A 55,777-nucleotide genomic window follows, 5' to 3' on the forward strand; every position below is an offset into this window, starting at 1 on the left:
CCTGGGCTCGAACTCGCTGCCCGAGTGCCTGGTGTTCGGAGCGCGGGCGGGACGGGCCGCGGCGGAGTACGCCGCCGAGGCTCCCGATCATGACGACGCGGCGGCCGGGCACGCGACGGCCGCGCAGGCGCGGGACGAGATCCGGCGGCTGGAGCACGAGCTGCAGCGACGGGACGAGGGCCGGGAGCCGATCTCGACGATCCGCGCGGAGATGCAGCAGACCCTGGAGGAGGGCGCCGGCATCTATCGTTCGGCGGACTCGCTGGCCAAGGCCGCCGACAAGCTGCACGAGCTGCAGGAACGCTACGCGCGCGCCCGGATCGACGACCACAGCCGCACGTTCAACACCGAGTTCGTCGCCCTGCTCGAACTGTCGTGCATGCTCGACGTGGCGGAGAGCATCGTCCACTGCGCGCTGCGGCGCGAGGAGTCGCGCGGCGCGCACCAGCGCACCGATTTCCCGGCGCGCGACGACCAACGGTTCCTTGCCAACTCACTCATTCACCGGAACGCCGACGGAAGCATGCGGGTCGAGTACCTCCCCGTCACCGTCACCCGCTGGCCGCCCGGGGAGCGCGTCTACGGGAGGTAGCGCCATGGCGGAACGCATCACGCTGCAGGTGTCGCGTTATCGGCCGGAGAACGACGCCGAGCCCGTGACGCAGGAGTACGAGATCCCGCTCCGGAAGGCGTGGTCGGTGCTCGACGGCCTGAACCACGTCAAGGACCACATCGACGGAACGCTCTCGTTCCGCTGGTCCTGCCGGATGGGGATCTGCGGCAGTTGCGGGATGACGGTCAACGGCGACCCGCACCTCGGCTGTGCCGCGTTCCTCACCGACTACGCCCCAGGCCCGGTGCGCGTCGAGCCGCTGCGCAACTTCCCGGTGATCCGCGACCTGGTCGTCGAGATCGGCGACTTCATGCGCAAGCTGCCCAAGGTCAAACCCTGGCTCATCCGGACCGACACGGCCGAGACCGGCACGGCGGAGGCCGAGGCGGCGGAGATCGGCACGGCGGAGATCGGCACGGCGGAGCGCGAGTTCCCGCAGACCCCCGCGGAAATGGACGAATACCACCGGTACAGCATGTGCATCAACTGCATGCTCTGTTACTCGGCCTGCCCCGTGGTCGGACTTGAGGAGGACTTCCTCGGCCCGGCCGCCATCGCCATCGCCCAGCGCTACAACCTCGACTCGCGCGACCAGGGCGCCGCCGAACGGTTCGACGTGCTGTCGTCCGCCGCCGGGGTCTGGGACTGCACCTTCGTGGGGGAGTGCACCACCGCCTGCCCCAAGGGCGTCGACCCGGCGGGAGCCATCCAGCGCTACAAGCTCACGGCCGCCATGGAGTCGCTGAAGGCGTTCGTCCTGCCGAGGAGGGCGCGATGACCGAACGAGTCCAGTACACCGAGTTCCATCCGCGGTGGCACCGGACCCGGTTCCCGGTGTTCTGGTGGCTGCGCCGCCGGTCCTACCTGGTCTTCGTCGTCCGCGAGCTGACCAGCGTCTTCGTCGCGTGGACCGTCGTGTACCTGCTCCTGCTGATCAACGCGGTCGCCGAGGACGACGCGGCGTACCAGCGGTTCCTGGACTGGAGCGGCACCTGGTGGGTCGTCCTGCTGAACGTCGTCGCCCTTGCCCTCCTGCTCTTCCACACCGTCACCTGGTTCAACCTGGCGCCCAAGGCCATCGTCGCGCGGATGCGCGGAAGGCCCCTGCCCGGCATCTGGATCCAGGGCGCTCACTACCTGGCCTGGGCGCTGGTATCGGCCGGCGTGGCCTGGCTGATTCTGGGGTGACGACGCGATGGCCAAGCGGCAGATCGAACCGATCCTCTGGCTGACGTTCAGCGCGGGCGGAATGGCCGCGGCGCTGGCGCTCCCCGTCCTCCTGCTCGTGTTCGGCGTGCTGATCCCGCTCGACTGGGCCTCTCCGGACCGCACACACCTCCTGGCCGTCCTGCGCAACCCGTTGACACGCCTCGTCCTGCTCGCCGTCTTCGTTCTGGCGCTTTTCCACTGGGCGCATCGGTTCCGCTACACCCTCTATGAGGGGCTCCAGCTCAAGCACCTCAACCAGGTGATCAACGTCCTCTGCTACGGCGGTGCCGTCGCCGGTTCCGTCATGGCGGGCTACATCCTCCTGATCGCCCTGTAGCCAGTACCGCTGAACGCCCTGTCGCCCGGCGGGGTTTGGTCGTGAGGGTCAGCACGTGCTCGACGAGGGTCACGAGCACATGCTTGCCCGATGATCGCTCACGGACGTCGCATTGCACGATCGGGATGTCGGGGGCGATGTCGAGGGCCACGCGGATCTTCTCGGCGTCATGTGCGGCCGCACCGTCGAAGCCGTTGACGGCGACGATGAACGGGAGCCGCCGCCGCTCGAAGTAGTCGATGGCGGGGAAGCACTCTTCGAGCCGCCGCGTGTCGACCAGGACGACGCCGCCCAGCGCGCCGGACGCCAGTTCGTCCCACATGAACCAGAATCGCTCCTGGCCGGGGGTGCCGAACAGATAGAGCACCAGGCCGTCGTGGAGGGTGATGCGTCCGAAGTCCATGGCGACCGTGGTGGTCGACTTCTGGTCCACCCCAGAGGTGTCGTCGACGCCGAGGCTGCGGTCGGAGAGCCGCGCCTCGGTGCGCAGCGGCTGGATGTCGCTGACGGCGCCGACCAGCGTGGTCTTGCCGACGCCGAAGCCACCGGCTATGAGGATCTTGATGACCAGTGGCGCTGCCGCGTCCGGAGCGGGCTCGGGGGGCTGGGGATCCATCGGGCGTCACCGGAGCCAGTGCGCGAAGCGCCGGCGCAACGACGGCCATCGGGGCGCGGGTGACGCCGCCCCGTCGGGCCAGGGGACCGTGTCCCGCCTTTGAGTCGCGTCCCGCCCCTGACCGAGATCTTGCCCGGCCTCGGAAGCCCCGGCCACGCTGAACGGCTGGGCGGGCTCGGTGGGGCGCTTGGGGGTGAACGTGACGGGGAGTGAGGCGAGGTGGCGGGTCAGCCAGGCTCTGTTCCATGTCAGCTCGTCCTCCGGTACGGCCAGGCTGATGTCGGGGAGGCGTCCGAGCAGAGTGTCGATCCCCGTCTCCGCGATGGCCCGGCTGATGTCCTGGCCGGGGCATTCGTGCGCGCCGCCACCGAAGGCGAGGTGAGAGCGGTTGCCCAGGAGGGACGCGGTGAGGTCGGGTCGGATGGCGGGGTCGACGTTGCCGGCGGCGAGGGCGAGGAGCATCAGGTCGCCCGCCTTGATCTTCTGCCCGCCGAGTTCGGTGTCGGCGACGGCCCAGCGTCCGACCATGGTGCGGAAGGGCGGTTCGTCCCAGAGGATCTGTTCGACGGCGTCGGGCAGCGTCATGTGACCGCCTGCGAGGGAGGCCCTGCAGCGAGGGTCGGTGTGCACCATCCGCAGCGTGCTCGCGACCAGGCCGACGGTGGTCTCGTTTCCGATCACGAGGGCGACCCGCAGGTTCTGTGCGACCTCCATGTCGCTGAGCTCGGCGGGATGGCCGATCAGCCGGGAGGCGATGTCGTTCCCGGGAACGGCCCGCTTCTGCGCGACGACCTGGCGCAGTGTGGTGACGATGTGCTCGTTGCTCGCGACCGCCGTCTTCGCCCCGGTCATGAGGTCTTGGGTGGCCCTGACCAGGGACGGAGCGGCATGGTCGGGGATTCCGAGGAGCTTGGCCATGACGTGCATGGGCAGATGCTGGGCGAACTGGGCGACCAGGTCTGCCCGCCCCTCGGTGCAGAACCCGTCGATCAGCTCGTTGGCGAACCGGGTGACGTAACGGCGGACGCCGCGGCGGTTCAGGCCTGCCAGGCTGTCGTTGATGGCCGACCGCAGCCTGCGGTGCGCCTCGCCCTCGGCGAATCGCACCATCGGCTTCCACTCGGTCATCGGCAGCAATGGCGAGTCGGCAGGAACCTTGCCCTGCAGTGCCAGGTTCCAGACGCGCGAATCACGGGTGAAGCGCGTGGACGTGCGGGCGACCTCCAGGTTCTCCCGGTAGCCGAGGACGAGCCAGGCGGGGAGGTCTCCGGCCACCAGGACGGGCGCGACCGGTCCGTGCTCGGTGCGGAGCCGCTCGTAGAAGGTCTGCGGGTCCGCCACGACCTCGGGAGCGAACAGGTTCACCAGGCCGCCCCCGCCGTGACCCGCGTGTGCCGGACACTGCGGTGGCGGGGAGACGGCACTGCTCGCATGCGGCTCCGCGGAGGGGCCGGTGGGGGGAGGTGTCACTGTCATCGTTCCCGGGTCGTCGCAACGGTGAGGGAGTAGAGGTAGCGCATCAGGATGAGGAGGGTGTCGCGGCAGTCGGCGCGGTCGCGGGCGTCGCACTCGACGATGGGCACGGGTTCGGGCAAGTCGAGGGCCGCCCGGATCTCCTCCAGCGGGTACTTCGGCGCCTCGGGGAAGGTGTTGACCGCCACGATGAACGGGACTCCGCGCTCCTCGAGCCGGCCGAGCACGTCGAAGCTGACTTCGAGCCGCCGGGTGTCGATGAGGACCACCGCCCCCAGCGCGCCTTCGAAGAGCCCCTTCCACAGGAACCAGAAGCGCTCCTGCCCGGGCGTGCCGAACAGGTAGAGCACCAGCTCCTCATTGAGGCTGATCCGGCCGAAGTCCATGGCCACCGTGGTCTCGGTCTTGCTCTCCACCCCGGCGAGCTCGTCCACCCCGACGCTGGCCTGCGTCATGGTCTCCTCGGTGGTCAGGGGCCGGATCTCGCTCACCGATCCGACCAGGGTGGTCTTGCCGACCCCGAAACCTCCGACGATCACCACCTTGACCGCCGCCATGGTCGAGGCGGACAGCGTGTCCTCCTCCGGCGGCCCCGTCCTCATGTCAGATCCTGGAAAGCCCATCGATCACCGCCTCCAATACTGCGGCCTGGGGGAGGGCCGCCGCCGACGCGGGCGCCCGGACCTCCACCTGCCCGCCGTCGATCAGGTCACCGACCAGCACGCTGACCATGCTTGCGGGCAGGGACAGGTAAGCGGAGATCTCGGCGACCGAGAGCGGGTTGGTGCACATCCGGAGAATGGCCGCCTGCTCTGGATGCGCGCCCGGTCCAGGTGCGCCACGAGCCACGATCAGCGCCACGAGGTCGAGGGCGACGCGTTCGGCCGGACGGTTGCGGCCCCCCGTGACCACATAGAGCCGCTCCGGACCTCCCTCCGCCCACCTGCGGGGGGCTCCTCGGTCCTTATCGCTGGAGTCTCCGTCGCTCATGCGACCGGCCCGCTCGAACGTGGTGCGCTGCTGAGGTGTTCGCCGATGCGGGCCACCAGGTCGCGCATCCGCTGCCCCATCAGCCCGGCGTCCACCCCTTCGTCGGCGAGCACCGCGAGGTAGGCGCCCTGCCCCGCCGCCATCAGGTAGAAGAAGCCACCGTCGACCTCGACCACCACGAGCCGCATCCGGCCCTCACCGTGCGGGAACTCCGTGCCGATCGCCGCCGCGAGACTCTGCAGCCCCGCGCACGCCGCCGCCAGCCGATCTCCGGTCTCCGAACCGCCGCCCGCTCCCGTGACGGGGCTGAACTCGGCGATGCTGAGCCCGTCCGACGACAGCACCACGACGTGTCGCGTCTGGGGAACGCTGGTCGCCAGGTCCTTGAGGATCCAATCCATGTTCATGTGGTGTGGTGCCATCGGCTACTCGTCCTTACCTGGAGACGCTTCGCCCGTCGGACGGCCGGCGTCTTCCGTGGAGGATGTTCCGGAGATTCCCTCGTGGAACTCGGCCAGCCAGATCCCGGGTTGCACGGGCGCTTCCGCGGGCTCCTCGGCTCGGGGGGCCGCCGGGGCGGAGACCGGATCGGTGGTCCGGACCGCACCGGGCAAGGGGGCACCGCGGTGGCGCTGGCGTTGGGGCAGTCCGTTCACCCGGCGCCGGATCGCGCCCGCCGCCTCGTCGTTCGCCGCCCTTGTCGGCCCCGCGTGCACCGAGGGCCTCGGCTTGGGCGGCGGTAGCGAGGCGGCGCGGGCGATGTGGCCACCGGGGACGGGGCTCACGGTGACCTGGTCCTTCGGCACGGTCAGCACCGCGCGCACGCCCCCGTAGGCGGAGGGGCGCAGCGCCACCGTGAAGCCGTTGGCCCGGGACAACCGGCCGACGACGGCCAGTCCGAGCCGCGGCGCCTCGCCGAGGTCGTCCAGGTCGAGTCCCCCCGACGACTGCGCGAGCGCAGCCTCGGCGCGGACGCGGGCCTCCTCGGTCAGGCCGATCCCCGCGTCCTCGATCTCCACGGCCACACCGGTCTGGACCTCGACCGCGGTCAGGTGGACCCGGGCCTGCGGCGGGGAGTAGCGCGTGGCGTTGTCGAGCAGCTCGGCGAGCGCGTGGATCAGCGGCTCCACGGTCGGCCCGACGACGGCGAACTCGGCGACCGAATGCAGGTCGACACGGTCGTAGTCGGCGATGCGCGACATCGCGCCACGGAGCACGTTGAACAGGGGGACGTCCTGGCGCCACTGGCGGCCGGGCCGCGCTCCGCCGAGGACGGCGATGCTGTCCGCGAGCCGCCCGATCAGCGCGGTTCCGTGGTCCAGATGGAGAAGGTCGCCGAAGACCTCGGGATCGTCGCCATGCTTGTCCTCCATCTCGCGCAGATCCTGAGCCTGCTGGTGGACGATGGCCTGCACCCGGCGGGCGATGTTCACGAACGCCCGCTGTGCGGAGTCGTGGAAGCCCTCCTGGGCGTCCACCACGTCGAGCACCGATCTCAGCACGGCGTGGTGGGCCTCCCTCAGCTCCAGATCGAGGCCGGGAGAGGAGAGCAGCTCTCCCAGCGCCTCCTCCGCCAGCGCGCCCTGCCGGAGACGTTCCACCGCCGCGGGCAGCAGCTCTCTGGCGAGACGGAAGGTCGCCGCCTCCTGGAGGGCCAGCCGGCGCCGCAGGTCGGCCATCTCGGTGGCGTGCTCTCGCTCCATTCCGGAGATCGCGCGATCTCTGCGCACCTCCGCCCAGAGGGCCACCGCGGCTGCCACCACGCCGCTTCCCAACACGGCCACCTGTGCGTCGTCGGACACCAGCCACGCCGCGAACACGACGGCGACGACCAGGGACACGAGCAGAAGGGACAACCACATGGGCGCAGGGGAAGTCCGGCTTCCCGGCGATGAACCGGATCGGGCCATTGGCACATCCTCAATTGAACGTGGAGAGGAATAGCGCCCCCTTGACCGGAAGAAAAGGGGGCGTGGGACGCTCAGTTGATCACCTCACGTCGGTGTCACATTTTTCACGACATCGACGCGAGAAGGCCGACAGTATTCGCGCCGCCCATGCCGCGCAACCGATTCACGCCACGTCGACAATGTGGCATTTTGGCGGAGTTGCACCCAAAAATGGCGGTCTGGAGATCGCATCGTTCCCCGTGTCGTGCGTCCGCCTCAGGCGTGGTCAGGCGCAGGAAGCCACCGCATCAATGATCGTTCGGCGTCGGCCAGCCATTCGTATTGATCCGCAGGGCCCTGCCTTCTCCGTCATCTTTTCGGGCCATTGCCTGTTCACGCAGTTCGTGCAGAACCACGATCAAGCATTCCAGGGTCTGAGCGGGATTGAGGCGAGGGTCGCAAAGGGTCTGGTAGTTGGCGCCCAGCCCGTTCTCGCTGATCCGCCGCCATCCACCGGTGCATTCGGTCACGTCCTCGCCTGCGGCCTCCAGATGGACTCCTCCGGCGACGGTGCCAAGGTCGCGGTGCACGCGGAAGAACGCCCTGATCTCTTCGGTGATGTCCTCAAGACGGCGGAACTTCCGCCCTTCCTCGGTGGTCCGCGTATTGCCGTGCATCGGATCGCACACCCAGGTGACGGGCACCGTCGCCGCGGCCTGGACGAGGGGAGGGAGCAACTCACCGACCCGCGCGGCACCCAGCCGGGTGATGAGGGTGAGCCTGCCTGGGATCTTGTGCGGGTTGAGCATCGAGCACAGCGCCGCGACCTCCTCCGGACAGGCCGAAGGGCCCAGTTTGACCGCGATCGGGTTGCGGATCCGGGCGGCGAATGCGACATGCGCCTGCCGGACGTCGCGGGTCCGGTGACCGAGCCACAGCAGGTGGGCCGAGGAGTCCCACCAGTCGCCCGCGGCGGTGCGGCGGGTGAGCGCCTCTTCGTACGGCAGGATCAGCGCCTCATGCGAGGTGTAGATCGATGGGACCAGGGTGTGCAGGCACCGCGATCGCGGTGGGGCCTCCAGGGCGGCGGCGAGCAGGTGACCGATCTCGCCGATGAGATCGGTGGCCGTCCCGGGCTCGTACTCGCCGGACGGGCGTGCGGGCAGGCCACCGTTCTGGCGCAGCGCCCTGACCGAGGTCTCGGTGATCTCCTCGATCGCGCGGCTTGACGGGTTGGGGTGAGCGCGCAGGTAGTTGAGTGTGGCCGAGGCATGGAAGTAGGCCGACAGGATCTCGGCACCTGACGAAGCACCGGCGTCCGGCTCGGTGGGGCGCGAACGCGGTTTGGCGTACTGCCCGGCGATCCGCCCCAGGGCCACCACCGGCCGGCCGGTGCCGAAGCCCAGGATGGCCGCTCCGACGGTGAGCAGTGCCTGGCGGGCCTGGATGCGGCCGGGCGTGCATCCGGCGAACGTCTCGGCGCAGTCGCCCAGCTGCAGGACGAACGCGTCACCCGTCACCGTGCGGGCGAGTTCGGTGGTGAGCGTGCGGCATTCGTCCGGGCTGACGAGCGGCGGGAGTTCACGGAGCCGCCCGAGGCTCGCCTCCACCTGCGCGTGATCGGGCCAGGGCGGCTGGTGGGCCGCGACCCGCCCGGTGTCCGTCGGGACGGGCGCGGGGCCGGCACTTGCTGCGGAGCCGTTGCGTTCAGGCCTGCGCCGGGCATCCGCCCCGGTGTCGATCCACTCGCGCGCGGGCGGCACCGGCACGGTCGTCACCGCGCTCGGAACGTGGCGCGGGTTGTAGCACTCGCGGATATAGCACCAGGGTTCGTCATCGATCAGCATGACGTAGGCCTTGACCGCGCACGGTCGGGCCACCCCGCCGTGCCACCACGTCGAGCGGCCGACGTGCAGGATCTCGCGGCGCTGCGGTAGGTGCCGGCCGATGAGGCTGTAGCCGATGGGCGTGTCCAGGCTCGTGATGTCGTCATAGAGCCGGCCGCCGGCCGCCGAGGTGGCCGCGATCACCTGGTTCAGCGACACCGGTGACAGCTCCGGATCGACCAGGCACGAGCGGCGGACGAGGGCCTCGCCGCCGCCGCCCAGCCCGAGCAGCGCGGCCACCTCGCCGGGGACGTCCGTGACCGGGACGAGGTCCTGGCGGAGGACCCGGACCTGGAGCCTGGTCCCCAGCAGCGCCTCCAGCACCGGCGTGGTGAGGCCCCCGCCGGCCAGCAACATCCGGGTACCCGGATCGGTGAAGCAGGCCACGTCCCGGCCCGTGTGGAGCACCATGTCGATTCCTGGTCGCTGGTCGCGGATGGGAGGGCGACGGCCGAGCCTCCGTGACGCGCCGGTCACGGAGGCTCGGGCCGGTTCAGGCGCGTCGCGCCAGGCCCAGCCGGGGCCGGGTGACGATGTGGACGTCGCCCATGGCGGTGTCAGGACCGAGAGGGTCGCGCCAGATGTTCCAGACGGGCGACATGTCCAGGCCGCCCATGTAGTTGACGCTGGACTTGGCCGTGGGGTCCTGGACTTCCTCGGCCTCCTTGACGAGGGTGTCGGTCAGGGCGCGCCGACCGGTCTCCTGCGCTTCGCGCACGTCGGTGAGCCCGGTCGTGATGCGGGTGAACGACTGGATCGCGGCGTCGCCCGCACGGCTGTCCTCGTGCACCAGGTCGTGGGCGTGGGAGAAGTACTCGTCCATTCCGATGTACTGCTGGTACATCCGGGACACCAGCACCAGGAATCGCGAGTACGCGCGCCGGTAGACGTAGTCGAAGAACGTCAGCGCCTGCGGCTCCGCCATTTCTCCGCGCAGCGCCGTGGCGACGGCGGCGGACCCGACCAGTGCCCCGTACTGGGCGAGGTGGACGCCGGTGGACAGCAGCGGATCGAGGAAGCAGACCGCGTCGCCGATCATGATGTGCCCGGGTCCGCAGAACCGCTCGGACACGTACGAGTAGTCCTGTTCGGCCCGCACCTCGCTCTCGAGGGCGGCGCCGTTCAGGACCCAGCACATGTCCTCCGACCGCTCGAGCGCGTCGCGGTAGTAGGCCTCCAGCGAGGTGAACGAGGGTCGCTCCTGGGCGAAGCAGCGCTTGTACGTGACGTACCCGACGCTGAACCGGCCTCCGGTCAGCGGAATGTGCCAGAACCAGCCCTCGGGGGCCGAGACCACGTTGATGGCCCCCTCCGGTCCGCCCGGCAGCGGCCTCGCACCCTCCCAGTACCCCCATGTCGCCACGTTCTGGAACACGTCGTGCGGGCTGCGCATGTCGAAGTGCTGACGTGACAGCACCCCGGCACGGCCGGACGCGTCAACGAGGAAGTCGAACTCCGTGCGGTGGACCGACCCGTCCTTCTGACTCACCCAATGCGCGGCGACCGGACGGTCGCCGTCGAAGTCGACGCTCTTGACCGTGGCGCCCTCGATGACCTCCGCTCCCTGCTCGGCGGCGTTCCGCAGCAGGATCTCGTCGTAGGACGCCCGGTCGACCTGCCACGACCAGGCGTCAGCGTCGACGAGCTTGCTCCAATCCAGATGCCACTTGTCCTTCTGCCAATGGAAGACCCCGCCGCGTTTGATCTGGAATCCGTGGTCACGGACCTTGTCGAAGGCGCCCGACAACCGCAATGTCGGCAGGCACGATGCGAGCAGGGATTCGCCGATGTGGTATCGCGGGAAATTGTCTCTTTCCAGCAGGAGCACCTGCAGTCCGGCCTTGGCGAGCAGTGCGGCGGCGGTGGAGCCGGCCGGCCCTCCGCCGATGACCAGGATCTGGATGGTGTCGTTCACAGCTGACCTCCTGTGGATTTGGAACGGTCCTCGCCTTGGTATCCTGAATCAAATATGAAACACCTGATCCTTTGGACATTTAACGATCATCCAGGCCGATTCGACAACTCCTTCCACCTCGCCCACAATGCTTGCGGCCACACACGGGCCCAATACACTTTTTAGTGATAAATATGCATAACTCAATGAGGTTGATGTGCCTGGTCAGTGAGTAGATGTGTGCGGACCGTAATCGAGGAAAAACGGCTTCGGGATCATCGACGTCCTGCAACTGCACCAGGCGAACACCCACTGATGTCAGTGGAGCGTCTCTTCTTTTAGGTGGTCCGAAAAGCGGCTTGTGGCCTTGAAGAATCATCGGGACACGAGTGGCCACCGATGTCGTCGACAGGAAGGGAGACATAGGGGCTCAGGACAAGAACGCGGAGATCAGCAAGCATTGACCAAATTGGCCATTTACCGTGCACGCACGAGCGTTTAACCTTGCGACCCTTCGGCGTCTGCCTCCCGGGTTCAAGAGGTGATCTCGTGGATCAGCGTTCCATCCATCTCGTCGGCAGCTACCCGGCCGAAAACGTGCGCGACGCGATGACCGCCGCCGTCCAGCAGGCCGGCAAGCACCTGCGGACTCTCCCGGATGGCGAGGTGGGCGAGCGGCGCAACTGGGTCGTCCACATCATCGAGGCTTTCAGAAACCGTCCCGACGTCGTCCTGCGCAAGGACGGCGACTGGTCGGGATACGACGATGTGCCGGTTTTCAAGATGAGGAAGGGTCACCGGCTCACCGCCGGCTCCCTCGACCTCGGCCACGTCAGGGACGCCGAGGAGAGCTACGCCGCCTTCAAGGAGATCCGCGCCCAGCACGGGCTGGACGGCCTGTCCTTCCAGGTCGGCATCCCGGGCGACCTCGATCTCGCCCTCTTCACCTTCGGGCCGGCCGGCGCCTTCACCCGCCGCGGGCCGTTCCGGGAAGCGCTCATCCGGGAGATCAATGAGATCGCCGGATGGGGCGGAGGCGACGTGCTCTTCCAACTCGAGTTCCCGGTCGAACTGGTCATGGTGACCACGGCACCCGCACCGCTGCGCGGGCTGGCGGCGCGCTTCCTCGCCCGCGGAATGACCCGGCTGGCCGCCGCGGCGCCGCCCGGCACCCGGTTCGGCGTCCACCTGTGCGTCGGCGACCTCAACCACAAGGCACTGAAGCGCATGAAGTCCACTGCGCCGCTGGTCGCCCTGACCAACGCGTTGCTTCGGGCCTGGCCGGAAGGCCGCGTCCTTGACTACGTGCACGTGCCCCTGGCCGCCGGCGACGAGCCACCCACCCTGGAACCGCGCTTCTACCGGGACCTCAGGCGGCTCGCCCGGATGCCGCGAGACGTCCGCTTCGTCGCCGGCCTGGCCCACGAGGAGCAGGGGCTGACCGAGCAGCAACAGGTGCTTCGCACGGTCGAGGCCATGCTCGGCCGCCCTGTCGACGTGTCACCGGCTTGCGGCCTGGGCAGGCGGACCCCAGAGGCGGCCGAACGCACTCTGGCCCGCGCCGTCGCCCTCGCCGGGCGATGATCATTTGGCGACAGGGACCGCCAGGGGGCGCTGGAGCCGGCCTTCCTCCTGGAGGTAGCCGCTGGCCGAGCGGAGCCAGGAGATGGTGGACCTGGTGGAGAACGCGTCGGGCATGAGACCTGCCAGCGGCCCTTGCCGGCTGGGAATCTCCCTGCCCGTCATCTTGGCGACCCTACGTACGATCTTGGTCCTCGCTCGCTCGTAACCGCGCAGGTCGCCGGCGGACCTGCTCAGCACCCAGGCGTCCTCCAGCGCCTGCCCGGTGCCCATCGCCATCGCCGGTGACATCGTGTGGGCCGCGTCGCCCATGAGCGTGGTCGGGCCCCGGCCCCAGATCGGCGGCACACGATGGCCGTAATGCGGGTAGAACTGTGCGGTCTGGGCGTGGCCGAGCACCGTGGGGAACGGTTCTGGCCAGTGGCCGAACCGTTCACGCAGCCGGTCCATCAGGTCGGGCGCGTCGCCCCAGAACGCGCTGCCCGGCTTGGCGCGCAGGTCGAACCACCACAGCGCCTTCCCGTGCCCGGCCGGGGCCACGCTGCCCAGTGCGCGTCCGTTGGAGATCATCATGGAGCGGCCGGTGTCGGTGAACTCGGTGGGCAGCGTGGTGAACGCCTGCCAGGTGACCCATCCGTTGGGCCTGCTCGGGTTCTCACCCCACAGCGCCTGCCTGACGACCGAGTTGCGGCCGTCGGCGCCGACGAGCAGGTCGCCGCGCGCGGTGCTCCCGTCCGTGAAGGTGATCTCCGCCCGGTCGGGGTCGATCGCCTGGATCCGGTGGCCGTAATGGACGGGTACACCCTCGGCGAGGCGCTCGACGAGCTCGCGCCTGGCGATGTGCATGGCGTGCAGGCCGCCGAATCGCCGCTCGACCACGTTCAGATCGATCGTGCCGAGTTTGCGTCCGCGCACCGACCAGGTCTCCAGCGACTCCAGGCGCCTGCCCGCGCCGTCGAGGTCGACGTCGAACTGGCGCAGGATGCCGCTTGCCGCCGGCCAGAGCGTGACGGAGCCGCCTTCGGTGCGCAGTTCCGGTGCCGCCTCGAACACCTCGACGTCATGACCGGCCGCGGTCAGCCCGCGCGCCGCGGCCAGTCCCGCGACGCCGCCGCCGACGATGAGTACCCTCATGGTTCCATCCCTAATTTGAGACTCACAGTTTCTGATACTTGGAGTATCACAATGAAGGCACGCGGACGCAAGCCCGATCCCTCGATCGATGCGCGCATCAAGGAGGCCGCGGTGAGCCTGCTGGTGACCAAGGGAGTGTCGTTCACCATGGACGAGGCGGCCGCCGCCGCCGGCGTCAGCAGGGCCAGCGTCTTCCGCCGCTACGCCACCAAGCGAGACATGCTCCTCGACGCGCTCGCCCTCGCTCTGGACGCCCAGGTGCCCGAGACGCCCGACACCGGTTCCCTCGAAGGCGACCTGACGGTGATCGTCAATCAGACCCTCGCCGGCGTGCAGTCACCCCAGTTCACCAAGATGACCAGGGAGATCTTCGGTGAGGCGGGCCGGGACCCCGGCGTCGCCGAAGTGATCCGCACCAGCATGCGCGACAAGAGAAAGCGCGACTGGGCGATCTACGACCGCGCGATCGCCAGGGGCGAACTGTCCCCCGACGCCGACCTGTGGCTGCTGTCGGACATGGTCGTCGGCCTGGTCGTCTACCGCGTCCTCATCGGCCTGCCGATGCCTGACCCGGCCCAGATGGTCAAAGCCCTCATCCACGGCTTCACGCAATGACCACGCGCGATCTCACTGGATGACACGTAGGCCGGAGGCCGTCGAGACGAGCAGGGAGCCGTCACGGAGCGGCACGGCTGGGCCGTCGGCGTCGGCGGGCAGCCGGAACGCGGCGGCCTGTGAGCCGTCCTCCATGTCCAGCAGCACAACGTCGGAGCGGCGGCGCACGGCCAGCCGGGCCGAGTCGGGTGTGAACCAGCAGGCCGCGCCCTTGGTGTCCAGTGCGTACCGCCACAGCGGCAGGCCGGTGGCGGCGTCGAGGAGCACGACGCAGCCCAGGCACTCGTCCAGGCCGTCGACGCCGGGCGCCGGGTAGTCCAGCCAGAAGCACAGGCCGAGCCGCCGCCCGTCCGGCGACCAGCCCACCCACGACGCGGTCTGGAAGCTGCTCAGCCGCAGGCCCAGGTCGTGGTCGTCGTGGCAGTACAGGGACGACACGGTCCCGTCCCCGCCGACCGCAAACCCGTTGATCTCCCACCAGCCCTGGTTGGTGCCGACCGTGACGAAGTGCGGCCGGCCGGGCGCGAAGGCGGCCAGCGCCGCCCAGTCGCCACCGTGGACGGAGCCGGATCCGGGCACGCCCCCGGTGGTGGTGATCTGCTCCCCGGTGGCGCTGTCGAGCAGCAGCGCGGGCGCGTCCCGGCGGGCGACCACCAGGTAGCGGCCGTCGCCGGAGAACACCAGGTCTCCCACCTCCTGCTTCGCACAGGGGACGGCCGAGCGGTCGGGCGCGGGCCAGGACCGGATCTCGACGCGGTGCTCATCGTCCTCGTCGCTGTTGAACGCCAGGGCCAGCCGGTCACCATGGGCGGCGCCGTCGATGGCCTTCCCGCCCAACGGCACGGCGGAGACCGGCATCGGTGCGTCACCGGTCAAGTCCCACCGGACGGCCACGTCGCGGTCACGGGTCAGCGTGAGCGCCTCGCCGTCCCGCACGAAGACGCGCGCTTGCGGGGCATGCCCGAGTTCCTGCGCGGACAGGGCCAGCGCCTCGTCACCCAGCACGGCCGCGAACGCCGCCCGCAAGTCCGCGTCACCGCCGCGGGCGACGCGTTCGACCAGCTTGGGGTCGGGCCGGGCACCCAGCGCGAGCAGGGCCGCCGCGTCCTGTGCGTACCCGGGCCCGTTGAGGGCCTCGGTCACGACGGACTCCAGCATGCGATCGGGGTCCGGTGGGACGACCCCGGCGGCGAGCATCGCAGCCATCGCACCCGGGCACCAAGGCGCCCGATCCAGCTCCTCGGCGGTCGGCGCGGCCCCGTGCTCCAGCAGAATCCGGACCACGTCCGAGCGCTTGTAGAGGAGCGCCGTTTCCAGAACGGAATCCTCGGCGCCCGGCTCGGCGCCGTGCTCGATCAGCAGCTGGGCGATCTCGGCGGTCGGCGCGTCCGGCAGCGGCCCACCCTGACCGGGCACCGGCGCGCCGCGCCGCAACAGAGCCGCGACGACCTCGGCATCGCCGCGCCTGACGGCGTCCTCCAGCACTTGGACACCGCCGATCTCGGCTCCCGCGTCCACCAGCAGGTCGACCATGTCGGCAGAACGCGTCCCGGCCAGCGGAAACCCGTCATCCGGATTCGTGCCGTGCCGCAGCAGCGCCTCGACCAGACGCGGCTGGTCGGCCTCGACGGCGTTGCGCAGGGAGACATCGACGGCCTGCTGGGGTCGCAGTTCGAGAAGCGCGAGGGCGGTGTCCGTTCGGGCGTAGTGGACGGCCTCGTGCAGCGGCGTCCGGCCCCTGTCGTTGCGGGCGTCCAGTCGGTCGTGGCCGCCCGCCTCCAGCAGCAGTCGCACCATCTCCGCGCTGCGCGCCTCGTGGAGCGGTATCTGTCCGCTTTTCGCGGCGTCACGGTCGAACGTGCTGCTGGCGCGGGCGGCGGCGAGCGGATCGGCGCCATGCTCGATCAGCAGGCGTGCCACGTCGACACGGTCGCGCTTCACCGCCTCCCACAGCGAGGTGCGGTCCCGCTCGTCGGACCGCCGGGCGTCCGCTCCGGTTCGAATCAGCAGTTCGGCGACGGCGCGCGTCGCGGCCTGATGCAAAACCGTCCTTCCGCCGGCATCGAGACGACGCGGGTCGGCGCCGTGCGCGAGCAGCACCGCCACGCCTTCGTACCAGCCGGACGCGGCGGCCGCGGTGAGCGGACGCCGCTCATAAGCGCCTTCCTTGTCGGGGTCGGCGCCGCGTTCGAGGAGGAGCCGGAGGAGTTCGGCAGACCGGTTCTCCACAGCCGTCAGCACTCCCGGACCGTTCAGGAAGTGCGCCTCGTCGAGGAGTCCGGGACTGTCGTCAAGCAGCCGCCGTACGGCGTCGGCGTCCCCGCGCCGGATCGCGGAGCGCAGCAGAGACTGGGGCGGTGTCGTGCCGAGCCTCATCACGCTCTCCAGCGCCAGACGGGTCTCATCTCGATGAAGTCGATCTGCAACGTCCGACGCGCAATCTGCCAGAAGCCACTCTCACGCCGGTAAGCGTCGGTGTAGCGGAGGTGCCAGGCGTAGTCGGTGAGTTCTCCTGGCTCATCTTCGGTGAGATGGTGCGCGACGCAGGCGATGTGCCCGGTCGCGGTCGCGTTCTCGCGTCCCGGGTCGAAGACCTGGCCCACGATCTCGTGCGAGGTGAGCGGGAAACCGTCCAGGGAGTGGAACGACTCGCTGATCTCGTCCCGTCCCGTGAAGGAGCGGACGGGGCCGAAATGCTCTGGCGGGTCGGGCAGGACGAGCACCGCGTCGTCGGTGAACAGGCCTGCGAGACCGGAGTACTTGGCGCGGTCGGTGTAGAGCGCGTACCGGGCGACCAGGTCGGCGAGCATGATCCGGTCGCGCGGATCGAGCACCCTCATGAGAGCCACAGGAGTTGCGCGCAGGCGGACGTCTCATCACCGCCACGTGAACGGGAAAACCCGAGATCTAGCGACATGTCCGGAGCCTACAGGCGGCCGTCGTGAGGGGATCGGAGGCCCGGCTTCAAAAAATTTCGAAGGAGTGGCAATCCACCGCGCCTGTTGCGACGAACCACAGATGCGGCCCGGGGTTCAAGCGGCCGCGTCGATCTGTTAGGGGAGCGCATGCGCAAAGTACTGCTCGTTGGTGTGCTGGTCACGGCCGCGGGGGCCACTGCCGTGGGGGGCATGATGGCCTACGGAAGCCACGACGACGCCCTCAGGCTCATCGAACCGGCCGGGGCCAGCAAGTCCGCACCGCAGGCCTCGAAGATTCCCAGCCTCAAGGTCATCGGCCTCACCGGCGACCAGCGCCTGGTCGCGTTCCGGTCCACCGACCCCGGGGCGGTCTCGGCGCTGGGCAAGGTGTCGGGGCTCAAGGGCGACCGGAGCCTGGTGGGGATCGACTTCCGCGTCCAGAACGGGAAGCTCTACGGCGTCGGCGACCAGGGTGGCATCTACACCCTCCACACCGGCAACGCCTCTGCGGCCAAGGTGTCGCAACTGACGGTCGCCCTCCAAGGAAAGAACTTCGGAGTGGACTTCAACCCCGCCGCCAACCGGCTGAGAGTGATCAGCGACACCGGTCAGAACCTCAGGCACAACATCGACGATCCCGCGGGCGCGCCGGCCGCGGGCGTCACCGCCACCGACGGCACCCTGACCAACCCGCCCGTACCGCCCGCGCAGACCGGTGCCACCGCCACCAACGTGACAGGGGCGGCCTACACCAACAACGATCTCGACACCAACACCGCCACCACCCTGTTCGATCTCGACACCGCCCTGGACCAGACGTCGGCGCAGTCGCCCGCCAACGCCGGCAACCTCGCCCCGACCGGCAAGCTGCGCGTCGACGCCGGCCCCAACGCCGGCTTCGACGTCTACTACTCGGCCGCCAACGGCACCAACACCGGGTACGCCACGTTGCAGCTGGGCAGCAAGTACCGCTTCTACCGGACCAACCTGCTCACCGGAAGGGCGATCCCGGTCGGGGCCTTCCCGGGGCAGGTCGTCGATGTCGCGCTGCCCCTGAACCAGGGCTGACGCCCAGGTAAGGCCGCACGAGACACCGGTGGGACGACGACGTTGTCCTTCATACCCCTCGTGCAGCCGGTAGCGGGGCCTGCGGCGTTCCTCCCGCCGCAGGCCCCGCCTCAAGTTGGACGACGCCCGGAAGGGGGCTGAACCCTATTCGGGTCGCGGTGGGCAGAAGCGGTAGAACGTGATTCGGTGAGACCGGAGTATCACGCCCGCGAGGAACGCCGGGAGGCGCCTGTGACCGCCACGAGACTTGAGGACTACCCGCACCGGCTCGCCGGGCACTGCGGGTCCGGGGCCCTGCGCGACCTGCTCGACTGGGCGGGGCTCGGCTGGGCGGGCCCGCCGAGCGAGCCGCTGGTCTTCGGCCTCAGCGGAGGGCTGGACTTCACGTTCCTCCAGATCCCCAGCCTCACACCGCCGGTCTACCTCGGCGGGCGCACCCTCGACATGGAGTTCGACCTCTGCCGCCGCCTGGGGGTGGACGTCGAGCGGCGGGAGACCGACGACCCCGTCCAGGGATGGGCGTGGGTCACCGCCGAACTCGACGCGGGCCGCCCCGTCATGGTCTGGGCCGACATCCTCCGGCTCCCGTACCTGCGCGTACGCCTGACCAACACCCGCCACGACATCGTCGTGGTCGGGTACGACGCCGCAGCCGGCGTCGCCTGGGTGGCCGACAACGACCGGGAGGAGCTCCAGGAGGTGCCCATGGAGGCGCTCGCCCACGCCCGCGACTCCCACGGGTTCCCCCACCCCAACCGCCATGCGACGTTCCCCATGCGGTTCCCCGGCCGACTGCCCGACCTGCTCCCGATCGCCCGGGACGCGGCAGAGGACGTGGTGGCCAACATGACGGGCGGGAACCCGGCGTCCGGCGAATCGCCACTGGAGATCGCGGGTTACTCCGCCGGCCTCGCGGGCGTCAAGGACTTCGCCGCCGAGGTGGCCGGCTGGCCCGAACGGCACGCCCCCGAGACCCTCGCCGCCATGTACCGCACGGTGCGGATCTGCGTTGAGAAGGCCGGGACCGGTGGTGGTCTCTTCCGCCGCCTGCAAGCCGGATTCTGCCACGACGTCGCCGAGATCACCGGGGACAGGGCGTTCCGCGAGGCCGGCGGGGCATGGGCCGCCTGTGCCGAGGCGTGGAGCGCACTGGCCGCCGCCGCCGGCACCGCCAGCACGGCCGGCACCGCTCAGCCCGACCATGCTGCGGTCGCCAAGGAGGCGGCCGCCCTCCCGGCGTTGGAGGAGTACGCCACGGAGAAACTGGCCACCGCGGCACGCTCGCCCTCATGACCGAGCGACGCAATGACGTACTCCGTCCCGAGCAGCCGCCCGGTCGCCGGGTCGCTGATGATCCGCTGCTCGTGCAGCCCCCCGACCGCGATCAGGAGCAGCGCGTCGCGGTCGCCGTCCGGCAGCGCCGCCAGTGCACCGGCCAGCTGCGGCCGGACACCCTCGGCGACCACGCGGTCGGTGACCCGCTCCTGGTGTCCGTCGGGCGGCTGGTCGGTCCCGGCGGCGCGGGCGAGCGCCTCGTAGCGACGCTTCTCGTCCCGCTGGTGCTGGCCGACCAGATTGGTGGCGATGGCGTACAGCCAGGGCCATACGGTGCCGCGCGCCGGGTCGAAGCGATCCCGCTTGCGGAACGCGGCGTGGAACGTCTCGGCCGCGATGTCGTCGGCGACGTCGCGGCCAAGGCGCGAGGCCACGTACCGGTAGATCCCGTGGCCACGGATCTTCTTCACACGGCACCAGGCCGCTCAGTATGTGCCCGGCTCCTACGGGAGTGTCAGGGGAACGGAGGGAGGCTGCGCTTCACCTTGTAGCCGCGTGCCACCGGCTGCGATGCCGAGACGGTTTGGCGTGGGGGAATCCGGGCACGGCATGGCTGCGGCCCGTTCGGGCCCTGCCTCCCGGGTTACGTCGTTCGGGCCCGCGCAGCCATGACGACCGGATCATCGCTGCGATGACGGAGAGGGCCACAAGAAGCTCGAATGGGAGCGGCCATGAAGGGAACGATTCTGGTTGGCGTCGATGGCTCCGAGCCAAGTGACGCGGCTCTCGACTGGGCGCTCCGAGAAGCGGCCCGGCGAGGAGCACCCTTGCGGCTGATACATGCCGGGACCGGGCCCCCAAGCGAGGCGTCTCTGAACCCGCAAGAGAGCAGTGACGTGAGCGAAGCTCAACGTGTACTGGACAATGCGCGGGCGCGAGCCCGTGAGGGTGTGCCAGAGGGCAGCGACGTAGCCGGCGACCTGGTGACCGGGAGCGCGGCAGCGGCATTGATCGAGCGGGCCGGTGACGCGAGCCTGGTGGTCGTGGGCAATCGAGGTCTCGGGGGCTTCAAAGGCCTGCTGTTGGGGTCGGTCGCGCACCAGGTGGCAGGTCATGCCCCTTGCCCGGTCGCGCTGGTCCCGGCGGGACCACCCGCCGCCGATGACGCGGAGATCGTCGTCGGAGTCGGTGACGGCCCGGCCGAGCCACAGATCGACCTCGGCGTCCGGGAGGCCGCACTGCGTGGCGCACCGGTGCGGCTGCTGCGTGCATGGGCCTTGCCGACGGCCGCACGGCCCGGGGACATGGTTCCGATGGTGTCGCACATCGGTGAGATCCAGGAGCGGCAGGAAGCACGGCTCAACGCGATGTTGACCGCCTGCCGTGAGGATCACCCTGAGCTCACTGTCAGCGCCCAGGTGGTCAACGCGTCGGCTCGGGACACCCTCATTGAGGCGTCCGCCCGCGCGGGTCTCATCGTGGTGGGCACGCATGATGATCAGCGCCGTCATCTGATGGCCCTGGGCTCGGTGACCAGCGCGCTGATCCACCACGCCACCTGCCCGGTCTTGATCGCCCGAACGATCGCCTCCTAAGCGCGGCACGCAGGTGTAGCGCTCGTGCCGAGGGAAGGGATTCGCGTGCCTCTTTGGAAAGGAGTCGGTGATGAAGGCTGTTGTATGGCACGGCGTGGGGAAGATCAGCCTTGACGAGATTCCCAACCCGCAGATCCGGGAGCCGGGCGACGCCATCGTACGGATCACTACGAGCGCGATCTGCGGGACGGACCTGCATTTCGTCCGCGGCACGTGCCGGGCATGCGGCCGGGTACCGTGCTGGGTCACGAAGCGGTCGGCACGGTCGAGGAGGTCGGGCCACAGGTACGGAACTTCGTCCCCGGTGACCGGGTGGTGATTCCGTCCACGATCGGCTGCGGAACGTGCGTGTACTGCCGCGCCGGTTACTACGCCCAGTGCGACGTCGCCAATCCCAACGGTTCGAACGCCGGGACGGCCTTCTACGGCGGTCCCGAGTCAACCGGCCCGTTCGATGGGCTACAGGCCGAGTACGCGCGAGTCCCGTACGCCCACACCAACCTCGTGGCCATCCCGCCCGGCGTGACCGACGAGCAGGCCGTCATGGTCAGCGACATCTTCCCGACCGCCTGGTTCGGCGCACGGCTCGCCGAGGTCAGCCAGGGAGATGTGGTGCTGGTGCTCGGCGCCGGACCGGTCGGGCAGCTCGCCGCGCTCTCGGCCCGGATGCAGGGAGCCGGCCGGGTGCTCATCGTCGACGGCGACGCCGACCGCCTGGAGACCGCCCGGCTCCAGAACGCCGAGACCATCGACTTCAACGTCGAGGACCCGGTCGAGGTGGTCGGTGAGCTGACCGGAGGCGTCGGGGCCGATCGTGTCATCGACGCCGTCGGTGTGGACGCAGAACGTCCGGTCGGCGGTCCCGCCGCCCAGCAGGTGGACGATGAGACCGCGGAAGAGTTCCACCACGAGCAGCAGCAGGCGGCGCCACGTACCAACGTCCAGGGCAACCTTTGGAAGCCGGGTGACGCCCCCAGCCAGGCCCTGCGCTGGGCCGTCGAACTCGTCGCCAAGGCGGGCACGATCGGCATCGTCGGCGTCTACCCGCCGCAGCACCACAGCTTCCCGCTGGGCGCGGCGATGAACCGCAACCTCACCATCAAGGCGGGCAACTGCAATCACCGTCGCTATGTCCCCGGCCTGCTGAGCCGCATCGCGGGCGGTCACGCCGATCCCACCACCGTCCTGAGCCAGCAGGAGCAGCTGCCCTCGGTGATCGATGCGTATGAGGCGTTCGACCGCCGTGAGCCGGGCTGGACCAAGGTCTCGCTCGAACTGCCCTGACGACCGCTCACGCCGGCAATAGGAGGCGAGTGCCAGTGACCAGATTCGGCTATTTCCTAGCGTGCGAGGAACACGGCCCGGCCGAGCTGGTCCGTCAGGCCGAGCTCGCGGAAGGGGCCGGCTTCCAAGCTCTGTGGATCTCAGACCACTACCACCCGTGGCTCGACGAGCAGGGCCAAAGCCCCTTCGTGTGGTCGGTCATCGGGGCGTTGTCGCAGGTGACGTCGCTCCCGGTGACGACCGCGGTGACCTGCCCGCTGGTGCGCGTCCACCCGGCGGTGGCGGCCCAGGCGGCCGCGGCGAGCACTACCGAGTCGACACCGCCCGGGTCTACACCCTTCCGGACGAGCCGCCGCCGATCTACATGTCGGGCTTTGGGGAAAAGGCGGCTCGCCTGGCGGGCCGGATCGCCGATGGATTCATCTGCACCATGCCGGGGCGCGCGCGATCACACGGGCGAGGCGGGCCCTGGTCAGTCCAGGCTCTCGTCCACCAGAGGGAGATACCGGTCGAGGACGGCGGGGGAGAGGCTGGGGCGTCCGCCGGGATGGCCCACGGTCGCCGCGGCGGTCGCGGAGGCCAGGCGAGCGGCGCCGAAGACACCGGCTCCGCTTGCCAGCCCGGCCCAGTACGTCCCCTGCGGCACGCACGTCATCCTCGGTGAGGAGCACCGTTTGGGTAGATCCTCCAGGTATCGCCAATCGCCACCCCCATCGACGATGTCGATGATGAGACCGGTCGGCTCGCCGGAACGGCGGACGACCCCCGACACGTCGACGCCGTCCCGCCGGGCCTGGTCGAGCAGCGCGCCGGCGACGGTGTCGTCTCCCGCCACGGCCACCAGGGCGACGGGAACGCCGAGCTGAGCCAGCCCGACCGCCTGGTTGGCCCCCTTGCCGCCGAGCATCTCCCGCCGCCGGCGCACCGGCACGGCCTGATGGGCACCGGGCACCTCGTCGACGACCACCACGAGATCCCGCGCGATCTGACCGACCACCACGACCTGCTCCGGCCCATCGTTCATGATCCTCCTCCGCCGCAGATGTGCCCGCTCGAAGACCTCCTACTCGCCCGCTCCTCCCGGCGCGGCGCGAGGAGACACTGCGGCCACGAGGAGTGCGTTCGTGCACATCGCCGAAACACCTGCCGTCAGCTGGGGCGGTGCCGCGGCAACAGCAAGCTGACCAGCGCGATGGCCAGGCCGAGCCCGGCCGCCAGGAGGAAGACCCGGTCGTAGCCGGCGGCGAGGGCGGCGGCCGGGGAACTCCCGCCGGCCGCCGTCTGCGTCGTGGCGCTGGCGGCCGTCGCGAGTACCGCCAGGCCCACCGACCCGCCCAGCTGACTGGCGGTGTTGGCCAGTCCGCCGATGATTCCCGCGTCGCTCTCGGGGGCGTCGGCGGTCGCCGCGGCCATGAGAGTGGGGAAGGTCAGCCCGATGCCGACCGCGATGAGCAGCGTAGGCCCGAGCACGCCGGTGAGATAGCCGGTGTCGGCGTGGGCCTGGGCGAGCCAGCTGAAACCGGTCAGGAAACAGCCGCAGCCGGCCAGCACCAGGGCGCGCACACCGGCGCGCGGCAGCAGGGCGGCGGCCCATCGTGCGACCACCATGAACGTCACCGCCGCGGGTGTCTGCCCGAGCCCGGCTTGGAGCGCGTCATAGCCGAGTACGTTCTGCAGGAAGAGCGACGTGAAGTACCACATCGCGATGGCGATCCCGCCGAACAGCAGCAGCATGCCGTTGCCGACGGCCACCCCCCGGAGTCTGAACAGCCGCAGGGGCATCATCGGCTGGGCGGCGAAGCGTGCCTCCACCACGGTGAAGGCGACGAGCAGGAGCACGCCCACCCCGACCGGGCCGACGACCAGCACGGACGTCCATCCATGATCGGCGCTTTGCATGACCCCGTAGACCAGCGCGGCCAGCCCCGCCGTTCCCGTGACCGCACCGGTGAGGTCAAGCGACTCCCTCCGGCCGGTGCGCATGCCGGCCAGCGACATCATGGCCATGACGATCAGCACCGCACCGATCGGCACGTTGATCAGGAAGACCCACCGCCATGACAGCCCGGTGGTGAGAGCACCGCCCGCGACCGCGCCGGCCATCCCGCCCACACCGCCCGCGGCGGACCATGCGCCGAACGCCCGGGCCCGCGAGTTCGGCTCGGTGAAGCTGGAGTTGATCACGGCCAGCGTCGCCGGGGCCATCAGGGCGGCTCCCATGCCCTGAGCGGCGCGGGCCGCCACCAGAACCTCCGGCGCGGTCGCCAGGCCAGCGACCAGACTCGATGCGGAGAACAACAACAGCCCGGTGACCAGCAGCCGGCGATGGCCGAACAGGTCAGCGGCGCGGCCACCCAGCAGCATGAAGCCGGCGAAGGTGAGCAGGTAACCGTTCACCACCCAGGCCAGGCCGGCGGCCGTGAAGCCGAGGTCCCGGTCGATCGAGGGCAGGGCGACGTTAACAATGGATGCGTCGAGGATCACCATGAACTGGCAGGCACACGCCAGCGCCAGGACCATCCAGGCGTGGCTGGTTCTGCCTTCGGCGGGGCTACGGGTCAAGGTATTCGTGGATGGTTCGGACGTCACAAGCGTCTCCTGAATGCGAATCTGCGGTAAGTGTTCGGTGAGCTGGGCCGCCGGTAGCGCTCATGGGATGTGCTCCCTCTGCCGACATCTGCGCCAGCTCCGGCTGGGAAGGTGGATGGCCGCTCAAGCGGTCTGGCGAGCTCTTCCATCGCCGGTTGTGCGGGGGTTTCCGTTGGATTCGGTGACGCGGCTGCCCGCCAGCAGCCGGATCGCGGTCCGGGCCAGCCGCCGTCCCTGGTACCGGGCCGCCTCCAGCGTCGCGGCGTCCGGGCCGTCTCCGTTCGGGCCGGTCACAGCCGAGGTGCCGTACGGATTGCCGCCGGCGGCGTACACGGCCGGGTCCGTGTATCCGGGCGGGACGATCAACGCCCCCCAGTGGTAGAACACGTTGGCCAGTGACAAGATCGTGGCCTCGTTGCCGCCGTGCCGGTTGAACGCCGAGGTGAAGGCCGTCACCGGCTTGTCGGCCAGGCTGCCTTCCCGCCACAGACCGATGGTCTGGTCGATGAACTGCTTCAGTTGTGCCGCAGGCGCGCCGAACCGTGTCGGCGTCCCGAAAGCGAATGCGTCGGCCCACGCGAGGTCCTCAACCGAGGCCTGAGCGATCGACGTGGTGGCGTCGGCGTGCTCCCGCCACCGCGGGTTCTGGTCGATCTCGCTGCCGGGCGCCAGTTCGGCGACCCGCCGCAGCCGCACCTCGGCCCCGGTCGAGCCGGCACCCTCGGCGACGGCCTGCGCGAGTGCGTGCACGGCACCCGTCGAGCTGTAGTAGATGACTGCGACCTTCACGGTCATGCCGGCTCCCTCGATCTCCGAATTAGTTATGCGCATAATGTTATGCGCATAACTAACCTGTCAAGCAGAACCCATGGACGTCCAGGCGAGGTGACCGGACGGCTCTGGCGGTATGAGGCCACCGACCAGGGATCTGCAGGAGACGGATCGTCCGCTCATCGGAGTTGGTTGATCAGCCGCAGCATGAGCCGGTAGGGGAGGCTGCGGTGTCGGAACTGGTTGACCGTGCCAGATATGTAGAGGTCATGGTCAGGGGCGTGGAACAACACTGATCCAGACGCTCCGGAGTGGCCGATCAGGGGTGGTGCGGGTGCGAGCGGGGAGTACCGGCGAGGCAGCGCGAAACGCATGATCCCCACCCCGTACTCGACGGGTGAGAAGATCCGATTCCAGGTGGATGTCATCTGGTCCAGGTAGGTCGCTGGAAACAGCTCGCCACCGATGAAGGCGCGGAGGAACCGCAGCCCGTCGGCGGCGGTCGACACCAGGCCGCCGTCGGGACCGACCGAGGCTATCGCGTTCGGTATGCGCAATGGCGCGCGGCCGTTCAGCAGTTGCGCGACCTCGTCGTAGCGCCCGCGCGTTGCCGGTGTGAGCAGCCATGTGTCCCGCAGTTCGAGCGGTTCGATGATCCGCCGACGGATGGCCTGCTCGTAGCCTCCACTGGTGGCCGCCTCAATGATGCGCCCCAGCAGTTGGTAGTTGGTGTCGGAGTAGTGCGCCTTGCCCGGCGTCGACGGCGCGAACCTGCTCGGCTGCGATCGGGCTGTCTCCATGGCGTCGTCGAAGGTCCACGCGATGTCCGCTCGCAGCAGATCCGCCAGCATGCTGTGGCCGTCGGGGCGCTTCTGCTCGAAATAGTCGGGGATTCCCGAGGTGTGCGCCAGCAGTTCGCGCACAGTGATGACGTGGCCGTGATCATGACCGCCGTGCGTGTTCAAACCGCGTAGCAGGTCTTTGCCGAGCAGGTCTGCGACGCGTGAGTCGAGGGTCAGTGCCCGCTCGTGATTCAGCTGCATGATCACGGCACTGGTGTAGAGCTTGGTGATACTGGCGAAGAAGTACGGCTGGGCGTTGTTGAAGCTCCAGGTGAATCCCGTGGCCGGTTGCTCGATGGCGAAGCTCAGTGCCGATGTCGTCGGTTTGGCGGAGAAACGTGCCGCGATCCGGTCGAGCTTGCCTGTGCGGGACGAGCTCATTGGCCGACCTGATCGAGCTGCCGTTCGACGGCGTCCAGCCATTCCAGTTCGGCGCGGGCATGGGTGATGCCGTTGGCCAAGGTGGCCGAGCGCAGGGCATGGCCGAGGCTGCCGGATGGTTCGGGCATCGCGACAGCCTCCAGCGCAGTGAGCAGCTCGCTGGTCTCCTGTCGTCGGGCATCCAGCAACTTCCGTACCTCGTCCAACGGAAGTCTTTCGGCGAAGAACAACCGCGCGAGAAACGGCTCGCGCGTCGGAGTGGCCTGCAGGCCCGACGCCAGCCACCGGTCCAACTCCGCCAGCCCGCTGGCCGTCACGGAGTGGAGATGCAGGTTGGGCCGATCCTCCTGGACGACCGTGCGCCGGGCCGCCAGACCATCGTCGACCAGCCCGGACAGTGTGCGGTAGATCTGCGACTGATCAGCCGTCCAGAAGTGTCCGACGCTCTCGTCGATGGCCCTCTTCAACTCGTAGCCGCTCATCGGCTGCCCGGCCAGCAGGCCGAGAATCGCATGACGCAGAGACATCCATATATGCTAACACTCATATAGGTGTTGTCCTATATGAAAGTCAGGCCATAGCGGGCACACTCCAGACCGCCGCCAGCCCTTGTGGTGGGGCTTGCGTCCGCGGTCGGAACTTTGTGCGCGAGGACTCGGTTGATCTTGTCGGAGTCGTCGTCTCCCGGTCGTCGGCTGGACGACGGCCCGGATCGGAGTTGATCATGACGGAATCCCCATCGGTGACCTCGCCGTTCGTCGAGGCCACGCCCGCTGCGCGGCACGCCGCGTTCGCCGAGCTGGCGGCGGCCGGGCCCGTGCGGCGGGTCACGTTGTTCACCGGTGTCCATGTCTGGCTCATCACCGGATACGACGAGGCGCGGGAGGCGCTGACCCATCCCGACGTCATCAAGGGGAAGGGAGGCGACGGCCCGCATCGCGACTCCGTGCCGCCCGATCTCGCTGCGGCGATGGACCACCATCTGCTCGGCTCCGACCCGCCCGATCACACCCGGCTGCGCCGGTTGGTGTCCACCGCGTTCACCCGGCGGCGGATCGAGGGGATGGAGCCGGAGATCCGGCGCATCGTCGACCGTCTGCTGGACGACGTGGCGGCCGCCGGAGGGCACGGCGCGACGGTCGACCTGCTCGCCACCTTCGGCTCTCCCCTCCCGCTCACCGTGATCAGCGAGCTGCTCGGCGTGCCGGAGGACCGCCGCCGCGACTTCCAGGAATGGACGGCGGTGGCCATCAACGGCTCGGTCCACCCCGCCGAGACGTTCGTCGCCGCGGCGACCTCATTGATCACCTACGTCCGGGAACTGATCGCGCACAAGCGGGCCCACCCGTCCGACGACCTCATCTCCGGTCTGGTCGCAGCGCGCGCCGATGACGACCGGCTGTCGGAGAACGAGCTGACCTCGATGGTCTTCCTGCTGCTCGTCGCCGGGTACGAGACCACGGCCCATCTGATCTGCGGCGGCGTGCAGACGCTGCTCGCCCATCCCGACCAGCTCGACCTGGTGCGCGCCGAACCCGACCGGTTGCCCGCCGCCGTCGAAGAACTCCTGCGTTTCAACGGCCCGGCGCAGGTGACCATCCCCGCCAGGACCGCGGCACCCGTACAGATCGGCGGCGTCACCATCCCCGCCGGCGAGGTCGTGGTCCCCGCACCGCTGGCCGCCAACCGCGACCCGCGGCAGTTCCCGAATCCGCAGCAATTCGATATCACCAGGCCACCGGCATCGCACCTGGCCTTCGGCCACGGCATCCACCACTGCCTCGGTGCGCCGCTGGCCCGGCTGGAGGCCAGAATCGCCATCGGCGCGCTCATCGACCGATTCCCTCACCTGCGGCTAGCGGTACCCCCGCAAGACCTCAGGGTGCAGGCCAGCATGCTCATCAACGGGCTGACCACCCTGCCCGTCACCGTCACCTGACGACAGAAAGGCACCCTACGACCCTCCGTAGCCCCAGTACGCAGAGTGCAATATATTGGAGTCATTGCACTGGGCCGGCCAGGGCGTTCCTGGCTGGAGGAGGCCGCACAATGGATGGTTCATCCCCGGCTACGCAGGTCATCGGCATTCTGGGCGGGATGGGGCCGGCGGCCACCGCCGACTTCTACACCAAGCTGGTGGCGCTGACGCCTGGCCGTCGCGACCAGGAGCATCTCAAAACGGTCATCTGGTCCGATCCCACGGTGCCCGACCGCACCGAGGCGCTCCTGGGGCGCGGACCCGATCCCACTCCATGGCTGCTGAACGGATGCCGCGTCCTGCGGGAGGCGGGCGCGACCCTGATCGCCATCCCGTGCAACACGGCGCACGCGTTCGTCCCCAGGATTTCCGACCGTGCGGGCCTGCCCATCGTCCACATGATCGGCGAGGTGGCCCAACACCTGACCCGGCGGGGGCCGTCGCTCCGCACCGCAGGGCTGCTTGCCACCACCGGTACCGTCCGTGCGGGCTTGTACCAGGAATGCCTCGCCCGGGTCGGCATCGATGTGCTGCTGCCCGACCGCACCAGCCAGGCCAACGAGGTCATGACCGGGATCCTGGCGGTGAAGGCCGGGAAGCGCAGCGACGCGGTCGGTGAACCGCTGGCCCGCGCGGCCCATCGGCTCACCGACCGCGGCGCCCAGGTCATCATTGGTGGCTGCACTGAAATCCCTCTGGGACTGCCACCACAGGCCATCCCCGTTCCGCTCATCGACCCGGCCGTCGTCCTCGCCCGGGCCCTCGTCCGGCGCTCAGGCGCCCGGTGACCCACCCGTCCGATGTACGGTACGCAATATGTCGCTGGACCAGCCCGTCTCCCGCCGCCTGCTCAGCGCGGAGGTCTTCCACCGCCTGCGCGACTCCATCGTCCGCGGTGAACTGGCCGCCGGGGAGAAGGTCAAGGACAGCGATCTGGCCGACCGCCTCGGACTCAGCCGCACCCCGGTCCGTGAGGCGCTCACCCGGCTCGTCGACTGCGGCCTGGTCGAGGCCAAGCCGGGTGTCTACACCCGCGTCACCACCCTCAACCGCCGCGACGTCGACAAGACCCTCGCCGTTCTGCGCACCCTCGACCGGCTCGCCGTCGAAACCGCCGTACCGCTCATGACCGAACGGCACCTGGAGTGGATGCGCGCGGCCAACCAGGACTTCGAGCGGGCCGTGACCGCCAATGACACCGGCGCCGCCCTGGAAGCCGACGACCGTTTCCACGCCGTCGTCGTCACCGCCGCCGACAACCCCGTCCTCAGCCGGATCATCGAGCAGCTGCACCCCCAGATCCACCGCATCCTCTATCGGAAGTTCTCCACCCTGCTCGGCGGCCGCAACACCATCGAGCACCACGACCAGCTCATCACCGTCTGCGCGACAGGCGACGCGGGTGCCGCCGCCGCCCTGTCCGCACAGCACTGGTCCGAACTCGGCGGACACATCAACCGGCTCTTTGACGACAACCAGTTCACAGAAACAGCGAACTGAACCGGCCCCAGCGCCGTGAGCCGCGGAGGGCGGCGAAGCCGTCCCACGCCCAGCACCCGGATCTGCCCGACGGGATCGCCGGGGCCAGATCGGAGAGAAGCCCGGCGGAGTGTGACACTCTCGGCGGCCTGGACGCTGGACCTTGTAGCTGCGGAAAACCCCGCCGCAGCTTGGCGCCACGCCTCTCGACGGACTGAGACACCCAGTGGCGCCATCGGAGCCTCGCCCCGGTTGCCCCCGTACCGGGGCGAGGCTCCTCTCTTCCAGCACACCCTGCCTGGGGCTGTCGATGGTCAAGGAGCACGGTGAATGGGCAGAGACCGGCGCGGGGGTGAGGCGCCAGGCTTGCTGGCCGACCGGTACCGGCTGATCGAAGTCCTGGGCGGGGGCGGCATGGCCGAGGTCTGGCGAGCCGAGGACGCATTCCTGGGCCGTCCGGTCGCCATCAAGCTCCTCCGCCCTGACGCCCCGGCCATCCACGCAATCGCGGCAGCCCAGGCTCAGCCCGCTCACTCACCCGCCGGCCCGGCAGCCGTCGGCCAAGCGTGGCGAGAGGCTCAAGGGGCCGCCCGGCTGGTGCACCCCAACGTGGTCCAGATCTACGACGTCGACACCGCCGACGGGCAACCGTTCCTGGTCATGGAGCTGGTCGACGGCCACGACCTCGCCGCCGTTCTCCATCAGCGAGGACCGTTGCCACCTGCCGAGGTCGCCGCCATCGGCGCCCAGGCCGCCCGCGCCTTGGCGGCTGCCCACGCGGCCGGGCTGGTGCACCGCGACGTCAAACCAGGCAACCTGCTGTACGCGCCGGACGGCACCGTCAAACTCACCGACTTCGGCATCGCCAGCCCACTGGACGGCTCGGTACCCGGGGACCGCACTGCGGCGCGAACCCCTGGGCCGCTGGTCGGCACGGCCGCTTATGTGTCGCCCGAACAGGTCAACGGCCACCCGGCTACTCCCGCGAGCGACCTGTACGCCCTGGGGTGTGTGCTCTACGAACTCCTCACCGGGCAGCCACCCTTCACCGCGGACGCCACCCCAGCGTTGCTGCACCACCACCAGGCAACCGCACCGACCGCGCCCAGCCACCCGCGGGACGTCACTCCGGCGCATCTCCAAGACATCATCCTGCAACTGCTCGCCAAGGACCCCAGTCAACGCCTCCAGGACGCCACGCTGGTAGCGAGCGTCCTCGAAGCGCTCGGTCAACCAGCAGCCAATCCCACTGCGTCCAGTCAGCCGCACCAGGTCACGCAGGTCCTGCCCACCCTCGACCCCTACGGCACGGGCTCCCGGCCGGCCTCCACCCAGGCCGTGAGTGCCTGGATCACTCATCATCCCCGCCATGTCGCTGCGCTGGCCGGGATGGCGCTCCTCCTCACCGTCGTCATACTGGTCGTCGCGTTCAGAGGTTCCGGCCCCACGCCCACACCGCCCACGGCCGGCGTCCCCACCGCCGCCGAAACCACCCAAGCGGCCTCTCCCAAGCCCGTGCGGAGCCGAACCCCATCGACCAGTCCACGGGCCACGGCCTCCAGCCCGCTCGCCGCACTCGCCGCGCTTCAAGGGCGCATCAACCAGCAGGTCGCCAGCGGGCAGCTGCACCCCGAAGCCGCAGGCAAAATAAACGACCACATCAAGCACATCGCCAAGAAACTCAGCCAGGGCAAGACCGAAGAAGTCGCCGGGAAGTCCGCCGAGATCCGCCAGAAACTCGCCGAAGCCGCCGGCAAAGGCCAGTGGACACCCGACCCCACCACCCTCCAGCTCCTCGACCGGATCGCAGCAACGGGACGTTAGCCAAACGCTCCTCGCTCCGAGGAGCGTTCAAGGTGGTCGGCATGGCGCCGGAAGCGGCCCGAACACGGCCCAGTCAACTGACAGATGCAGTGGCCGTCCTGTGGCTCGTAGCTTTTCGGACATGGTGGTCGAATGGATCAAGGAAAGCTCCCATGTCCTGGTGGCCCGGGATCCTGGCGAGCCGCTGGACGACCTGCGGCCTCTCGCACCGATGGTGAGGGACGCGAATGTCGTGGCCTTGGGCGCCGCTGCGCGACAGACGCGGGAGTTGTCTGTGGTGGCGCATCGCGTCGTGCGGCTGCTGGTCGAGGAGGAAGGCTTCCGGTCGCTGGCCCTGGAGGGCGACGATCCCAGCCGACTCGGGCTCGACGCCTACATCGCCACAGGCGAGGGCGATCCACGGGAGATGCTGGCCGGGGCACGGGCCTTCTGGCAGACGGAGGAGATCCTGGGCGTCATCGGCTGGATGAGGTCGTACAACCAGCGACACCCTGACGATCCGGTGCGATTCGCCGAAAACTCCGGTCCGGAGGCGAGACACGCGACGCCGCTCGACGGTCTCGCCGGGCTGGAACGCGCGCTCGCCGACGGTGTGGCCTGGTGGCAGGAACGTACCGGCGACAAGATCGTGTACTGGGGCGGCATGGCGCACACCGCCGTCGGCGACCCCCGTACCATCTCCCCGTCCTCGCCTGTGGCGACCCACCGCAACATGGGCGGTCACCTGCGCGAACACATGGGAGAACGCTATCGGTCGATCGGCCTGACCCTCGGCCACGGCTCGATCGGCGTGCCCCTCCCCGCGCCGGACGTGCAGTTCGCCGACTCCGTGCTGGCAGCGGGCGCCGACGGCCGGGCCGGATATTTCCTGGACCTGCGGGCTCCGCGGCCCGAGCCGGTCGGCCGATGGCTCAACGCATCGACCAGGACACGCCTGATCGGACCGTCCTACGACCCCGCCGATGACGCCGCTTACCACATGTCGGGAGGGTCACTGGCGGGCTGGTTCGATGTCGTCGTCCACACCGAGGAGGTCACGCCCGTCCGGCTGCTCGCACCACTGCCCGCCTAGGCGTGCCCGGAGCGGAGGCTCTTGGCTTGGCGGTCGTACCGCTCGGACTCTGGGGACCGCTCCTGGCCGGCGCGGCCATGGCGTACTACTACCGCCGCCGTGACGCCTGCGCCCACTGCGACGCCATCTAGATCGCGTCTTGCCTCCGCCAATCCGTGCGTCTAGGCTTACCGTTCGTGGCCACTTACCAACCTGACGACGCGTGGGAGGCGCTGGGCGATCCCACCAGGCGCGCGATCGTCGCGTGTCTGGCCGAGCGGCCGCGTGCGGTCGGCGAACTCGCCAACGAGCTTCCCGTCAGCAGGCCTGCGGTCTCCCAGCATCTGAAAGTGCTGAAGGACGCAGGGCTTGTCACCGAGCGCGCGGCCGGTACGCGCCGGATCTACCGGCTCAACCCGGCGGGCGTGGCCGCGCTGCGCGACCAGCTCGACACGTTCTGGAACCGGGCACTGGCCGGCTACAAGGACGCCGCAGAACAACAGGTCGAGGAGGATCCATGACGCAGGCAGCGACCGCGGTGGTACGTAGGCAGATCGTCGTCGAGGCGCCGATCGAGCGGGCGTTCACCGTGTTCACCGAACGTTTCGGTGACTTCAAGCCGCCGGAGCACAACCTCCTCGGGGTGGCGATCGCCGAGACCGTGTTCGAGCCTCGGGTCGGCGGCCATATCTACGACCGTGGCACCGACGGCAGCGAGTGCCGTTGGGCGCGCATCCTCGCCTACGAGCCGCCGGACCGCGTCGTGTTCAGCTGGGACATCGGCCCGACATGGCAGCTCGAGGCCGACCCCGAGAACACCAGCGAGGTCGAGGTCCGGTTCGTCGCAGAGACCCCGCAGCGCACCAGGGTCGAGCTGGAGCACCGCAACATCGACCGGCACGGTCCCGGCTGGCCGGCTGTCGCCCAGGGCGTCGGCGACGACGCCGGGTGGCCGCTGTACCTGTCCCGGTACGCCGCTCTGTTCACGGGGAGCAGCTGACATGCCACCGATCACGGTGAACATCGACGTTGACCGGCCGGCGGCGCAGGTGTTCGCCTATGCCACCGACCCGACACGCTTCTCAGAGTGGCAGCAGGGTGTCGTGGACGGGCGGATGGACACCGCAGGCCCTCCGGCGGTCGGTACGCGATGCCTGACCACGCGCCGCATCGGCTTCGCCGACCGGCCGGTCACCGCCGAGCTCGCGCACATCGACCCGCCCCGGACCTGGGGTGTACGGGGCATCGACGGCCCCATCCGGGCCAGGGTGGACGTCACCGTCGAGCCCCTCGCCTCCCACCGGTCCCGCCTGACCATCGCCATCGCCTTCGAGGGCCATGGCATCGGCAGAATCCTTGTCCCCCTGGTCGTCCGCCGATGCCGGCCAACCTCGAACGGCTGAAGCAACGGGTCGAGGCCGACGGCGTGCGAGCGGCCGAGGACCGCCACGGCGCCGGAGTCCGGCACCAGACCGGAGCTGAGTAGCGGCGCCGGCGCTGAACGGTTCACGACTCCCCGGCACGGCGCCGCTCGTCCGGGCACCCGAGCAGGCTGCCCGCTCAACGTCTCTCGTTCCCGTTGACATGCAGCCGATCGGTTGCCTATCTTGATATGCAGCCAAATGGCTGCATGTTGAGGTGAGAGGGCCGATGGACGAGGTGTTCAAAGCGCTGGCCGATGTCAGCCGTCGCAAGCTTCTGGACCGCCTGAACGTCCGCAATGGGCAGAGCCTGCGCGAGCTGTGCGAAACGCTGGACATGACCCGGCAGTCGGTCAGCAAACACCTGGCGGTCCTGGAGGCGGCCAACCTGGTCACCGTCGTACGGGTGGGCAGGGAGAAGCGGCACTACCTCAACGCGGCGCCGATCCACGCGATCACTGATCGCTGGATCAGTCGATATGACAGATCGCGGGCCAGGGCGCTCAGCGATCTGAAAACAGCACTGGAGAACGAGTCGATGACCGACACCACCTTTGCCTACACGACCTACATCAAGACCACCCCACAGCGTCTGTGGCAGGCGCTGACCGACCCTGCCTTCACCCGCCGCTACTGGGGCATCAGCCTGGAATCGGACTGGAAGGAAGGCTCCCCGGTGGTCTGGGAGCAGGACGGACACCGGATCGAAGATCCTGCGCAAGTCGTCCTGGAGGCCGATCCGTACCGCCGGCTCAGCTACACCTGGCACACCTTCACTCCGCAATGGGCGCTGGCCGCCGGAATCGACGAGGACACGCTCGCCAAGCTGGCCGACGAACCCCGGTCGAAGGTGACCTTCGACATCGAACCCGCCGGCTCAGCGGTCAAACTGACCGTCATCCACGACGGGTTCGAGCCCGGAAGCGCCCTGCGGGAGCTCATCGGCGGCGGATGGCCGCACCTGCTGTCCAGCCTGAAGACCCTGCTGGAAACCGGCACGCCCCTGGAAGATCAGTAGCAGCCGCAGGCGACCCGGTCACCTGCGACATGATCCGCATGACCATCAGCCCGGTAAGGACGTGATAGCCGTGCCCACCACTCATGATTCCCAGGCCCTGACTCAAGTCCCCGAGGTCCACGCGGGGATGCTCATCCGCAGGCCCGCCGCATCGTCTTCCAGTGGAACGAGGGCGCACCCACCACCGTCGAGCTCCGCTTCCTTCCGTGGGATGGCGGCGATGCGACCCGGACGCGGTTAGGAGGGGTCGGTCCCGAGCCTGCGGGTGCCCGGCAGATTTCGTTCGCCCCAGTGCGCGAGCGCGTTGACGACCGGCCCTAGTTGCCGACCGCGCTCGGTGAGCCGGTAGGAGAATCTGGGCGGCCGTTCGCTGTAGGGAACGCGTTCGATGATGTCCGCCTCTTCGAGCCTGCGGAGCCGGTCGGCAAGCGTGTTGGTCGGGATCCCCTCGGCGGAGCCGGCGAGCTGGGCGTTGCGCAACTCGCCGGCCATCAGCAGATCCCGCACCACCAGCAGCGACCACTTGTCACCCAGGATGTCCAGCGTGCCCGCGACCGCGCAGTTCGAGCGGCGCGCATTCGATCTGACCGCCATAGGCCGATCCTACTTGCTCACTTGCAGTTTGCAAGTAACCCTGGTCAGGGTCACTTGCAAAGCGCAAGTGACTGCAGGAGGTCCTCATGTCCTTCCCCACGCCGGCCATCGGCGCGATGACGTCATGGCTGTGGTGGGTCGCGGCGGCCTGGGCAGCGGCGATCATGCTGGTCGGCGCCCTCGGCGTCTTCGCCCCCGCAGACGGGGACCCGCCGGTCGCGCTCGGCGTCGCGGTCGCCGCACCGCCGCTCTTGGTGGTCGGGCTGCTGCTGCGGTCGGCGCCGTTCCGGGCGTGGGCTCGCGCGGCTGATCTGCGGGCACTGACGCTGTTGCAGATGTGGCGTGTCGTGGGCTTCGGCTTCCTCGCGGTCTGGACGGTCGATGAACTCCCCGGCGCGTTCGCCCTGCCGGCCGGAATAGGCGACATCGTCGTCGGCGTCACCGCACCCGCCGTCGCCGCCCGGCTGACGCGCCGAACCCGGTCGGCCATGAAGATCTTCTACGGGTGGACCGCGTTCGGCGTCATCGATCTCATCGTCGCCGTCGTGCTGGGCGTGCTGCACTCTCCGACGAAGCTGGGCACACTGGCCGCCGCCGGCGACACCACGGTGATGTCCGAGCTACCGATGATCCTCATCCCCGCCTTCATCGTCCCCGCGATGCTCGCACTGCACGCCATCTCGCTGTTCAACGCACGCTCACTGACTCAGTCGCGGCAGGTGATGCGTGGTTCCGGGAGGTAATTGGTGTGGAACTTCTGGCGGCGGACCACCTTGCCGTCCTGCTTGAAGATCCGCCAGACGTCGATCCGGAAACCTTCGGCACCGGGCATCGGCGTGCACTTGGGGCCGGATTCGGTTTTGGACTCGAAGGCTCGGACGGCGTAGCGGTTCGAGCTCTTGGACTCGATGTCGTACCGCTTGGTGCCCCAGAACGTGACCGTGATGGAAGTGCCGGTGAACGAGGTGTCGACCAGGACGCCGTTGGGGGAGTCGTTGCGCCACCGGAAGTCTGGCTGGGGGTAGGAGACGGTGGACTCACGCCCCGCGGGGTAGCGGGAGATGTAATAGGAGTGCGGCATGTGCTGGACGTCCTGGAGGCCGCCGAAGAAGACGGCGTTGAACATCGTGGTGGCGAACTGGGAGACACCGCCACCGACGTCATCGACGAAACGGCCTTCGAGGATCATGGGCGCTTCGACGAAGCCGCGGGCCTTGTCGCGCTTGCCGACGATGCCGTTGAGGGAGAAGGTCTCGCCCGGCTTGACGACGTAGCCGTCGAGGATCTTGGCGATGGTGTGGATGTTGGTGACGCGCGGCGCGCAGCAGGGGTGCCGCGTGGTGAAGGTGCTGATCTTCTCCTTGATGCCGAGCCGGGCGGCCTGCTCGGTGCTGAGACGCGGTTTGGCGATCGACAGAGGGACGGCGGCCTCACGTGGCCGGGGCCGGGTCACGAGGGGCGACAGCGCTGTGGCGAGTGCCTTCGGCTCGACCTTCTTGCCTTCCCGGGAGGGCACCAGCCGGGGAGCCCCTTTCTTGATCACGTAGGTGGCGTCCTTGGGCTTCTGCTGGAGCCTCTCCAGCCGCGCGCCGAGCGCGGTCGCCAGGCCCTTGCCGTCGAAACGGGGCTGCAGCGTGCCCGCCGTGTCCGGGATGAACTGGAGGTGACGGGCGAAGGTGGCGGGTGTCATCGTCAGCCGCTTTCCGTCCACGGAGAAAGTGACCGGGCCGGATACGGCGGTGCGAGCGGGACCGGCGGCTGCCTGCCGCACGGCCTCGGCGGAGGCCTTGGGGCGGAGCGGCCCGACGGGAAGGGAGACCGTGCTCTCGGTCAGATAAGCGGCCTTGATGCGTTCGGCGGCCGTCTTCGGGTCGAAACCCGACCCGTCACGCGGAAGCACCGCTTGTGGTGTGGTCCCTTGGAACACCACCCGCCCTTCCCGGGCAGGTGTGCCGATCTTGGTGTTGAGGCGGTTCAGCGCGGTCTGAAGGCGGCTCTGGTCGACGCGGATGAGCGGCCGGACGGTCCGGCCGCCCAGAAGCGCATCGATCATCGTCAGGGGGCTGCGGCCGTTCCTCATCGCGATCTTGACTGTCGCGGCGGAGTCGAACGCCAGACCGGCGGTACGCGGATCAAGTGACGTGCTCTTGGCTCCAGCGCGGAACGCCAAGGGCTGCCGGGCCCTGGCCGCGAGATCTCGATCGAGCTTGGCCCTGGCCGCCTCCTCAGAGAGCCCGCCGATGTCGATCCCCAGTACCTTGGTGTTCCACGGGACCTGTCCGCCCGTGACCACCGCCACCGCGGCGTAGGAAACGAGCAGCACGCCGACGAGGGCGCCGCCGACGGCCGACCAGCCCTTCGCGGTTCGAGGCACGGGGGGCATCCTCACAGGTGTGTCACCTTTCTCTCCTATTGGCGATAGTAGCTGCTTGCTACGATGCTCTTGAGGAAAGGCGGTGGGGGTGCGATGGCTCTGTCGCAGTTCGGCGAGCTCGAGGCCGTGATCATGCAGCGGCTATGGTCCTACGGGCGCCCGGTCAACGTGCGCACGGTCCTGGAGGACCTGAAGAAGGAGCGGACCATCGCGTACACCACCGTGATGACCGTCATGGACAACCTGCACAAGAAGGGTTGGCTGCGGCGCAAGATGGTCAACCGGGCATGGATGTACGAGACCACCGGCACGCGCGAGGGCTACACCGCCAAGCTCATGCGTGAGGCCCTGGCGACCAGCGACAACCAGGCGGCCGCCCTGGTGCACTTCCTGTCCGGCCTCTCCCCGTCCGAGGCCGAGGCCCTGCGTTCCGCGCTGCAGATCGTGCCGCCCGAGAGCCGCAAATGACCATCGCGCCCGACGCCTGACTGACGGCGACCCGGACGGCGGCGCCGTGGAGGTCCACGCGGCGTCCGCGTAGGTCGGTTTTGACCGTGCTTGTTAGCACGGGTCGATGAGCGTGATCCGGCCATCAGTGGTCTTCTGGGTGAAGTCCACACGTCTGTCAGGACGAGTAGGAGCTGGGCACTATTCGACCAGGTGGGGGTGGTGCTTCAGGCACTATTTCGCGGGTGGGGGACGTGGTTAGTTTTTGCACGTATCCACACCCCTCAAGAGAGGCGGGACCCCTATGCGTATCGCCGCAGCGGCAGGCACCCTTGTACTGCTCTCTTCGGCCGCCCTCGTCGGCGCCGCGACCAGTGCCTCCGCGCAGACGATCGGTCCGCACAAAATCGTTCAGTACTCGTCGAAGAAGTGCCTGACGAATGAGTCCGGCGACAAGGTCGTCCTCAAGAAGTGCGCCAAGAGGCCGCCCAAGAGCCAGCAGTGGAAGATGACGTCGAAGAAGTTCGACCACATCCGCACGGCGTGGCTGATGAAGAATCAGGCCACCGGCCGCTGCCTGAACAGCAACGGCGCAGGCACGGTGTGGACGAGCAGGTGCAACAAGAACTCGGAATGGCAGTACTGGCTGCCGACCCAGATGGGCGCCCGGATGAACTGGAGGACGAGGCTTTACCTGGACACCAACAGCCGGGGCAAGGTCGTCGCCAACAAGTACGACAACCGCAAGAAGAGCCAGATCTGGCACAACAAGTGACCCACCGCCGACGGCCCGTCCGACACCGGGACGGGCCGTCGGCGCGGATGTGGCCACGCGTGTGGCCGGCGTCGCGCGGCTGGTGCAGGCGGCCTTGATCAGTGGTGCGGGTTGTTGGTCTCAGGGATCTCAATACTGATCGGCAGCTTCCCCTCGGACAGGTAGAGCAGGGCGCCCAAGCGCAGGATCTCGTCGAATGCCCAGGCGGCCTTCTGGAGGGCGCCCGGTGCCTTCTCCAGGGAGAGAAGACCCTCGCGTACGGCGATGAACGGCTCCCAGGCGACCTGGAAGAGCGGGTCCCACAGCGGATCCCTGGGGATTCTCAGCCATCCGGCGATCTCGTCACCGAGCACGTAGCGGGTGAGCGAGCCGAGGATGGGCTTGCTGAGGAGGCCCCCATCGATCGCGGAGCCGAGGTTGAGGAGCATGTCGGCGAGCTTGATGCCCTCGGGTGTCGGGGCCAGAACCGGGGTCAGGACCTGCTCGGCCTGGGAGTTGGCCTCGCCCCACGACTTGGGGATGTACTCGTCCTTGATGCCGAGCATGTGCGCGGCGACCTGCCATGAGTGCAGGAAGGCCACGGACTCGGCGGCGGGGATGGGCACCTTCCACTTGACCAGGTTCTGCATGACGGTCGTGGGCAGGCTGTGCCACGTGACCATCATGTCCCGCTGGCTGATCGGGATCTCCTCGTCGGCGACCTTCGACCAGTACGGGGACTTGGGCAGCAGGTGGCGCACCCCCGCGTGCGCCAGCCGGGTCTTGACGCAGGTCACGATCATCTCGCCGTCGGCCTGGTAGGCGTTCGACGTGCCGATGTCGTACCCGAGTTTGGCGGTTTTGGTGATGCGATCCTTCATGTCCGCGCCGCCCTTGGAGTAGTAGACCGCGCGCGCCTCCCTGGGAATGACCGTGCTCATCATCCCGCTGGCGAAGCCGTAGGTCACCCCGAGGTAGAGCCCGCGCTTCTCGTTGAAGTCGACCGCGGTGGCGAGCTTGCCCTGGTCGGCCCAGGACGGAAGGCGGCGGGCGCGTTCCATGAAGTCGCGCAGGTCCGCCGGGAGCCCGGCAGGCAGCGGCTGACCGTTCTTGGTCCAGGTCCGCAGCAGCTCATTGACCTTGGGCACGTCACCCCGGTCGAGCAGCGAGGCGACCAGCGGATCGGCCTCGGCGTCCCACACCCACCGCGGGTCGGCGCCGACCCCCGCGCCGGCCACCGAGCCCGTGGGCGACCACGTCCACGCCTGCGCGGGCGACGCGGTGCTCAGCGCACCGAGCGCGCCCAACGTGCCGCCCGCCATCAACACGTTGCGTCTGCTGGGTTTCTCCATGCTTCGCTCCTCCTCGGGGCTGAGAGCGTTGCCATTGATACGATGAAACACACTCTGCATCTGCGTTTCATCTCGGCGAATCCCATGAGAGCACACTGTGGCGGGCATCACAAGACCCGAGCGTGACCGGCGGCCATCGAGGCAGAATCGGTCGTCTAGGAGGAGTTCATGGAACCAGTGCCGTCCTTCCTCACGGCCAACGCGGGCTCGGAGTCGCTGCTCGAACGCGCTTACGTCGACGCCGTCGAACGGATCGACGACAGCGACGAGTCCCGTACGCGCATCCTCGATGCGGCGTATGAGCAGTTCTGCCGGATGGGCATCCAGCGATCCACCATGGAGGACGTGGCCCGGCGCGCCGGGGTCTCGAGGATCACGGTCTACCGGCGGTTCGCCACCAAGGACGCGCTGGTCGAACAGGTCGTACGCCGGGAGTTCCGCCGGTACTTCGACCAGTTCCTCATCGACATCCAGCAGGCCGAGACCGTCGCCGACCGGGTGGTGCTGGGCTTTGTGAGCTCGCTGCGCGCCATCCGGCGCAACCCGCTGATCGGCGGCCTGATCACCACGGAGCCGGACCTGATCGTGTCCTCAATGATCAATGACGAGGGGCGAACCGTCGCCACCGTGCGGCGGTTCGTCGCCGGTCAGCTCCGCCACGAGCAACGCGCGGGCAACGTGTCGAGCGACCTGGACACCGACCACGTGGCCGAACTGATGGTCCGGATCTCCGCGTCCTTCCTGGCCATCCCCAGCCACCTCATCGACCTCGACGACGACGAACAGCTCGCCGCCGTGGCCCGCCGGTTCCTCGTACCCATGCTGGAAGCACCGCCTCCCGGTATCTGGCCTCCTTCCCGCATGACCAGGTAGCGCTCGCCTGGTACAGCGCTCGCCTCGATTCAGCGCTCGCGCCGGCGCGGCGACACCACGATGTGGCTGAACGCCGGGGTGTCGAGGATGCGCCTTTTCATGGGTTGCCGGCGGTTCGCTGCAGCAGCGGGGTGATGCGGTAGTCGACGAGCTGGCGCATGACCAGGCTGGTGTTGGTGCGTTCGACGCCGGGGATGGCGAGGATCTGCCCGGCGATGCGGTACAGGTCCTCGGTGTCGGTGGCCACCACGTGGACGAGCAGGTCGATCGGCCCGGAGATGCCGTGCACCTGGAGTACCTCCGGAACGGCGGCCAGCGCGTCCGCGACCGCGTCGAGCCTGCGCTGGGTGACCTGGATGGTGATGAACGCGGTCAGCGGATAGCCCAGCGCCTCGGGTCTGATACGGCGTTCGAACGAGTCCAGCGTCCCGTTCTGTTCCATCTGGATGAGCCGGGCCTGGGCGGTGTTGCGTGATATGCCGACCTGTCCGGCCAGCCCGCTGGTCGTCGCACGGGGGTGCTTGGCGAGCTCCAGCAGGAGGCGTGCGTCGAGGGGGTCGACCGGTCCTGCGTTGGGCATCGTGCTCACCTTTCCTGTCGGCGATCGACGTCGGCTGTGCAGAATGCTCATTTTCTGGCTGCCGCATTGCGCACAAGTGCAGCACGGCGCTTGACTCCAGGGCAATCGGTGCCCGGTATGCGGAGGTTGACCGGCGATGAGCAGTCCAGCGATCAGTGCGCGGCAGACGACCGGCGGCGGCGAGCCGCGTGAGCATGAGGTGCTGCGCGAGATCGAGAGCCGGGTGCTGTGGCTGTCGGCGGCGATGGTCCATCACGCGAACCGGGTGCGGTCGAATCCGTCCGGGTTGAAGGTGGGCGGGCACCAGGCGTCGTCGGCGTCGATGGTGTCGATCATGACGACGTTGTGGTTCCGGCATCTGCGGGCCGAGGACCGGGTGTCGGTGAAACCGCACGCCTCGCCGGTGCTGCACGCGGTCAACCACCTGCTCGGGTGGCTGGACGCCTCCTACCTGCCACGGCTGCGGGAGTTCGGCGGCCTGCAAAGCTACCCCAGCCGTGCCAAGGACCCCGACCCCGTCGACTATTCGACCGGGTCGGTGGGCATCGGCGCCACGGCCCCCATCTGGGGCGCGCTGTCACGTCGCTACGTTGACACCGCCTTCGGAGGTGCGGGCACCGGCCGGCAGTACTCGCTGGTGGGCGATGCCGAGCTGGACGAGGGAGCGGTGTGGGAGGCGCTGCTCGATCCGGCGGTCGCCGAGCTCGGCGAGGTCGTGTGGATCGTCGACCTGAACCGGCAGTCGCTGGACCGCATCGTGCCCGGCATCGCGGCGGGGAAGCTGCAGGGCATGTTCGCCGCCGCGGGATGGCAGGTGATCACCCTCAAGTACGGGCAGCTGCTGGAAGAGCTGTTCATCCGCCCCGGCGGGGCCGCGCTGCGCAGGCGCATCGACGAGATGACCAACCCCGAATACCAGCGGCTGCTGCGCTGTGACGCCGACCAGCTGCGGCAGCGGCTGCCCGGCGACGGTCCCGGCGCCGGGGAGATCGCCGAGCTGATAGGCAGGCTGGACGACACCACCCTGACCGGCGCGATGGCGAATCTCGGCGGCCACGACATCGGTGCGCTCGACCAGGCCTTCCACGCCATCGACGACGCCAGGCCCACCGTGATCTTCGCGTACACGATCAAGGGGTACGGGCTGGCCACCCGCGGGCACCCGCAGAACCACTCGGCGCTGCTGACCGAGGCGCAGATGCGCGAGCTCGCCGTACGGGCCGGCACCGACCTTGACGACCCTTGGCGGGCCCTGCCGGACGACAGCGCCGCAGCCGTGCTGTGCGCGCGAACCGCTGAGCGATTGCGAAGGCCACAGGTGCCGTCGCAGGCGCCGCCCGCGCTGCCGGTCGACATCGGCCGCACCCCGACCGGCACCACCACGACCCAGGCCGCCCTCGGCCGGGTGCTGCTGGACCTGACGCGCGAGGCGCCCGAGGCGGCCAGGCGCGTGGTGACGGTGAGCCCGGACGTGAGCACGTCGACGAACCTGGGCGGCTGGGTCAACAAGGTGGGCGTGTGGTCGGCCGGAGAGCGGCCCGACTGGTTCGCCGACGACGCCGAGACCATCCTGCACTGGCGGGAGAAGCCGACCGGCCAGCACCTCGAACTGGGCATCGCCGAGGTGAACCTGGTCAGCCTGCTGGGCGAGCTGGGCGCCACCTGGAGCCGGTGGGGCCAGCCGCTGCTGCCCATCGGCGTGCTGTACGACCCGTTCGTCGAGCGCGCCTTGGAGCCGTGGTCGTACGGCATTTACGCCGGCGGACAGTCCATCCTGGTCGGAACGCCGTCGGGTGTGACGCTGGCCCCCGAGGGCGGCGCGCACCAGTCGATCAAGACGCCGTCGATCGGGCTGGAGCAACCCGGCTGCGTCAGCTACGAACCCGCCTTCGCCATCGACACCGAGTGGACACTGCTGGCAAGCCTGGACCGGCTGGGCCGCCCGGACGGCACGTCCACATACCTGCGGCTGTCCACCCGTCCGGTCGACCAGAAACTGGCCGTGGTGCCGGACGATCCCGCCGCACGCGAGCGTCGTCGCCGCCAGGTGGTCGCGGGCGCGTACACATTGCGGCGCACCGACGCTCCCACAGTCACCATCGCCGCGATGGGCGCGGTGGTGCCCGAGGCGCTGGCCGCCGCCGACCGCCTCCACCGGCTCGGCATCCCGGCCGATGTCGTCTGCGTGACCAGCCCCGATCTGCTGTACCGGGCGATGCGGGCGCGGCAGGGCCACGAACAGGCCGAATCATGGATCCTGGACCAGGTCTTCCCCGCCGAGCGGGCCACACCGCTGGTCACCGTGCTGGACGGGCACCCGCACACTCTGGCGTTCCTGGCCACCATTAACCGCGTCCCGGTCACCTCGCTCGGCGTGACCGGCTTCGGCCAGTCCGGATCGCTGGAGGACGTCTACCGCCACCACGGCCTGGACGTCGACAGCATCGTCCGCGCGGCCCTCGACGTCACCGGTCAGCAGTAGTCCGTCAGTGCCACGGACCTCGACCCCCACGGCGGGGCGAGGTGAGCGACCCGGGACAACCTGGGGTCATGCCGGCCTCCGGGGTTCCGATGGTTCCGCTCTACCGGGCCTAACCGGGACGGAGGTGAACGGAGGTGAGCTCTGTTGCGTACTGGTCATTGCCTGGCATGATCCGTGTGCAGTTTGGCGGGGTGGCAGCTGTCGTTGTCGTCGTAGGAGGTCCGACCGGGGATGCAGTTTTGGTCGGTGGTGCGCTGGGTGCGCGCGGCGAGTTTCTCGGCCGCTTGCGCGCTGCTGGCCGCAGCCGGTCACGTCTTCGGCGGCGGACGGGTTGATGGTGCCGCGCTCGCGCTGGGCCTGGCGATCGTGTTCGTTCCCGCACTGGCTCTGACCGGGCGCGAACGCACCATGGAGACGATCCTGCCGGCGGTGGCGGTCACGCAGGTGCTCCTGCATGCGCTGCTGCCGGAGGGCGACGGTCAGGATGCCGTCGCCGGGTCGGTGGGACACGGGCAGCACGGGTCGTCCGGGCTGGACATGCTGCTGATGCACCTGGTGGCGATCCTTGCGACCGCATGGTGGCTGAAGTGCGGCGAGGCCGCGCTGTGCGCGCTGGCGCGTCACCTGGTCGGCTGGGTGCTGGCGGCCCTCCTGTGGCTGGACTGCTGCACGCCGGTCAACGGGCCACGTCCGCCGATCGGGAGGGCGCACCGACGGCTCGATCTGCGGCTGGAAGTCCTGCGTCACGTGGTCGACAGGCGAGGGCCGCCTCTGCGGAGTCGCCCTCGGACGCTGTGCTGCGGTTGGTGATCTCCGCTTTCCGGGGGCGGTGAACGTCACCAGGCGGATGCCCGGCTCGCTCTGCGGTGAGCCTGTGCATGGTGCCGTCGGTGACCAGGTTCTTTCCTTCACCTTTCGATCGGGTGCCCACGCCCTGATGAAGGCCGTGCTCACTGTGAGCCCGGTCCTGTCAGGCACGCCGTGGGCTGCCCCGATGCCCCCTGCGAGCTGACGCACGCCATTGAGATGCGTGCTGCGTTACGGAGAAGCCCCTGATGACTGCCCCCACCGAGACCCGGCCGTCCCCTTCCGGCAGAAGGACCGGCTGGACGGCGCTGCGCCCGCTGGTGCTGCGCCTGCACTTCTACGCCGGGATCCTCATCGCCCCCTTCCTGCTGATCGCCGCGACCACGGGATTGCTGTACGCGTCGTCGTTCCAGATCGAGAAGATCGTCTACCGGCACGAGCTGACCGTTCCCGCCCGTACCGCCCAGATGCCCCTGGCGCAGCAGGTCGCGGCGGCTCGCGCCGCGCATCCCAGTGGCACGGTCACCGCTGTACGGCCCTCTGAAGAGCCCGGCCGCACGACCCGGGTGCTGCTGGACGTGCCTGGCCTGGCCGAGAGCACCCAGTTGGCGGTGTTCGTCGATCCGCACACCGCGCAGGTACGCGGAACGCTGGAGAGCTACGGCAGCTCAGGTGCGCTGCCAGTCCGGGCCTGGATCTCCCACCTGCACCGTCACCTGCACTTGGGTGAATCCGGCCGCCTCTACAGCGAGCTGGCCGCCAGCTGGCTGTGGGTCGTCGCGCTGGGCGGCCTGCTGCTGTGGCTGGGCCGCCGCCGTTCTGGCCGCAAACTGCGTCGCCTCGTAGCGCCCGAGCGCGGCGCGCGCGGGCAACGGCGCCTGCTGTCCTGGCACGGCGCCATCGGGCTGTGGGCGGTCACCGGTCTGCTGTTCCTGTCGGCAACCGGGCTGACCTGGTCCAAGTACGCGGGGGCGAACGTCGATGAGCTGCGCGCCGGGCTCGGCTGGTCCACCCCGTCCCTCGGATCGTCGGACCACGGCGGCCACTCCGGGGCCGGTGGTCACGCCCACCAGGAAACCTCCGACATCGGCGTCGACCGGGTCGTCCAGGCCGCACAGGGCAAGGGCCTGAGCGGCCCGCTGGAGATCACCTGGCCGGCCGGGCAGGGCGGCGACTACGTGGTGAAAGAGATCGACAAGCAGTGGCCGCACCACCTGGACCAGGTCGCCGTCGCCTCCTCCACCGGCGCGGTGGTCGGCGAGCTGCGCTTCGCCGACTATCCGGTCGCGGCCAAGCTGACCCGGTGGGGCATCGACGCGCACATGGGCCTGCTGTTCGGCCTGGCCAACCAGATCATCCTCATCTGCCTGGCAGCCGGCCTCATCACGCTCATCGTGCTGGGCTACCGCATGTGGTGGCGCCGCCGCCCCACCCGCGGCTTCGCCCGGCCCTACCAGCGCGGCACCTGGCGGCAGGTGCACTGGGCCATCCTGGTACCGCTGGCCGCGGCCGCGATCACGGTCGGCTGCTTCCTGCCGCTGATGGGCATCTCCCTCGCAGCCTTCCTCGTTCTGGACATCCTGGTCGGGCTCCGCTCCCGCACGACCACGACCAGCCCTCCAGCCAGTGCGGTGCCACCCGCTGAGCCGCCTTCCCCAGCCGAAGAAGCTCAGCCTGTGGGCAGCTCAGACGCCGGCTAACCAGGAAGCGCAAAACGGCCGCCGGGGTCTCGCAGAGACCCCGGCGGCTGGTTTAACGCAGCTGCAGGGAGTCGTTATTGACTCCTGAGGACGTGGGGGAGGCGAGTAGGTCCTGCCGCGGTGGCGGCGACGCAATCAGCCCAGGTGCCGGGTACGGCTCAGTCCCTGTGCTGCCAATGGTGACCGAATTCGGCCTCGATCTCTGAGGTGGTGTGACCGCCCTGCGCGGCCCGGATGTGACCGGGGAGATGGGCGCCGATGGGCGTCCCGGCCAGCAGTCGCGCGGTGAGGTAGGGGTCGAAGCCGCTGTAGTAGCCCAGAAGCCAGTACACGTAGACGCCGTGCCCGTTGAAGTACGGGGCGTCGCCGTCCCCGCCACCGAGCGGCACCACCCTGACCTGGGGCTCGCCGCCCTGGGCGATCCGGGCGGCGTCGGCGGCACATGCCGGTACGGGACGGGGCCGGGAACCGTGCGGGGTCCAGTCCACCTCGGTCGTCGAAGGCCCATGTGCGGGGTCGAACAGGCAGGGTGGGGTCTTGGCCGGCGCGGGCTGTCGAGCTACGCCCGCCTTGGCCGCAGCCAGTTCGCGGGCGGCCTTGGCCAGGGCTTGGGTGCAGTCCGACACCTCTTGCCAATAGGTCGTGCCGTCCGCGATCTTCGCCCGATCCAGACACGCGCTCGCCACCCGATGGCAGTCACGTGCCTGGGCGATCGTCGGTGCGTCGAGCTCGGCGGCCTGCAGCCTGGCCGCGAAGTCGCGCAGGTCCTGGTCAAGGACGCTGTTGATGGCCTCCTGGGTTTCGGCGAAGTCGCGGCGGGCCTTGGCCATGAACGACTGCGGGCCCTTCATCACGTACAGCATCACCGCCAGTGTCACGATGACGATGGTGATGGCGATGCCGATATAGATTTCCACGGGACCCGCCGCCCTTCCGATTGCCCGCCCGATTCGCGCTCATGATCGAGGTGCGTTCCGGCAGGTGTCAACGCACATCGCCCAGTGGTGTCCGAAGACCGCTTCGCAGTTGTCTACCGTGCGGGTTTGCGCTGGCGGCGCCACGCGGAGTAGTGGTCGATGAGGGTCTCCTCGAACGGGCGGTACGCCAGGCCCAATTCGGTGGTGCTTCTGTCGTTGTCCACGGTGAACCGGATCCCTAGGTGCTTGCGGATGTAGTCCGAGCTCAAGCCGAAAGCGGGACCGAGGATGCGGACCGTCCAGTGCGGCAGTCTGTGCGCGGGCAGCCGTGGATTTCGCGGGAAGTGGTCTTTGAGGATTCTCGACATTTCAAGGAAGGAGACCATCTGCGGGGCAGCGAGGATGTAGCGACCGTGGGCGTCGGGCTTCTCGGCGGCCGCGATGTGGGCGGCCGCGACGTCCCGGACGTCGACGACGGTGAACGAGAAGTCCGGGGCGCCATAGAAGAAGTAGCCCTTGAACAGTTCGTCGAGGAGGAAGAGGCTGCCCGATTCCGAGGCGGGAGTCAGCGAGGGGCCGAGGACAAGGCCCGGGTTGACGGCGACCATGCGCCAGCGGTCCTGGGCGCTCGCGGCGTCCCATGCGGCGCGTTCGGCAACGGTCTTGGAGTAGTGGTAGGGGTTGTTGTCGATGGTGCTGGTGGTGTTGAAGTATTTCTCGGTCAGGACCCCGTTCTCCATATCCCGAACGTCGATGTAGTCACCGAAGATGGCTCCGACGGTCGAGGTGAACACCAGCTTTTCGACCGTCGGCGTCCGCTCGATGCTCGCCACGACGTTCCGCGTCCCCGCCAGCGCCGGTTCCACGAGCTGTCTGCGGCCGTCCTTGATTTTCTCCGGCATGAGGAAGGGCGAGGCCACGTGGAAGACCACCTCACATCCCTGCATCGCCTGGTCGAAAGCCCCGTCGTTGAGTAGATCCGCCTCGAAAAGCTCCAGCCGTCCGGGGAATCGCTCCTGCATGGCGCGCAGTGGCTCCACCTTCGCGGCGTTCCCCAGGGAACGCACCGTGGTGTGAACCCGGTATCCGCGCTCCAGCAGCTGCTGCAGGAGATGGCTGCCGACGAAACCGCTCCCTCCGGTGACCAGTACGACCTGACCGCTCTCGCCCACGCGCTCCTCCTCCTGCCGTCTGACAGACAGCACTATCTTGATCGAGGAATCTACGTCCACCCCTGACGCAACTCGCCCGGCATGGCCCGCCACGGAGCCTGCGCTACTGGATCACGATCTGCAGTTCGACCCTGTACGGCCTGCAGAACGGCTGCATAGTCTGCTGTTCGGCAGGCTCGCCGTCACTGAAGACCACGAGGGCCGCCGGTCGATCCGAGATCTGCCAGGGGCGGCCGTCAGGAGCCCTGGATGCTGTGGAATCACGTCACTGATCAGGAAGGCCCTGGACGCGTGAACGATGTTCTGAGCAAGGACGGCTATGCGCTGGACTTCGAGGATTCCTTTGACGGCGACGCGCTCGATGAGTCCCGCTGGTTGCCGTATTACCTGCCGCACTGGAGTTCCCGCGAGGCCACGGCCGCGAGGTACCGGATCGGCGACGGCGTGCTGCGCCTGCTCATCGAGGAAGACCAGCAGCCCTGGTCCCCTGAGTTCGACGGCGGCATTCGCGTCTCTTCACTGCAAACGGGGTTGTTCGCCGGTCCGGTCGGAAGCGGCACCGGGCAGTTGCGCTTCAAGCCCGGCCTCGTCGTACGGGAGGCGCAGGAGAACATCAGGCTCTACACGCCGCATTACGGCCTGTTCGAGTTGCGCGCCAAGGCGATCGACGATCCCCGGTGCATGGTCGCCCTGTGGATGATCGGTTACGAGGACCGGCCCGAACGGTCGGCGGAGATCTGCATTTGCGAGATCTTCGGTCGTGACGTGACGCCCGGCCAGGCGGCGGTCGGCATGGGGGTGCATCCCTGGGGAGACCCGGACATCCACGACGATTTCGCCGCCGAGCCCATCGCCATCGATGCCCGGGAGTTCCACACGTACGCGGCCGAATGGACTCCGGACCACGTCGCGTTCTATGTCGATCACCGGCTGGTCAAGGTCGTGGAGCAGTCCCCGAACTATCCGATGCAGTTCATGCTCAACATCTACGAGTTCCCTGACGATCCGAAGACGCCCGCGCAGGCTCCCACGCACCCCTATCCAAAGGAGTTCACGGTCGACCACTTCCGCGCTTATCGGCCGGTTTCCTGAGCGGGCGTCCAGGCCTTGGATGGGCAGATCGGTCGCTGCTAGGCCGGATCTGACCAGCCAAGCGGCAGCGAGATATGTTCGTGGGTAATCAGCCACCTGTCACTTGACCGTTGGCAACAGACGGTCGATCGCACCCATACTTCGCCCTGAGGTATGCCCTCCTTGCGCGTTCCGCTGTCCAAGTGAAGCATGTGCGCGACCGCGACGTCTCCACTCATCATGATGTTCAGCTCGTGCGTTTCCAGACCGATGGGACCTTCGTACTCATCGAACCACCGCTGGAAGTTACGGCGGACCTCGTCTGGCCCCACGAACTGAAGAGGGGGAACGACATCGTAATAAACGATGCCGGGAGAATAGAGGGCCATCAGACGATCGATGTCCTTTGCCTTGCAGGCATCGACTCGCCTGTCCAAGAGCGCCCTGAACTCGGAATCGTTCGAAGTCATCGAATCCTCCACTCAAGAAATGGCCGTGACCAGCTCGCCTGGCGACGGCCCCTGCGGTCTCAGTGGTCCGACGAAGCAGCCCCCTTGAATGTGAGGCGTCACGATCCTGCCGGTCTCCGAGCAGTGAGCAGGCTCAGGGGTCTGTTCTGTGGATCTGGGGGAGCCCGAACACGGCGAACAGGCTCCGGTCTTCGAGTACCTCGATGGCTTGGATGCCGGCAGCCGTGGCGGTCAGTATGTCGATCGTGTAGGCCCGGTACACCCCGTCCGCGTCCGCGCGGTAGACGCCGAAGCCCGGCTTGCCGTTGACGGAGATCGGCACCATGCGGCACTCGCCGATGGCTGGACAGTGCGGCAGGAACCGGCGGATGTCGTCGCGGCCGACATTGACGATTTCGGAGGAGGTGCGCTCGCATACGGCGTCGTCGGTCAGGAGGCGGACGAGCGCGGAGACGTCACCGACCTCGAAGGCCACGGCGTACTCGTCGAGCAGGCGCTGGCGTACCGCATCGCGAAGGTTCGTCGCTGCGGCCTTGGCCTTCGTCGGTTCGGCCTTGGCCGGGGATCCCTGGGCCAGCCGTGCCCGTGCGCGGCTCAGCATGCTGTGGACGGCGGTGCCCGAGGTGCCGAGCAGATCGGCGATCTCCACCGCCTGCCAGGCCAGCACGTCGTGCAGGATCAGGACGGCGCGCTGGCGGGGAGAAAGCTGATCCCACGCGATCAGGAGGGCTCGCTTGCGATGGTCTCTGGACGCGACGATCGTTGCGGGGTCCGCCTGCTCCGCTTCGCTCGTCGTCCCGCGGGTCGCGCTCGGACCGCCGTTGTCCGGCAACCAGGCCGACGACTCTCCCGGTTCGTTCCGGTCGGCGAGACCGGAGGGCAGCGGCAGCAGCCTCGGCTCTCCAAGAAATCGAGGCCGGTCCCGGCGGCGTCATACTGACGCCCGTTTCGCTGGGCCTGGATTCCGGCCGCCCTATCCGGTGGACGTGCACCGTTGTATCCGTCGTCGGTCACATTCACCGCGGCTTCGGCGTGCGCCGGGAGGGGTCTGGGGGAGCGTCGCACCACGTTCGGTCTCGTCGGCGAGTGGGCGCTGCGGGTTGAGCGGAACGTCGCGGGGCATGCTGTGGCGTGCCAGTGGCGGGTGATGGTGATGAGTGAGCAGACAGAGCCGCAGGCGCTGGCGGGGAGCCTGCGGGAGTTGACGTCGTTGTTGTTGTCGACGGCGGACTTGGAGCAGGCGTTGCAGCATGCGGCCGAGGTCGCGAGCAAGGCCGTCGCGGGACGTCCGGCCGTGGGCGTGACACTGATGCGGAGTGATCGTCAGTTGAGTGTGGCGGCCACGGCGCAGGTCCCGCCGATCCTGGAGGAGTTGCAGTATCAGCGGGGCGAGGGCCCGTGCGTGGATTCGGCACGTCATGGCCGTCGTGTAGTGATCGCCGACGTGATGAACGACCGGCGGTGGGGAGACTTCACCACTCACGTCCTGGCACATGGTGTGCGGGCGATGGCGTGCTACCCCCTCAACCCCGATGGCGATGCGCATGGCGCGTTGAACCTCTATTTCAACGTGCCGACCGAGCCGTCCGCCGAACAGGCCATGGTCGCCGAGCTGATCGCCGATCTGGTCGGGACGCTGTTGGCAGCGGTGGAGGAGCGCGCGCGCCAGGCGCGGTTGACCGATCAGCTGCGCCAGGCACTGGCCTCCAGGGCGGTGATCGACCAGGCGATCGGGGTCATCATGGCCCGGCAGCACCTCTCGGCGGACGCGGCGTTCGAGATCTTGCGTCAGGCGTCCCAGCAGCGCAACCGCAAGGTACGTGACATCGCTGCGGGCATCGTCGAGTCGGCCGGAGGGATGCCGTCCCAACCTGGCGAATTCCACGAAGAGTAGGACAGGTGTCACATAGGGTTGAAGACTTCCGCGCAGCGGTCCAGAGACGAGGCCCCGGGCCCGGTGTTGCCTGTTGCCTGTTGCCAAGGGCGAACCCGCATGGGACTTCAAATCAACACTCAGATGCACGGTGCGTGGGCGGTACTGACCATCGACGGGGAGGTGTCGGCCGACAGCGCCGGGCAGGTGCGCCAGGCAGTGCATCACATGCTGGACGTTCATCCACTGACTGCGGTCGACCTGGCCGATGCCGTGATGGGGGACGCCGCGGTGCTCGCGGTGCTGACCGGCGCGCATCGCCGCGCCCGCAGGCAGGCCGGTGTCCTGGTCGCGGTCATACCCGACCCCACGGTCCGGGCGATGCTGAGAGGCACCGGCGTGGCCGAGGAACTGGTGGTGTGTCCGTCCCGCCGCGAGTTCGCACAGTGGCGTGGTGGATCGCTGCCCCGCTGACCTTCCGCGCGCACCGCCTATTTCCGGTGGCCGAGCGAAGCCTGCGGGCGGTCCGGTGGCTTGTCGAGCACGGCTTCCATCCGTCGCCCGAGGTCGCCGTGCTGAGATCCCGGCTGTGAGGCAGCACGAGCCCAACGGCTACGAGTCATGAACCCTGAGGAGTGCGAGGTCCAACAGTCGGCGATGTGTGCCGCAGGCCGTAACGAAACCTGCCGCGCCGCCGAGGCCGTCCGCAGCGGCTTCCAGGCCGATTCCTTCCGGGTGGCGCACCTCCAGTTCGGTCGGTGTTGTAGACGCTGAACGGGACCGCACCCAGCAGCATCGCCGCCGCGTCGGCGAGATGGAACTCGGGCCGGTTCACCAGCATGATCGCGACCGTCTCGACACGCAGCGAGCGCAGCCATCGGCGATCGAGGCGATGCGCGGGAGCACTTGGCCATAGGTCAGTTCCAGCGCCCCGTCGGATGTGGGTAGGGCAGGGACGATCGACGTTCGCAAGCAGCACGTCGCGCACCATCAAGCCCGGCAGGCAAGGGCGTCTCCTCCGTCACCGTTGTGATCGCGATCAAACGCTCCTGCTGATCGTGCAGGGACACGCAGTGCCGGACGGGTGTCGTTCTAACGGAGCAGGACGTCGAGGTTGCGGGGGGCGCGGAACTCCCACCCGCGGAAGACGGGCGGAGCGCCGGGGTCGAGCCGGATGCCGGGGAATGCCTCAAGGAGGCCGCGGACGGCCAGGCGCATCTGGTGGCGGGCGAAGGCGTGACCGGTGCAGAAGTGGCGGCCGAAGCCGAACGCGGCATGCTGGTTGCGGCCCTCGCGGAAGACGTCGAACGTGTCGGGATCGTCGAAGTGCTCCTCGTCGCGGGAGGCCGACGCCACGACGGCGGCGACGGGTGCTCCGGCGGGCAGGGTGACACCCGCCAGTTCGATCTCGCGGGTGGTCTGGCGGGTCTGCGTGCCGATCGGCGCCATCCAGCGCAGGCCCTCCTCGACGGCCCTGGGGGCCATCTCCTCCAGATCGGCGCGTACGGCGGCGGCCTGCTCGGGGGAGGCCAGCAGGCCGGCCACGGCCGACGCGGCCCCGTGCCCGGGCTCCTGCATGCCTCCCAGCAGGAGCACCTTGAAGCTGGGCATGACGAACTCCTGGGCGCGGCAGCGGCCCGGCGGCATGGCCGTGTGCAGCATGTGCGAGATCGTGCCGTCGTCGGGGCTGGTGGCGAGCCGCGTCATCAGGGCGCCGACGTGCTGATCGATCTCGCGGGCGGCGCTGTCGGAGCGGGCCTGCTTGCGCGGGTCCTTCTCGAAATTGGTGGCGCCGTCGGACAGCCGGTTGAACCACGAGCGCAGGGTGCCGGCAGGCAGGTCGCCCAGGCCCAGGACGCGGCCCAGGCTGAGCACCGAGATCGGCTCGAAGTAGTCGGCCATCAGCTCGGCCCGGTCACGGCCGCGCAGGGCGGCGATCCGTTCCTCGACCAGCGGCCCGATCAGGTCGTCGATGTAGCCCGCGACGGCGCGGGGCCGGTACTTGGCGTCCAGGCTCTTGCGGAGTTCCATGTGGACCTCGCCGTCGACGGTGAGGATCGTGGGACTGCCGAAGGAGCGGTCCAGGGGAGAGTCGGCCAGTTCCGCGGTGAACGTCTCGTGGTCGGTGGCGACCCGTTCGACGTCCTGCCAGCGCGTCACGAACCACAGATCGACCGCGGGAACCCACGCCACCGGCGCCTCCCGGCGCCTCCCGGCGCAGCCGGGCGTAGACGGGATAGGGGTCATGGTCGAGGTCCTCGACGGTCAGGGCGGCGGCGTACTCCAGAACGTCCTCCACAGCGGTTCTCCCCTCGAGAACGGAGTCGTTTGGGACCGAACAATAGGCGCGGTCATCGCCTCCTGACAAGGACGATCGGGCGGTCAAGGGATGGCTACGCGATGGGCGATCGCGGCGATCTCGACCAGGACGGGGGGACTACAGATTCGTGTGGCACGGCTATACCTGCTCGCAGACGTTCCAGGAACGGGTGATCTCCTCGTTGGCCTCTTCTGCGGCGTCGCCGGCGATGACGACCCGGTAGTCGCGCATGTGCGCGTCGCGGGCGGTGGGCTCGACGC

At 68.9% G+C, this 55,777-nt stretch carries 56 protein-coding genes and 1 pseudogene (2 of these 57 running past the window's edge); 30 read left to right on the plus strand and 27 right to left on the minus strand.

Annotation, left to right across the window (positions count from 1 at the left end):
• The 4 genes in view from frdA to frdD are tightly spaced (at most 7 nt apart) and all read left to right on the plus strand, a layout consistent with a single transcriptional unit that may run on beyond the window.
• On the plus strand, positions 1–592 hold the 3' end of the coding sequence (gene frdA / locus F8566_RS01100) for a fumarate reductase (quinol) flavoprotein subunit (protein ID WP_225992744.1). The gene continues 1,184 nt to the left of window position 1, outside the view; the window shows 592 of its 1,776 coding nt (coding positions 1,185–1,776); its start codon lies beyond the left edge, outside the window; it ends in the stop codon at positions 590–592.
• A gap of 4 nt (positions 593–596) precedes the next feature.
• Positions 597–1,391, plus strand: coding sequence for a succinate dehydrogenase iron-sulfur subunit (gene sdhB / locus F8566_RS01105; protein ID WP_151557027.1), 795 nt, complete (start codon positions 597–599; stop codon positions 1,389–1,391).
• Positions 1,388–1,801 carry a fumarate reductase subunit C gene (locus F8566_RS01110; protein ID WP_151557029.1) on the plus strand — a complete coding sequence of 138 codons (414 nt, stop codon included), beginning with the start codon at positions 1,388–1,390 and terminating at the stop codon, positions 1,799–1,801. Before sdhB ends, F8566_RS01110 begins: the two co-directional genes overlap by 4 nt.
• A gap of 7 nt (positions 1,802–1,808) precedes the next feature.
• Positions 1,809–2,159 carry a fumarate reductase subunit FrdD gene (gene frdD / locus F8566_RS01115; RefSeq protein WP_151557031.1) on the plus strand — a complete coding sequence of 117 codons (351 nt, stop codon included), beginning with the start codon at positions 1,809–1,811 and terminating at the stop codon, positions 2,157–2,159.
• On the opposite strand, the gene F8566_RS01120 is transcribed toward frdD, so the two are convergent.
• From F8566_RS01120 to F8566_RS01155, 8 genes are all read right to left on the minus strand, one after another.
• The gene (locus F8566_RS01120) at positions 2,125–2,775 is read right to left on the minus strand and encodes a GTP-binding protein (RefSeq protein WP_151557034.1); all 651 of its coding nucleotides are present in this window, start codon (positions 2,773–2,775) and stop codon (positions 2,125–2,127) included. The genes frdD and F8566_RS01120 overlap by 35 nt on opposite strands.
• 6 nt (positions 2,776–2,781) lie before the next feature.
• Positions 2,782–4,140, minus strand: coding sequence for a cytochrome P450 (locus tag F8566_RS01125; RefSeq protein WP_225992745.1), 1,359 nt, complete (start codon positions 4,138–4,140; stop codon positions 2,782–2,784).
• A gap of 107 nt (positions 4,141–4,247) precedes the next feature.
• The gene (locus F8566_RS01130) at positions 4,248–4,850 is read right to left on the minus strand and encodes a GTP-binding protein (protein ID WP_225992746.1); all 603 of its coding nucleotides are present in this window, start codon (positions 4,848–4,850) and stop codon (positions 4,248–4,250) included.
• Position 4,851: 1 nt separating this feature from the next.
• Positions 4,852–5,238 carry a DUF742 domain-containing protein gene (locus F8566_RS01135; protein ID WP_151557040.1) on the minus strand — a complete coding sequence of 129 codons (387 nt, stop codon included), beginning with the start codon at positions 5,236–5,238 and terminating at the stop codon, positions 4,852–4,854.
• Entirely contained in the window at positions 5,235–5,660 is a 426-nt protein-coding gene (locus tag F8566_RS01140) for a roadblock/LC7 domain-containing protein (protein ID WP_151557042.1), read from the minus strand. Before F8566_RS01140 ends, F8566_RS01135 begins: the two co-directional genes overlap by 4 nt.
• Positions 5,661–5,663: 3 nt before the next feature.
• A complete protein-coding gene (locus F8566_RS01145; protein ID WP_225992747.1) occupies positions 5,664–7,100 on the minus strand; it encodes a sensor histidine kinase in 1,437 nt (478 codons plus the stop codon).
• Positions 7,101–7,435: 335 nt separating this feature from the next.
• Entirely contained in the window at positions 7,436–9,424 is a 1,989-nt protein-coding gene (locus tag F8566_RS01150; RefSeq protein WP_151557046.1) for a 3-deoxy-7-phosphoheptulonate synthase, read from the minus strand.
• A gap of 82 nt (positions 9,425–9,506) precedes the next feature.
• The gene (locus F8566_RS01155) at positions 9,507–10,928 is read right to left on the minus strand and encodes an NAD(P)/FAD-dependent oxidoreductase (RefSeq protein WP_151557048.1); all 1,422 of its coding nucleotides are present in this window, start codon (positions 10,926–10,928) and stop codon (positions 9,507–9,509) included.
• A 528-nt stretch (positions 10,929–11,456) separates the two neighbouring features.
• On the opposite strand from F8566_RS01155, the gene F8566_RS01160 reads away from it, so the two are divergent.
• Entirely contained in the window at positions 11,457–12,491 is a 1,035-nt protein-coding gene (locus F8566_RS01160) for a hypothetical protein (protein WP_151557050.1), read from the plus strand.
• Here F8566_RS01160 and F8566_RS01165 read toward each other — a convergent pair whose 3' ends face one another.
• Positions 12,492–13,622: an FAD-dependent oxidoreductase gene (locus F8566_RS01165; protein ID WP_151557052.1), complete on the minus strand. Its 1,131-nt coding sequence runs from the start codon at positions 13,620–13,622 to the stop codon at positions 12,492–12,494.
• 51 nt (positions 13,623–13,673) lie between these two features.
• Here F8566_RS01165 and F8566_RS01170 point away from each other — a divergent pair, with 51 nt between their 5' ends.
• A complete protein-coding gene (locus F8566_RS01170; protein ID WP_192809448.1) occupies positions 13,674–14,237 on the plus strand; it encodes a TetR-like C-terminal domain-containing protein in 564 nt (187 codons plus the stop codon).
• 12 nt (positions 14,238–14,249) lie between these two features.
• Here F8566_RS01170 and F8566_RS01175 read toward each other — a convergent pair whose 3' ends face one another.
• Positions 14,250–16,613, minus strand: a complete 2,364-nt coding sequence (locus F8566_RS01175) for an ankyrin repeat domain-containing protein (RefSeq protein WP_151557056.1) — start codon at positions 16,611–16,613, stop codon at positions 14,250–14,252.
• Positions 16,613–17,077 (minus strand): nuclear transport factor 2 family protein, encoded by a 465-nt coding sequence (locus F8566_RS01180; protein WP_151557058.1) that lies wholly within the window; start codon positions 17,075–17,077, stop codon positions 16,613–16,615. Before F8566_RS01180 ends, F8566_RS01175 begins: the two co-directional genes overlap by 1 nt.
• 225 nt (positions 17,078–17,302) lie before the next feature.
• Between F8566_RS01180 and F8566_RS01185 the strand changes: the two genes are divergently transcribed.
• Both F8566_RS01185 and F8566_RS01190 read left to right on the plus strand, forming a co-directional pair.
• Entirely contained in the window at positions 17,303–18,223 is a 921-nt protein-coding gene (locus F8566_RS01185; RefSeq protein WP_225992748.1) for a DUF4394 domain-containing protein, read from the plus strand.
• Between the two features lie 231 nt (positions 18,224–18,454).
• Positions 18,455–19,516, plus strand: a complete 1,062-nt coding sequence (locus tag F8566_RS01190) for a BtrH N-terminal domain-containing protein (RefSeq protein ID WP_151557881.1) — start codon at positions 18,455–18,457, stop codon at positions 19,514–19,516.
• Here F8566_RS01190 and F8566_RS01195 read toward each other — a convergent pair.
• Complete coding sequence (locus F8566_RS01195; RefSeq protein ID WP_151557060.1) at positions 19,414–19,968, minus strand: RNA polymerase sigma factor; 555 nt, start codon at positions 19,966–19,968, stop codon at positions 19,414–19,416. The two genes, F8566_RS01190 and F8566_RS01195, sit on opposite strands and share 103 nt — an antisense overlap.
• Before the next feature lie 261 nt (positions 19,969–20,229).
• Between F8566_RS01195 and F8566_RS01200 the strand changes: the two genes are divergently transcribed.
• The 3 genes and pseudogenes from F8566_RS01200 to F8566_RS50780 form a co-directional block, all read left to right on the plus strand.
• Positions 20,230–21,093, plus strand: coding sequence for a universal stress protein (locus F8566_RS01200; RefSeq protein ID WP_192809449.1), 864 nt, complete (start codon positions 20,230–20,232; stop codon positions 21,091–21,093).
• Positions 21,094–21,315: 222 nt separating this feature from the next.
• On the plus strand, positions 21,316–22,377 hold the full coding sequence (locus F8566_RS01205; protein WP_225992750.1) for an alcohol dehydrogenase catalytic domain-containing protein: 1,062 nt from the start codon (positions 21,316–21,318) through the stop codon (positions 22,375–22,377).
• A gap of 35 nt (positions 22,378–22,412) precedes the next feature.
• Positions 22,413–22,813 (plus strand): annotated as a pseudogene (locus F8566_RS50780) (LLM class flavin-dependent oxidoreductase); the annotation flags it as partial.
• A 36-nt stretch (positions 22,814–22,849) separates the two neighbouring features.
• Here F8566_RS50780 and F8566_RS50785 read toward each other — a convergent pair.
• From F8566_RS50785 to F8566_RS01235, 5 genes are all read right to left on the minus strand, one after another.
• Positions 22,850–23,401, minus strand: coding sequence for a PfkB family carbohydrate kinase (locus tag F8566_RS50785; RefSeq protein ID WP_225992751.1), 552 nt, complete (start codon positions 23,399–23,401; stop codon positions 22,850–22,852).
• A gap of 125 nt (positions 23,402–23,526) precedes the next feature.
• Positions 23,527–24,939 carry an MFS transporter gene (locus F8566_RS01220; protein ID WP_225992752.1) on the minus strand — a complete coding sequence of 471 codons (1,413 nt, stop codon included), beginning with the start codon at positions 24,937–24,939 and terminating at the stop codon, positions 23,527–23,529.
• Positions 24,940–25,089: 150 nt separating this feature from the next.
• Positions 25,090–25,761, minus strand: a complete 672-nt coding sequence (wrbA, locus tag F8566_RS01225; protein ID WP_151557064.1) for an NAD(P)H:quinone oxidoreductase — start codon at positions 25,759–25,761, stop codon at positions 25,090–25,092.
• 155 nt (positions 25,762–25,916) lie between these two features.
• Positions 25,917–26,960 carry a serine hydrolase domain-containing protein gene (locus F8566_RS01230; RefSeq protein ID WP_151557066.1) on the minus strand — a complete coding sequence of 348 codons (1,044 nt, stop codon included), beginning with the start codon at positions 26,958–26,960 and terminating at the stop codon, positions 25,917–25,919.
• Positions 26,957–27,487 (minus strand): PadR family transcriptional regulator, encoded by a 531-nt coding sequence (locus F8566_RS01235; RefSeq protein WP_151557068.1) that lies wholly within the window; start codon positions 27,485–27,487, stop codon positions 26,957–26,959. The genes F8566_RS01230 and F8566_RS01235 overlap by 4 nt, the downstream gene beginning before the upstream one ends.
• 197 nt (positions 27,488–27,684) lie before the next feature.
• Here F8566_RS01235 and F8566_RS01240 point away from each other — a divergent pair, with 197 nt between their 5' ends.
• From F8566_RS01240 to F8566_RS01280, 9 genes are all read left to right on the plus strand, one after another.
• Positions 27,685–28,899, plus strand: a complete 1,215-nt coding sequence (locus F8566_RS01240) for a cytochrome P450 family protein (protein ID WP_225992753.1) — start codon at positions 27,685–27,687, stop codon at positions 28,897–28,899.
• Between the two features lie 110 nt (positions 28,900–29,009).
• The gene (locus tag F8566_RS01245; RefSeq protein WP_151557070.1) at positions 29,010–29,726 is read left to right on the plus strand and encodes a cysteate racemase; all 717 of its coding nucleotides are present in this window, start codon (positions 29,010–29,012) and stop codon (positions 29,724–29,726) included.
• A gap of 28 nt (positions 29,727–29,754) precedes the next feature.
• On the plus strand, positions 29,755–30,438 hold the full coding sequence (locus F8566_RS01250) for a GntR family transcriptional regulator (protein ID WP_151557072.1): 684 nt from the start codon (positions 29,755–29,757) through the stop codon (positions 30,436–30,438).
• Between the two features lie 309 nt (positions 30,439–30,747).
• Complete coding sequence (locus F8566_RS01255) at positions 30,748–32,241, plus strand: serine/threonine-protein kinase (protein ID WP_151557074.1); 1,494 nt, start codon at positions 30,748–30,750, stop codon at positions 32,239–32,241.
• 121 nt (positions 32,242–32,362) lie between these two features.
• Positions 32,363–33,313 (plus strand): erythromycin esterase family protein, encoded by a 951-nt coding sequence (locus F8566_RS01260; RefSeq protein WP_151557076.1) that lies wholly within the window; start codon positions 32,363–32,365, stop codon positions 33,311–33,313.
• Between the two features lie 176 nt (positions 33,314–33,489).
• Positions 33,490–33,813: an ArsR/SmtB family transcription factor gene (locus F8566_RS01265; protein ID WP_192809450.1), complete on the plus strand. Its 324-nt coding sequence runs from the start codon at positions 33,490–33,492 to the stop codon at positions 33,811–33,813.
• On the plus strand, positions 33,810–34,292 hold the full coding sequence (locus F8566_RS01270; RefSeq protein ID WP_151557078.1) for an SRPBCC family protein: 483 nt from the start codon (positions 33,810–33,812) through the stop codon (positions 34,290–34,292). Before F8566_RS01265 ends, F8566_RS01270 begins: the two co-directional genes overlap by 4 nt.
• 1 nt (position 34,293) lies before the next feature.
• Positions 34,294–34,695, plus strand: coding sequence for an SRPBCC family protein (locus tag F8566_RS01275; protein ID WP_225992754.1), 402 nt, complete (start codon positions 34,294–34,296; stop codon positions 34,693–34,695).
• Between the two features lie 247 nt (positions 34,696–34,942).
• On the plus strand, positions 34,943–35,731 hold the full coding sequence (locus F8566_RS01280) for an ArsR/SmtB family transcription factor (protein ID WP_151557080.1): 789 nt from the start codon (positions 34,943–34,945) through the stop codon (positions 35,729–35,731).
• A 237-nt stretch (positions 35,732–35,968) separates the two neighbouring features.
• Here the strand turns inward: F8566_RS01280 and F8566_RS01285 are convergent, their stop codons facing one another.
• Entirely contained in the window at positions 35,969–36,325 is a 357-nt protein-coding gene (locus F8566_RS01285) for a winged helix-turn-helix transcriptional regulator (RefSeq protein ID WP_151557082.1), read from the minus strand.
• A gap of 86 nt (positions 36,326–36,411) precedes the next feature.
• Between F8566_RS01285 and F8566_RS01290 the strand changes: the two genes are divergently transcribed.
• Positions 36,412–37,068 carry a hypothetical protein gene (locus F8566_RS01290; RefSeq protein WP_151557084.1) on the plus strand — a complete coding sequence of 219 codons (657 nt, stop codon included), beginning with the start codon at positions 36,412–36,414 and terminating at the stop codon, positions 37,066–37,068.
• Here the strand turns inward: F8566_RS01290 and F8566_RS01295 are convergent.
• Positions 37,032–38,699: a VanW family protein gene (locus F8566_RS01295; protein ID WP_192809451.1), complete on the minus strand. Its 1,668-nt coding sequence runs from the start codon at positions 38,697–38,699 to the stop codon at positions 37,032–37,034. The genes F8566_RS01290 and F8566_RS01295 overlap by 37 nt on opposite strands.
• A 93-nt stretch (positions 38,700–38,792) precedes the next feature.
• On the opposite strand from F8566_RS01295, the gene F8566_RS01300 reads away from it, so the two are divergent.
• Positions 38,793–39,167, plus strand: coding sequence for a BlaI/MecI/CopY family transcriptional regulator (locus tag F8566_RS01300; protein ID WP_151557088.1), 375 nt, complete (start codon positions 38,793–38,795; stop codon positions 39,165–39,167).
• 283 nt (positions 39,168–39,450) lie between these two features.
• Entirely contained in the window at positions 39,451–39,921 is a 471-nt protein-coding gene (locus F8566_RS01305; protein WP_151557089.1) for an RICIN domain-containing protein, read from the plus strand.
• A gap of 98 nt (positions 39,922–40,019) precedes the next feature.
• On the opposite strand, the gene F8566_RS01310 is transcribed toward F8566_RS01305, so the two are convergent.
• The gene (locus F8566_RS01310) at positions 40,020–41,252 is read right to left on the minus strand and encodes an oxygenase MpaB family protein (RefSeq protein ID WP_151557091.1); all 1,233 of its coding nucleotides are present in this window, start codon (positions 41,250–41,252) and stop codon (positions 40,020–40,022) included.
• A gap of 168 nt (positions 41,253–41,420) precedes the next feature.
• On the opposite strand from F8566_RS01310, the gene F8566_RS01315 reads away from it, so the two are divergent.
• Entirely contained in the window at positions 41,421–42,125 is a 705-nt protein-coding gene (locus tag F8566_RS01315) for a TetR/AcrR family transcriptional regulator (protein ID WP_151557093.1), read from the plus strand.
• A 97-nt stretch (positions 42,126–42,222) separates the two neighbouring features.
• Here the strand turns inward: F8566_RS01315 and F8566_RS01320 are convergent, their stop codons facing one another.
• Positions 42,223–42,705 carry an Lrp/AsnC family transcriptional regulator gene (locus F8566_RS01320; protein ID WP_151557095.1) on the minus strand — a complete coding sequence of 161 codons (483 nt, stop codon included), beginning with the start codon at positions 42,703–42,705 and terminating at the stop codon, positions 42,223–42,225.
• A gap of 136 nt (positions 42,706–42,841) precedes the next feature.
• Here F8566_RS01320 and F8566_RS01325 point away from each other — a divergent pair, with 136 nt between their 5' ends.
• From F8566_RS01325 to F8566_RS01335, 3 genes are all read left to right on the plus strand, one after another.
• The gene (locus F8566_RS01325) at positions 42,842–45,187 is read left to right on the plus strand and encodes a transketolase-like TK C-terminal-containing protein (protein ID WP_151557097.1); all 2,346 of its coding nucleotides are present in this window, start codon (positions 42,842–42,844) and stop codon (positions 45,185–45,187) included.
• Between the two features lie 231 nt (positions 45,188–45,418).
• Entirely contained in the window at positions 45,419–45,997 is a 579-nt protein-coding gene (locus F8566_RS01330) for an MFS transporter (RefSeq protein ID WP_151557099.1), read from the plus strand.
• A 245-nt stretch (positions 45,998–46,242) separates the two neighbouring features.
• Positions 46,243–47,694, plus strand: coding sequence for a PepSY-associated TM helix domain-containing protein (locus F8566_RS01335; protein ID WP_151557101.1), 1,452 nt, complete (start codon positions 46,243–46,245; stop codon positions 47,692–47,694).
• A 158-nt stretch (positions 47,695–47,852) separates the two neighbouring features.
• On the opposite strand, the gene F8566_RS01340 is transcribed toward F8566_RS01335, so the two are convergent.
• Positions 47,853–48,611, minus strand: coding sequence for a hypothetical protein (locus tag F8566_RS01340; RefSeq protein WP_151557103.1), 759 nt, complete (start codon positions 48,609–48,611; stop codon positions 47,853–47,855).
• A gap of 113 nt (positions 48,612–48,724) precedes the next feature.
• Positions 48,725–49,783, minus strand: a complete 1,059-nt coding sequence (locus F8566_RS01345) for an NAD-dependent epimerase/dehydratase family protein (protein ID WP_151557105.1) — start codon at positions 49,781–49,783, stop codon at positions 48,725–48,727.
• A gap of 291 nt (positions 49,784–50,074) precedes the next feature.
• Between F8566_RS01345 and F8566_RS01350 the strand changes: the two genes are divergently transcribed.
• Positions 50,075–50,875, plus strand: coding sequence for a glycoside hydrolase family 16 protein (locus F8566_RS01350; RefSeq protein ID WP_225992755.1), 801 nt, complete (start codon positions 50,075–50,077; stop codon positions 50,873–50,875).
• A 38-nt stretch (positions 50,876–50,913) separates the two neighbouring features.
• On the opposite strand, the gene F8566_RS01355 is transcribed toward F8566_RS01350, so the two are convergent.
• Together F8566_RS01355 and F8566_RS01360 are read right to left on the minus strand one after the other, a co-directional pair.
• Positions 50,914–51,324, minus strand: coding sequence for a YybH family protein (locus F8566_RS01355; protein WP_151557109.1), 411 nt, complete (start codon positions 51,322–51,324; stop codon positions 50,914–50,916).
• Positions 51,325–51,457: 133 nt separating this feature from the next.
• Positions 51,458–52,156 carry a sigma factor-like helix-turn-helix DNA-binding protein gene (locus tag F8566_RS01360; RefSeq protein WP_192809452.1) on the minus strand — a complete coding sequence of 233 codons (699 nt, stop codon included), beginning with the start codon at positions 52,154–52,156 and terminating at the stop codon, positions 51,458–51,460.
• A gap of 162 nt (positions 52,157–52,318) precedes the next feature.
• Here F8566_RS01360 and F8566_RS01365 point away from each other — a divergent pair, with 162 nt between their 5' ends.
• Together F8566_RS01365 and F8566_RS01370 are read left to right on the plus strand one after the other, a co-directional pair.
• Positions 52,319–53,218, plus strand: coding sequence for a GAF and ANTAR domain-containing protein (locus F8566_RS01365; protein WP_151557113.1), 900 nt, complete (start codon positions 52,319–52,321; stop codon positions 53,216–53,218).
• A 99-nt stretch (positions 53,219–53,317) separates the two neighbouring features.
• A complete protein-coding gene (locus F8566_RS01370; protein ID WP_151557115.1) occupies positions 53,318–53,671 on the plus strand; it encodes an STAS domain-containing protein in 354 nt (117 codons plus the stop codon).
• 618 nt (positions 53,672–54,289) lie between these two features.
• Here the strand turns inward: F8566_RS01370 and F8566_RS01385 are convergent.
• Together F8566_RS01385 and F8566_RS01390 are read right to left on the minus strand one after the other, a co-directional pair.
• Positions 54,290–55,390, minus strand: coding sequence for a cytochrome P450 (locus tag F8566_RS01385; protein ID WP_225992756.1), 1,101 nt, complete (start codon positions 55,388–55,390; stop codon positions 54,290–54,292).
• A gap of 265 nt (positions 55,391–55,655) precedes the next feature.
• Positions 55,656–55,777, minus strand: partial view of an isochorismatase family protein gene (locus tag F8566_RS01390; RefSeq protein ID WP_151557119.1) — the 3' end only. 457 nt of this gene lie beyond the right edge of the window; the window shows 122 of its 579 coding nt (coding positions 458–579); its start codon lies beyond the right edge, outside the window — the gene reads right to left on this strand; the stop codon is at positions 55,656–55,658.

This window comes from Actinomadura rudentiformis, from assembly GCF_008923185.1.
Lineage (GTDB): Bacteria > Actinomycetota > Actinomycetes > Streptosporangiales > Streptosporangiaceae > Spirillospora > Spirillospora rudentiformis.

Coding starts and splice junctions, on each gene's coding strand:
- sdhB (WP_151557027.1), top strand. CDS start 597: ATGGCGGAACGCATCACGCTGCAGGTGTCGCGTTATCGGCCGGAGAAC.
- F8566_RS01110 (WP_151557029.1), top strand. CDS start 1,388: ATGACCGAACGAGTCCAGTACACCGAGTTCCATCCGCGGTGGCACCGG.
- frdD (WP_151557031.1), top strand. CDS start 1,809: ATGGCCAAGCGGCAGATCGAACCGATCCTCTGGCTGACGTTCAGCGCG.
- F8566_RS01120 (WP_151557034.1), bottom strand. CDS start 2,775: ATGGATCCCCAGCCCCCCGAGCCCGCTCCGGACGCGGCAGCGCCACTG.
- F8566_RS01130 (WP_225992746.1), bottom strand. CDS start 4,850: ATGAGGACGGGGCCGCCGGAGGAGGACACGCTGTCCGCCTCGACCATG.
- F8566_RS01135 (WP_151557040.1), bottom strand. CDS start 5,238: ATGAGCGACGGAGACTCCAGCGATAAGGACCGAGGAGCCCCCCGCAGG.
- F8566_RS01140 (WP_151557042.1), bottom strand. CDS start 5,660: ATGGCACCACACCACATGAACATGGATTGGATCCTCAAGGACCTGGCG.
- F8566_RS01145 (WP_225992747.1), bottom strand. CDS start 7,100: ATGTGGTTGTCCCTTCTGCTCGTGTCCCTGGTCGTCGCCGTCGTGTTC.
- F8566_RS01150 (WP_151557046.1), bottom strand. CDS start 9,424: ATGGTGCTCCACACGGGCCGGGACGTGGCCTGCTTCACCGATCCGGGT.
- F8566_RS01165 (WP_151557052.1), bottom strand. CDS start 13,622: ATGAGGGTACTCATCGTCGGCGGCGGCGTCGCGGGACTGGCCGCGGCG.
- F8566_RS01170 (WP_192809448.1), top strand. CDS start 13,674: ATGAAGGCACGCGGACGCAAGCCCGATCCCTCGATCGATGCGCGCATC.
- F8566_RS01175 (WP_151557056.1), bottom strand. CDS start 16,613: ATGAGGCTCGGCACGACACCGCCCCAGTCTCTGCTGCGCTCCGCGATC.
- F8566_RS01180 (WP_151557058.1), bottom strand. CDS start 17,077: ATGAGGGTGCTCGATCCGCGCGACCGGATCATGCTCGCCGACCTGGTC.
- F8566_RS01185 (WP_225992748.1), top strand. CDS start 17,303: ATGCGCAAAGTACTGCTCGTTGGTGTGCTGGTCACGGCCGCGGGGGCC.
- F8566_RS01200 (WP_192809449.1), top strand. CDS start 20,230: ATGAAGGGAACGATTCTGGTTGGCGTCGATGGCTCCGAGCCAAGTGAC.
- F8566_RS01205 (WP_225992750.1), top strand. CDS start 21,316: ATGCGGCCGGGTACCGTGCTGGGTCACGAAGCGGTCGGCACGGTCGAG.
- F8566_RS50785 (WP_225992751.1), bottom strand. CDS start 23,401: ATGAACGATGGGCCGGAGCAGGTCGTGGTGGTCGGTCAGATCGCGCGG.
- wrbA (WP_151557064.1), bottom strand. CDS start 25,761: ATGACCGTGAAGGTCGCAGTCATCTACTACAGCTCGACGGGTGCCGTG.
- F8566_RS01230 (WP_151557066.1), bottom strand. CDS start 26,960: ATGAGCTCGTCCCGCACAGGCAAGCTCGACCGGATCGCGGCACGTTTC.
- F8566_RS01235 (WP_151557068.1), bottom strand. CDS start 27,487: ATGTCTCTGCGTCATGCGATTCTCGGCCTGCTGGCCGGGCAGCCGATG.
- F8566_RS01240 (WP_225992753.1), top strand. CDS start 27,685: ATGACGGAATCCCCATCGGTGACCTCGCCGTTCGTCGAGGCCACGCCC.
- F8566_RS01245 (WP_151557070.1), top strand. CDS start 29,010: ATGGATGGTTCATCCCCGGCTACGCAGGTCATCGGCATTCTGGGCGGG.
- F8566_RS01250 (WP_151557072.1), top strand. CDS start 29,755: ATGTCGCTGGACCAGCCCGTCTCCCGCCGCCTGCTCAGCGCGGAGGTC.
- F8566_RS01255 (WP_151557074.1), top strand. CDS start 30,748: ATGGGCAGAGACCGGCGCGGGGGTGAGGCGCCAGGCTTGCTGGCCGAC.
- F8566_RS01260 (WP_151557076.1), top strand. CDS start 32,363: ATGGTGGTCGAATGGATCAAGGAAAGCTCCCATGTCCTGGTGGCCCGG.
- F8566_RS01270 (WP_151557078.1), top strand. CDS start 33,810: ATGACGCAGGCAGCGACCGCGGTGGTACGTAGGCAGATCGTCGTCGAG.
- F8566_RS01275 (WP_225992754.1), top strand. CDS start 34,294: ATGCCACCGATCACGGTGAACATCGACGTTGACCGGCCGGCGGCGCAG.
- F8566_RS01280 (WP_151557080.1), top strand. CDS start 34,943: ATGGACGAGGTGTTCAAAGCGCTGGCCGATGTCAGCCGTCGCAAGCTT.
- F8566_RS01285 (WP_151557082.1), bottom strand. CDS start 36,325: ATGGCGGTCAGATCGAATGCGCGCCGCTCGAACTGCGCGGTCGCGGGC.
- F8566_RS01290 (WP_151557084.1), top strand. CDS start 36,412: ATGTCCTTCCCCACGCCGGCCATCGGCGCGATGACGTCATGGCTGTGG.
- F8566_RS01300 (WP_151557088.1), top strand. CDS start 38,793: ATGGCTCTGTCGCAGTTCGGCGAGCTCGAGGCCGTGATCATGCAGCGG.
- F8566_RS01305 (WP_151557089.1), top strand. CDS start 39,451: ATGCGTATCGCCGCAGCGGCAGGCACCCTTGTACTGCTCTCTTCGGCC.
- F8566_RS01310 (WP_151557091.1), bottom strand. CDS start 41,252: ATGGAGAAACCCAGCAGACGCAACGTGTTGATGGCGGGCGGCACGTTG.
- F8566_RS01315 (WP_151557093.1), top strand. CDS start 41,421: ATGGAACCAGTGCCGTCCTTCCTCACGGCCAACGCGGGCTCGGAGTCG.
- F8566_RS01320 (WP_151557095.1), bottom strand. CDS start 42,705: ATGCCCAACGCAGGACCGGTCGACCCCCTCGACGCACGCCTCCTGCTG.
- F8566_RS01325 (WP_151557097.1), top strand. CDS start 42,842: ATGAGCAGTCCAGCGATCAGTGCGCGGCAGACGACCGGCGGCGGCGAG.
- F8566_RS01330 (WP_151557099.1), top strand. CDS start 45,419: ATGCAGTTTTGGTCGGTGGTGCGCTGGGTGCGCGCGGCGAGTTTCTCG.
- F8566_RS01335 (WP_151557101.1), top strand. CDS start 46,243: ATGACTGCCCCCACCGAGACCCGGCCGTCCCCTTCCGGCAGAAGGACC.
- F8566_RS01355 (WP_151557109.1), bottom strand. CDS start 51,324: ATGACTTCGAACGATTCCGAGTTCAGGGCGCTCTTGGACAGGCGAGTC.
- F8566_RS01370 (WP_151557115.1), top strand. CDS start 53,318: ATGGGACTTCAAATCAACACTCAGATGCACGGTGCGTGGGCGGTACTG.